Source organism: Stenotrophomonas maltophilia complex sp. Om-AH-Sm3 (assembly GCF_059337855.1).
This window is the reverse complement of sequence record NZ_JBYBLQ010000018.1, coordinates 1-54,607: the sequence shown is the minus strand read 5'-3', so window position 1 is coordinate 54,607 and position 54,607 is coordinate 1. Positions and strand designations below refer to the sequence as shown.

Sequence of the window (54,607 nt, the reverse complement as noted above, 5' to 3'; positions counted from 1 at the left end):
TAGGCCACCAGGATCAGCGACCAGACGAAGATGAACAGCACCGTCGCCAGCGTCGTCACCAGGGTGAAGGCGGTTACCAGGTTGGGAATCAGGTAGATCAGCAGCGTGCCGCCCAGCAGGCACAGGCACGAGAACAGCAGGCCACGGGCCGGCACCGCAGCGCGCGACAACTTCGACAGCCCGCGCGGAGCGTGGCCCTCTTCGGCCAGGCCGTACAGCATGCGGCTGGTGGAGAAGATGCCACTGTTGGCCGAGGACGTGGCCGAGGTCAGCACCACGAAATTGATCAGGCTGGCCGCGGCGGGAATGCCGGCCAGCACGAACAGCTGCACGAACGGGCTCTTGTCCGGCACCACCTGCCGCCACGGGGTGACGGCCATGATCGCGATCAGCGCCAGCACGTAGAAGATGATGATGCGCACCGGAATCGAGTTGATCGCCTTGGGCAGGTTGCGCTCGGGGTCGGCGGTTTCGGCGGCGGTGGTGCCGACCAGCTCGATGCCGACGAAGGCGAACACCGCAATCTGGAATCCAGCGAAGAAACCGACCAGGCCCATCGGGAACATGCCGCCGTCATTCCACAGGTTCGACAACGACGCGGTGTGGCCGCTCGGCGAGGTGAAGCCCCACGCCACCAGACCGGCGCCGGTGATGATCAGCGCACAGATCGCCACGATCTTGATCAGCGCGAACCAGAATTCCATTTCACCGAACAGCTTCACCGTCACCAGGTTCAACGCCAGCAGCAGCATCACGCAGGCCAGCGCCGGTTTCCAGGCTTCAAGCCCCGGGAACCAGAACTGCGCATAGGCGGCGATCGCGATCACGTCGGCAATGGCGGTGACGATCCAGCAGAACCAGTAGGTCCATCCACAGAAGAACCCGGCCCACGGGCCGAGCAGGTCGGTGGAGAAATCGATGAAGGACTTGTACTGCAGGTTGGACAGCAGCAGCTCGCCCATCGCGCGCATCACGAAGAACAGCATCGCGCCGATGATCAGGTAGACGAAGACGATGGACGGGCCGGCCAGGCTGATGGTCTTGCCCGAGCCCATGAACAGGCCGGTGCCGATGGCACCGCCGATGGCGATCAGTTGCAGGTGGCGGTTGGACAGGCTGCGGCGCAGGTGCTCGGGGGGCGTGGCGGGCTCGGTCATGGGCGCGGGAAGGGGCGGGCGAAGCGTTCGACGGTAGTCCTCCGCGGCGCCGAGCGCCAGCGCCAGACGGCCCCATTGCGTCAAAGCAGGCCGCTTTCACCACAATGTGACCGAATACCGTATTGATCCCATTCCGCCCGGCCCGGCGCCATGCTCAGATAGCCGCACCTGCCCAAGGACCGGCCCGACCATGCGCCCTGCCCCGCCCGCCCTGCTGGAGCCCCGGCCATGAGCCGCCTGCGCGTCATCATCGGCGGTACCGCACTGGCCCTGCTGGCCGCTGCGGTGCCGATCGCGGTCATGGCCTACGCCACCTGGGACCGCGCGGTCAGCGTCGAACAGCAGCGCCTGCGCGACATCGCCGATCGCACCCTGCGCCGCTCCGACCTGTCCTACCAGGAGGCGCTGGCGGCGCTGAAATCCGCCGAAGCCGGTGCCTACGTGTCCTGCAGCCCCGAGCACATCCGGCGCATGCAGACCCTGGTGATGACCACCCCATCGATTGACCAGATGGGCTACTTCGAAGGAGGCAAGCTGCGCTGCACCTCCTGGGGGCCGTTCCTGTCGGATGTGGATCAGCCCAGGCCGGACCACGTCACCAGCGACGGCGCCGGCATCGCGGTGGACGTGCGCCCGGAAATCAGCGGGCGACGCCAGGTGCTGGCGATCCTGTATGGGTCCTACGACGCACTGGTGGACCCACGCCGCTTCGTCGATGTCATCGCCGACCCGAATGTGCGGCTGGCACTGGCCAGCCCCGATGGACGCCTGCTGGCCAAACAGCCCGGCCTGGATCCGGACCTGCTGCAGGCGCTGCTGCGCGACCCGGGCGAAGGCCTGGACCAGACCACGCTGTTCGCTACCGCGCGCAACGAGGAATGGCTGGCCGTCGCCACTACACCGCGCACCGCGCTCGCTGCGGCCTTCCGCCAACAGGCCTGGCTGTACGTGCCGGTGGGCCTGCTGCTGGCCGCCGCCGGCGCCGGGCTGGTGATCTGGCTGTCGCGGCGCCGCCTTTCCCTGCGCGGCGAACTGGCCACCGCCATCCGCCGCCGCGAGCTGTACCTGCATTACCAGCCGATCATCGAGCTGGACACCGGCATCTGCGTCGGCGCCGAGGCGCTGGTACGCTGGCAACGCCCGGATGGCACCCAGGTGCGCCCTGACCTGTTCATTCCGCTGGCCGAAGAGGCTGGCATGATCGCCGACGTCACCGACCTGGTGATCGAGAACGTGGTGCGCGACATGCGCGAGCTGCTGGTCGCCGACCGCAGCGCGCACATCGCGATCAACCTCGCCGCCGAAGACATCAGCAGCGGTCGCGCCCTGAAGATGATCTCCCGGCACATGGCCGGCAGCGGCATCCTGCCGCAGCAGATCTGGATGGAGGCCACCGAACGTGGCTTCCTCGATCTGGACCGCGCGCGCACCATGCTCGCCGCCGCCCGCCGCGCCGGCCACAGCGTGGCCATCGATGATTTCGGGGTCGGCTTCTCCAGCCTGCAATACCTGCAGCAGCTGCCACTGGATGCGCTGAAGATCGACAAATCATTCATCGATGCGATCGGTACCGAAAGCGCCACCAGCCCGGTCACGCCGCACATCATCGACATGGCCAAGGAGCTGGGCCTGTGGGTGGTGGCCGAGGGCGTGGAAACCGAAGCGCAGCTGGCCTACCTGCACAGCCGGCATGTGGAATTCGGACAGGGCTGGCTGTTCTCGCGGCCGTTGCCGCGCGATGAGTTCGTCGCCTTCCATCAGAAGCGGCAACAGCAGTACGGCGCCGCACGCGAACACATGCAGAACCCGCGCAGCGTGCCGATCGAGCAGGTACCGCTGGATTAGCAAGGCAAAAGCAAGGCCCACGGTAGTGCCGGCCGCTCGCCGGCACCGCGTCATCACTGATCAATGGCTACGCCCACGCCTTCGGCCGTGCCAGCAACCACGCGGCGGTCACCGCCAGCAACAGCAACGGCAGCCATCCCAGCTGGCGTGGGCCGCTGGCCTGCAGCAGCACGCCGCCTGCCACGCCGCCGGCCGCAATGGCCAGGTTCCAGCCGGTCACCAGCATCGATTGCGCCAGGTCCGCAGCGGCCCCGGCGCGCCGTGCCAAGGCGGTCTGGAACAGGGTCGGCACGGCGCCGAACGCCACGCCCCACAGGATCGTCGCCAGCAGCAGTGCGCTCGCCACGCCAGGCCACACCAGCAAAGCCAGCACCGGCACGATGAAACCGATCACCGCCGCCCACACCAGCGCATGCAGGTAGCGATCCACGCCCCAGCCGGCAATCGCGATGCCGGCAATGGCCGCCATGCCGAATGCAAGCAGCAGCCGGTCCAGCCAAGCACCGGCACCCGCGTCGACCGCCAGCGGCTCGATATAGGTGTACAGCACGTTGTGCGCCAGCACGTACAGCGCCATCACCAGCAGCGCACTGCGTACACCGGGCAGGCGCCACACGGTCGCCAGCGAAGTGCGTTGCCCGGCCCCAGCGGCCGGCAGCGCAGGCAACGCCCAGCGCGCGTAGGCCAGCAGCAGCAGACCCAGCACGCTCATCAGCGCGAACGCCCAGCGCCAGCCGATCTGCTGCCCCAGCAGCGTCCCTGCCGGCACCCCCAGCGACAGCGCCAGAGGCGAACCGACCATTGCCACTGCGATGGCCCGTCCCTGCAGCGACGGCACCACCATGCGCGCGGCATAACCGGCCACCAGCGACCACAGCAGTCCACCGCTCACACCGGCCAGGAAGCGCGCAGCCAGGATCAGCGCGTAGCTGCTGCTCAACGCCGTCAGCGTATTGACCACCACGAAGCCGGCGATGGCCGCCAGCAGCAGCGGACGCCGTGGCAGGCGCTGGGTCAGCGCGGTCATCGGCAGTGCGGCCATCACCGAACCCAGCGCATACACGCTCACCAGCTGGCCGACCGCCGCATCACTCACGCCCAGGCTTTCGCCCATCGGCCGCAGCACACCCGCCGGCAGGGTCTCGGTCAACAGGGTGATGAAGCCGCCACCGGCCAAGGCAAGCAGGCCCGCCCACGGCAGGCGCGTGGCCTCGCCGGCCGGACTGGCGGCATCGATGGCATGGCCGCTCATCGCGTTGCCCCCAGGTCGGCATAAATCGCATCGCGCAGTTCATCGACAAAGGCGCCATCCATGCCTTCGTACAGGGTGTTGGTCAGCGCCACCACGCTCAGCCCGCGCGCCGGATCGACGAACCAGCTGTGCCCGTACGCGCCGCCCCAGCGCCAGCTGCCCACGCCCTGCGGGGTACCGCTGGCGGCGGCATCACGCAGCACCGCAAAGCCCAGCCCGAAGCCCCAGCCGGCCGGTTCCGGCGGCCCCTGTTCGCCCACCTGCCCGGTGGCCATCTCCTCCGCCAGCGCGGGTGGCAACAGACCAGAGCGCTGTACGTCGCGCAAGGCCTCGAGCACCGCCATCACCTCGTCGGCGGTGCCGACCAGGCCCGCACCGGCCGAGGCGAAGCGGCTGGCATCGGTGGCGCGCGCAAGGCTGTACTCGATGCCGACCGTGCCCTCGAACGGCGCGACCATCTCGCCTTCCTGCAGGCGATGCGGCTGCGGCGTGTCGCTCACATAGGGCGTTGCCAGGCGCTCGGCAGCGCGGGTGGCGAACGCCGTATCGCGCAGGCCCAACGGGGCAGCCAGCAGACGCTCGAACAGCGCCTGCAGTGGTTCACCGGTCGCGGCTTCGGCCACCGCACCGGCCACGTCCACGCCCAGCGAGTACAGCCACTGGCTGCCCGGCTCGAACAGCAGTGGCGCCTGCGCGATCCGGCGTACGTTCTCGGCCAGGGACACCGGGCTGGCGTCCATGCCATCGCTGACGCCGGCCCGGGCGTACGGTCCGTGCGCATCGGCTTCCAGGAAGCGGTAGCCCAGCCCGCTGCTGTGGCTGAGCAGCCGGCGCAGGCTGATCGGCGGCCTGCGGCCATCGGCCAGTGCCGGCCGGAAGTCCGGCAGCCAGCGCTGCACCGGCGCATCGAGGTCGAGCACGCCCTCGGCCACCAGGCGCAGGATCACCGTGGCCAGCAACGGCTTGCTGACCGATGCCAGCCGGAACAGCTGATCGCGCTGCATCGGCCTGGCCGACTCGCGATCGGCCAGCCCGGTCGCGCTGGCATGGCGCAGCACGCCGTGCTCGCGCACCAGCACCACCGCACCGACCAGGCGCAGCGGGTGGACCTGCTGCAGCAGCCGCTGCACCGAAGGCAGCGTCGGTGCAGGTTCAAGGGAAAGAGCGGCATTCATCGCGGTGATCCGTGGGGAGAGGCCCGCCACGTTAGGCAGCACGGCGCGGCGCAAAAAGCCGGTTGCCGCTCCGGGCATCATGGACCGTGCAGTCCGCAATCGGCATCATGCCCGGAGCTGTAACGCCGCAAGGGCTGCGCGAGGCCCCGCACCACAGTGTTGCGATGGCCGCGCCGCGTGCCGCGATCACCCGCCCCTACCCTGCCGTTTTCATTGCCGGTACGCCCATGTCAGTCCTGGACAACCTCGCCAACCTGCAGACCTTCGTGCACGCCGCCGACACCCGCAGCTTCGTCGAGACCGGTCGCCTGCAGGGCATCTCGGCATCGGCCGCCGGCAAATGCGTTGCGCGGCTGGAGCACGCACTGGGCGTGCGCCTGTTCCACCGCAGCACGCGCAGCATCACGCTCACCGCCGAGGGCCAGCTGTTCCTGGCACGCTGCCGGCGCATCCTCGACGAGCGCGATGCCGCGCGCACCGAACTGGCGCAACCGCACGCTGCACCGAGCGGCACGCTGCGCATCGGCCTACCGTTGGTGGGCGACCTCACCCTGCCGTTGATGGCCGAGTTCATGGCCGCGTATCCGGACATCCGCCTCGACCTGGATTTCAGCGACCGGCTGGTCGATGTCATCGAGGAAGGCTTCGATGCGGTGCTGCGCGTTGGCGAACCCAGCGACTCGCGGATGAACGCACGCCGGCTGGGCGTGTTCCCGCGGCGTGTCGTCGCCTCGCCGGGCTACCTGCAGCGTCGCGGCGTTCCGCGCACGCCGGCGGGACTGATGCAGCACACGCTGCTGCACTATCGCTTCCCCACCACCGGCAAGCTGGAGCCGTGGCCGATCCACTGGCCCGATGACGAAGCACCGCAGGAACTTCCGGTGCACATGGTGGCCAACACCATCGAGGCGCGGGTGGCGCTGGCACTGCGTGATGTCGGCCTGGCCTTCGTGCCGGTGCACTCGGTACGCGAAGCGCTGGCCGACGGCCGCCTGGTCACCGTGCTGGAGGATCATGTGCACTCCTGCGGCACCTTCCACCTGCTGTGGCCGTCGGGCCGACACGTACTGCCGAAGCTGCGGGTGTTCATCGACTTCGTCGGCGCCCGCCTGGACACCGTGCCGTAGATCCACGCCACGCATGGATGCTTCTTGTGGAGTCGAGCCATGCTCGACTCACCGGCACCCCAAGCGAAGATCAGCCGAGCGTGGCTCCGCGCTACAGCTGCACGCAGCCATTCAGCCAACCCCGCTATACTGCCCGCTCATTCCTCCCAGAGGCTCGCGACCAATGCGCCATTGATGCCGCCGTCTTCCCAGCAGACGGCCTGACTCTTCCCGCCCCTGCGCGCAGGGGAGAACCCGGCATCCATGGAGGTCGCATGACCACACATTCCCTCACGCTCGATCGCGTGTCGTATCGGCTGGCCGACGGCCGCCCGCTGTTTTCCGATCTGTCGTTTTCCTTCGATCCGGTCGCCACCGGCCTGGTGGGTGCCAATGGCACCGGCAAGAGCGTGCTCGCACGCCTGCTGGCCGGCCGGGTGCGGCCAGAGAACGGGCAGGTGCGCAGCAGCGGCCGCGTATTCCTGTTGCCGACGCCTGGCTATCCACCCGCCGGCACGGTCGCTGAACTGGCCGGCGTCGGCGCGGAACTGGCCGCGCTGCAACGCATCGAAGCCGGCAGCGTGGATGAGGCCGACTTCGCCTGCGTCGGCGACCATTGGGATCTGCGCGAGCGCCTGCAGCAGCAATGGCAGGCGCTCCGCCTGCCCGACGATCTCGATCCCGCCCAACCCGCCGCGCGTCTCAGTGGCGGCCAGGCCATGCAGGTGGCGCTGTCCGGCGCCTGGGCCAGCGGCGCCGATTGGCTGATCCTGGACGAACCCAGCAACCACCTCGATGCCCGCCATCGCCAGCGGCTATACGAACGGTTGCGGCAGTGGCGCGGCGGCCTGCTGGTGATCAGCCATGATCGCGAGCTGCTGGCGCAGATGCAGCAGATCGTCGAGCTCGATGCGCGCGGACTGCGTCGCTATGGCGGGCCGTGGCAGCACTACGCCGACGCGCGGGCCGCCGAACGCGCAGCGGCCGCCGCACAGCTCGACCACGCACGGGCCCAGCACCGGCAGCAACAGCGCAGCGCGCGCGAGCAGCACGAACGCCAGCAGCAGCGCCAGGCACGTGGCAATCGCGATGCGAAGCAGGCCAACCAGGCACCGATCCTGCTTGGCCGGCAGAAACAGCGTGCAGAGGCCAGCCACGGGCGCGCGCAACAGGTCCAGGCCGATCGTCTGCAGGCCAGCAGCGACCAACTGCGCGCAGCGGCTTCGGCAGTTCACGCCGCGCCAGAGCTGGCGCTGTTCGCCGGTGACGGTGAACGCGGCAGCGCACGTCTGCTGCAGGCGGAGTCGCTGGTGCTGCCGCATGGTTGCAGTGCACCGTTGCAACTGGAGGTCCGCCGCGGCCAGCGCATCGCCGTGGTCGGTGACAACGGCAGTGGCAAGTCCACGCTCCTGCGCGTGCTGGCCGGCCAGCTGCCTGCACGCAGTGGCATCGTGCAGCGTCATGCACCACTGGCGCTGCTCGACCAGCAGCTGCTGGGGCTCTCCGGCGAACGCAGCATTCTCGACACCGTGCAGGCTGCCAACCCGGCGGCCGATACCGGTGAACTGCGCACACGGCTGGCCCTGCTCGGGCTGGACGCGCAGCGCATCCAGCGTGCAGCCCATCGCCTCAGCGATGGCGAACGGGTAAAAGGCGCGCTGGCCAGCGTGCTGTATGCCGATCCCGCACCGCAGCTGTTGCTGCTGGACGAGCCTGGCAATGCACTGGATCTTGATGCCCTGCAGGCGCTGGAAGAACTGCTGGCGGCATGGCCGGGCGCGCTGCTGATGGTCAGCCACGACCGGCACCTGCTGCAGGCGTTGCGGCCGACCCACGTGCTGCAGGTGGGCACCGGGGGTTGGCAGTGGCGTGACGCCTTGTAGATCCACGCCATGCGTGGGTCCACTGCAGCAGCCGAGCATGGGCTCGGCTCTACAGGATTGGCCGCGACGGATCACATTGTAGAGTCGAGCCATGCTCGACTCCGCCATGCATCCATCCACGCATGGCGTATCGACCAGGGGTAGTGCCGCCCGCTGGCCGGCAACCCATGGATCCTCAGTGCACCGTCACCGCTTCCACACCGGGAACGCCTGCGGCAGCTGTTGCCACAGCAGCGGCCCCGCACGCAGTTCCTGATCGTTGAGCAGGCACGCGTCCAGCTCCGCACGCACCGCACGCTCATCCATGTGCACGCCGATCACCACCAGCTCCTGGCGGCGGTCGCCCCACAACGGGTGCCACACGCGCTGCATCGCCGAATGCGCGGCTGCATCCGGGAAGTCTTCCGGTCCCGGCAACGGTGCGCTCCAGCAGTCGGCCTGCTGCCGCGCCCAGCCCAGATCGCTGTACGGCAGCGGCGTGGGCGGCAGCAACGGCGGCGTGTCCTCCAGCCCGGCACGCACGCGATCGCGTGCGGCGTACCAGAACCCCGCCGCCTGCGTCCGCGTCGCGGCGCCCACGGTGTTCAGCTCGCCCACCCAGTCCATGCGGTTGGCCAGCCAGAACCAGCCCTTGCTGCGGATCACGCCGGGCATGCCCGACTGCAGCGCACGGGCGAAGCGCGCGGGATGGAACGGTCGCCGCGAGCGGTAGACGAAACTGGCGATGCCATATTCTTCGGTCTCCGGCGTATGCTCGCCACGCAGTTCCTTTACCCAGCCCGGCGCACGTTGCGCACGCTCGTAGTCGAAGCGGCCGGTGTCCAGCAGCTCGGCCAGTGGCACGTCACCGAAGCGTGACAGCAGCAGCTTCGCGTCGCGGTTCAGGCCACGCAGCACGGCCAGCGTGTCCTGCAGCACTTCGTCATCTGTCTGGTCGACCTTGCTGACCACGATCACGTCGGCGAACTCGACCTGCTCGCACAGCAGGTCGACTACGCCGCGATCGTCATCCGGCCCGGCCTGCTGGCCGCGCTCGGCAAGGCGCAACGTCGAGCCGAAGTCGGCGAGGAAAGCGCTGCCATCCACCACCGTCACCATCGTGTCCAGGCGCGCGATGTCACTCAGGCTGAAGCCCTGCTCGTCGCGTACCGCGAAGGTGGCCGCCACCGGCATCGGCTCACCGATGCCCGTCGACTCGATCAGCAGATAGTCATAGCGCCCCGCATCGGCCAGGCGCCGCACTTCCTGCAGCAGGTCATCGCGCAGCGTGCAGCAGATGCAGCCATTGCTGAACTCCACCAGCGTCTCTTCGGTGCGGTGCAGTTCGGCGCCGCCCTCGCGTAGCAGCTGCGCATCGATGTTGACCTCGCTCATGTCGTTGACGATGACCGCCACGCGCAGGCCCTCGCGATTGCGCAGGATCTGGTTGAGCAGGGTGGTCTTGCCGGCTCCGAGGAAGCCGGACAGCACGGTGACCGGAAGGCGACGGTCGGCGCGGGAAACAGTGTTCATGTCGGAGCGGGTTGGCTGCGGAACGGAAATGTTACTGTATAACAATTGCTGCGCAAGGAACCTCCCCCGATGAAGTCGCCTTCTGCCGCCCTGCTTGATGCCGGCGCGGTCGCCCTGTCCAGCCTGTGCCTGCTGCACTGCCTGGCGCTGCCCCTGCTGGCCGCCGCGCTGCCGCTGTTCGGCACGTGGGCCGAAGCGGAATGGGTGCATCTGCTGTTCGTGGCCATCGCCCTGCCGCTGACCGGGTATGCACTATGGCGGGCCGAGCGCCGCCATCCGTTGCCGGTGCTGGCCTGGGCCACCGCCGGCGCCGGGCTCGGCCTGCTGCTGGCCGGCGCGCTGGCGTTGCCCTCGCACGACTGGGAAACACCGATGACCGTCACCGGCAGCCTGTTGCTGGCCGCCACGCACATCTGGAACGCGCGGCACCGGCACGGGTAATGCCGGTCGCTGGCCGGCAACTTCACGAACGGGGAAGGCAACCTGCGGTTGCCGGCCAGCGGCCGGCACTACCCGGTCATTTGCCGTAGCGGCGCAGCAGTTCGACCAGCACTTCGGCCTCGGCCGCCCGCTGCTGCGGGTCTTCGGCGCCGACCACATGTTCCTGCAGATGCTCGTGCAGCAGCTCCATCAGCAGGCTGTGGGCGGCGCCGCGCACCGCAGCAACCTGCACCAGCACGTCCGCACAGTCGCCGGCCTCACCCTCCGGCCTGTCCAGCGCCTGCTCCAACGCCGCCACCTGGCCGCCGATCCGGCGCACCCGGGTCAGCAGCTGCTTTCGATTCCTGTGTACATGGGCCATGGGCGCATCGTATACCCTATGAGGGTATCCTTCCACCCTCTGGTCTTCCCATGCACCTGGACGCCCTCGCCGCCGCCCGTCGCCACGAACACCGCTTCGACGACGGCAACCCGCTGGCCGAACGCAATACCCGCCGCGCCCTGTGGCTCACCGTCAGCATGATGCTGGTGGAAATTGTCGGCGGCTGGTGGTTCAACTCCATGGCCGTGCTCGCCGACGGCTGGCACATGAGTTCGCACGCACTCGCGTTGGGCCTGGCAGTGTTCGCCTACCGCTGCGCGCGCCGCTACGCGCACGACCCGCGCTTCGCTTTCGGCACCTGGAAGATCGAGATCCTGGCCGGCTATACCAGCGCCATCGCCCTGCTTGGCGTCGCCGCGCTGATGGCGGTGCAATCGCTGGAGCGGCTGTGGGTACCAGCGCCGATCCACTACAACGAAGCCATCGCCATCGCCGCGGTCGGGCTGGGCGTGAACCTGCTGTGTGCCTGGTGGCTGCACGACAGCCCGGGCCACGCGCATCATCACCATGGCCATGACCACGGGCATGGCCACGACCACCACGACCACGGGCATGCGCACGGTCACGACCTCAACCTGCGCTCGGCCTACGTCCACGTGCTGGCCGACGCCGCCACCTCGGTGCTGGCCATCGTCGCCCTGCTCGGCGGCAAGCTGCTTGGCCTGACCTGGCTGGACCCGGTGATGGGCCTGGTCGGCGCCGTGCTGGTCACGGTGTGGGCGATCGGCCTGCTGCGCGACAGCGGCCGCATCCTGCTCGACGCGCAGATGGACGCGCCAGTGGTGGCCGAAGTACGCGAGGTGATCGAACAGGGCCCGTGGCCGGCACGCCTGGCCGACCTGCACGTCTGGCAGGTGGGTCGCGGCAAGTACGCGGTCAGCGCCAGCGTGGTCACCAGCGACGCCACGCTGGATGCCGATACCGTGCGCAGCGCGCTGGCGATCCATGAAGAGCTGGTGCACGTAACGGTGGAGATCCACCGCAGCGCGTGAGACATCCGGTAGTGCCGGCCGCTGGCCGGCAACCCCATGAACACCGCACGCGATCTGCAGTTGCCGGCCAGCGGCCGGCACTACCGCTAGAGCTTCAGCATCATCCGCAACAGGTACATCAGCAGCGGCAGCGCACTCAGCACTGCACCGCCGATGCCGATCCACGGCCAGCGCTCACCGCGCACGCGCGAGGCCACGGCCAGGCCGCCCCCCACCAGCGCCGCACCCAGCACGCCCACGCCCAGCCCTGCGGCCATGCCATTGCCACCCGCGGCGACCGCCGCCTGTGCCGCCACGGTGCCTGCCCCCCACCCCACTGCAATACCCAGCCAACTGGCCACGCCACACCACGGTGCCTTGCCCTGCGCCATCCGAAAACCCCTGTGTCCTTGCCGAATTTCTGTACGGGCCACGCCCGCGTGCTGCCTACACTAGCCGCACCTGCCCTGTAGGGACATCCCATGCGCGCGCTCCGCCTGCTGCTGCCCGGTGCCCTCCTGCTGCTCACTGCCTGCGGCGACGATGCACGGCTTCCCTTCTCCGCCGACCCATTACAGGGCTGCTTCGCCACAGGCGCGCGCAAGCCCGCCGACTTCCGCATCGACAAGGAAGGCGGCCAGTACTTCGTTTCCTTCAGCCGTGGCGCGCAGTGGCAGCGCGAACCCAATGCCCTGCACAAGGCCACCCGCAGCGAGATCGGCCGTTACTTCCGCGACGGCGCCGAGCAGATCGACAGTGCCCTGATCCGCATGTCCGGCGGCTTCGGCATCTTCCACTTCAACAAGGGCGCGACGCTGAAGGGCAAGGCCGGCGACAGCGACTACATGGCGCTGATGCTGATCGGGGCTGGGCCGGTGTATGCGGTGAAGTGCGATTAGGCAATGGATCAACATTCAAACTAGTGAGAAAAGTTTGAAATGTGGTCAAGCACAGCGCAGGTCACAATCTGAAACATGAATATGTTTGAGCCTGATGTCTCCGCAACCGTAGAACGGAGACTCGCAGATGAGCAATCGCACGCTGATCCTGTGTCTGGCAATCGCCACGGCCTCGCCTGCATTCGCAGAAACACCATTGAGTGTCGACAAAACGGAGCTCGGCACCAAGGGGGAGATCATCATTGTTCGCCGTACAACTTGGCCGGACTTCGACGGCGGGCAGATTCCAGTTGATCAGCATCTCAAGCCGGATGGATTTGGACGCCTGATCTATCGATACAGCGACCAGCCGGAGGCGACCAAGCTCTATCATCAAGCCTTCTGCGCTTCCATGGATATGGAACCATCTCAAGGCGAAGGGACGATTGAAGGGCCTGCAGCAGGCTGGGCATGCACTCGTGAAAACACACCTGGTAATCCAACCTCAAAATTGAATTCGAAGAGTATTGACTGGGTTACGGCAACTGCGCCGAATGGACGTGTGCCTGTGGGTGTTTCCTATTACTCAACAGGCCAGATGAACGCAGAGAGCTCCGTCGCCGGAGCCCGAACAGCTAAGATTGGTGTTGACAACGGCAGATGCTACCTTAGCGATACACGTCATTACTCATCCCCCTTCTATCTCAGCGAGGGAATTGGCGTCGTCTGCACCGTAATGGAGTCACGGTTCGTGAGCACCTCCCTGGACGTGTGCATACCAAAGCAATGCGCATCCAATCGCGGAACTCAGTTCGCCCAGTAGGCAACTGATCTTAGGCGGCCTTCAGCCTTTCACTGAAGGCCGTGCCGCGGCATCCCGTCATACTGATTGATTGCACACGCCTCACAGACCGTTGTTCTCAACGACCATGGTCAGAAACCACTCTTTCAACCCATCATGGGGGCTGCGGTAACATGCCCTCCCCCGAACCGCCCCGGTACCCGCCGTGCCCCATTACACCGGCCCCCTGCTGACCCGCGACAGCGCCGACACCCTGCGCCGTGCCCATGACAAGGGCGCCGCCGACTGGCAGGGCTCGCTCGACCTCGGGCGCAGCCAGGACAGCGTGGCGCTGGACGCGGACGGCTTCCACTTCCGGGGCCAGCCCTACCCCTGGCCGGGCAAGCTGAAGGACCGCACGCTGTACTACTGGGATGGCGAGGACTTCGCGCCGATCTCGCGCTACAGCGGCTCGCTGATCAAGCTGGTGCCCACCGAATGGGGCGCACCGACCTTCGAGATCGACGGCATCAAGATGCTGCCCACCTCGAAGCTGTCGCCGTTCGAGGATGCGCGCCGCAAGGTCGAGCTGGTCGCGCCGGCCGGCAAGGTCATCCTCGATACCTGCGGTGGCCTCGGCTACTTCGCCGCCTGTGCGCTGGAAGCCGGTGTCAGCCAGATCCGTTCGTTCGAGAAGAACGCCGATGTGATGTGGCTGCGCACGCTCAACCCGTGGTCGCCGGATCCAGACTCGGCTGCCGCCGGCGGCCGCCTGCAGTTCAGCCACGGCGACGTCTCGCAGCAGATCGAACAGGTGGCCAGCAACAGCGTCGACGCGATCCTGCACGACCCGCCGCGCTTCGGCATCGCCGGCGAGCTGTACTCGCAGGTGTTCTACGACCACCTCGCCCGCGTGATCCGCAAGGGCGGCCGCCTGTTCCACTACACCGGCGCGCCGAACAAGCTGACCAGCGGCCGCGACGTGCCGCGTGAAGTGGCCAAGCGCCTGGAAAAGGCCGGTTTCAAGGCCGAACTGGCGCTGGACGGCGTGCTGGCCGTCAAGCGCTGAGCCTTACTCCGAATCGACCTTGGCCAGCTTCATCACCCACGCCGGCACCTCGGGTTCGCCGGCGTAGAAGTCCTTCGGCTTGTTCTCCGCCATCGCCCAGCGGTGCAGCCAGCTCGGGCCATAGCGGCCGTTGTAGCCCTCGGCACCCCGCGCGTAGGCCGGGTCACGCATCGCCTCGTCCAGCGAAATGAAGCGATAGCCGCGGCGCTTCGTGGCCGCGACCAGTTCGGCGAAGGTGGCCGCGTTGAGCTCATTGGCGTGCATCAGCCACACCTGCGGCAGCGCGTACCCCAGCAGCGCCTGCGACTGCTTCTCGTAGTAATCCAGCTTGTTCAGCATGTACGGCACGTAGCCCTTGCGCAGCTGCGCCAACGTCGCCGCGCGCGCGGGCGAGTCCGCCTGCTCGTTCATCACGTTGGCATAGGCGAACGCCCACACCCACTCGCCGTTGTCCACCGTCACCGGCGCCACGCGGTAGCCATGCTGCTTGAAGAACGCATCCATCTGCGCGCGCTCATCCGCGGTGCGCCCGGCGCGCAGGTAGGGGTGGCGCATCCACTGCGGCGCCTGCCCCTGCTCAGCCAGCAGCGGCCGCAGCACCGTCTCGCCGCGCAGGAAATCCTGCTGGAACGCCGCCACGCCCTTCGCATTCAGATCCATGTGCGAGTAGGTGTGGTTGCCCAGCACATAGCCCGCATCGCGCCAGTCGCGCAGCATCTGCACCCGCGCCGGCTGCACCTGTCCATCCACCTCAAGCTTGTTCTCGTTGACGAAGCCGACCACCGGCACGCCTGCCTGGTGCAGCTGGGCCATCAACGCCTCATGCCGCGCCTGCAGGTCCGGCGGCGCAATCTGGTCAAGTCGTGCCCATGGCAGGTCATCGATGGTCACCGCGATACGGCGGTCCACCTCGGCGGCATGTACCGCCAGCGAACACAGCAACAACGGCAACGCACGCAGCAACAAGCGCATCGGGTCTTCCCTGGAGTGGCGAGGCATCGACTGTAGCGCGATTGCCGCGCGCCGCCGAGCGTGCTCAGCCCGCCCGGGCCCGCGCGATCGCACGCCACAGGGCAACGCCGCCGGCCATTGCGGCCAACAACAGCACCGTCAACACCAGCGCCAGATCATCCGGATTGCGCAGCAGTGGCGCGTTCACCCGCGTCAGGATGTGGAACACCACGCGCTGCGCCTGCTCCAGCGGTACATCACCCTCCGACACCAGCTCCACCAGGCACGCCGTGGGTGACAGCAGCGCCACATTGCTCCACGCATTCTCGTACAGGTGCAGCACCCATCCGGCCAAAGCCAGTGCGCCACCGTGCAGCACCATAAGCGCCACGTTCGCAGTGCGCAGCCGATCGCGCAGCCACAGGGCACGGCTTGCGCATACCGCCATGGCCCCCAGCAACGCCAGCACCACGCCTACCCATGGAATCCAGCCCAGGGGCTGCCAGTCATCCAGTGCGCCCGCACGCGCCATCACTTGTTCGGCAACCTGCAATCGCGCTTGGGCGTCCGGGCCCCCACAGGCCGCCGTCACCGGCTCCAGCAACAGCTCCACGCGGTAATGGAAGAAGCCGGCAGCCAGTACCACAGACAGCAGCGCGACCCACTGGAGCATCAACAGGATCGGCCCCTGCCCACAGATGCGGCGGATTCGGGAAGTGGCGGCGCTCATCGGTTCATCCATGACAGCAAAGAGCCATCCTAACCAAGCGCTTCGCACGTGTCGGCTGGCGGATGCGACACGCACCACGCAGCGCCGTTACGATGACGAGGTTGATTGAATCCGTGTGTGCCAAGCAGGATGTTCCCGATGGTGATGCTGTACCTGATCGTACGAACGCTGCTGCCACTGCTGGCGTTCGTGCTCGCATGGTGGCTGCTGGCGCGCCTGATCAATGCGCGCGTCGCCCGGATGCCACGCGTCCCGTTGAACCTGCCGGAGCACAGCAGCAGCCCCCGCAAGAACGATCGACGCATCTACGCGCGCAAGCTGCGGCGGAAGCCGGGCCTGCGTATGGCAACCCGCGCCGCCACCGCACCCCGCAGCTGGCACGTCGCCGCGGCCATCCTCTTGCTGATGGCGCTGATCGCCACCGTGCTGGCCATCCCCGATGGCGCACGCTTCCAGGTGATGGTGGGCAATCTCATCGGTTATCCGGGAATCGTCATCGAGGCGCAGGTTCCCGTGGCCGCACAGCCCGTCGTGCTGCAGGCATGGCAACCCGCGCTCGCACAGCTGGGGCGGCCCACGGCGATGCGCTACCCGATCGGTCGCACCGGTGGTGAGCATGAAGCCCATGCGGTCGTACCCGTGCAGGTACGGCTGCAGGGTGATCGCCTGCAGGTGGCCGTCGCGCGACCGGTAGACGCTGAAATGCTGCGTGTAGAACTGGCACGGCTGGCCGGGTTGCCAATCGAGGCCATTGACGTACAGCAACGCGACGTTGCGCCGTGGAGGGAGTCGGGCTGGCAGCCACTGCCCGGCCCTTAGAGCAGAGCCCATGCTCCGCTGCCCTTTACCCCTTCCCCGGACGGCACGCGCTGCGCGCGCCAGCCGAGCATCGGCTCGGCTCTACATCAAGCCCACACCCAGCCTTTGAATCACGACCCTCGCGGCAGCTTCGCCGCCCACATGTTGTCGACCAGGTTGGGATAGCGCCGCCCGTTCTCCTCGGCACGTTGCCGTGCCGCCGCCTTCTGCGCATCCGACAGCGGTTGCGACGTCTGGCCCTTGGGGTTGGGCTTCTTCCACGGGGGGGTTCTGGTCTGGCGCATGGCCGCAGCTTAGCGCTTCAGGAAGTTCAGCAGGGCCAGATTGAAGCGGTCGGCGTGGCTGGTGTTGCAGCCATGTGGCGCGCCTTCCAGGATCACCACTTCGCTGCCCTTGATGGCCTTGTGGGTACGCTGGCCGGAGCCCTCGAACGGCACGATGGCGTCACTGTCGCCGTGCAGGATCAAGGTCGGCACCGTGATCTTTTTCAAGTCATCCCGGAAATCGGTCGTGGCGAACGCCTTCATGCAGCCCAGTGCCGCCGTCTGGTCGGATTGATGGCACAGCGCGATGGCCGCCTGGCGCGTTTCTTCGGTCACCATCAGCTGGCCGTTGGCGCTGAAGAAGTCGCGGGTGAAGCCGTCGAAGAACGCCTCGCGGTCCTTCTCCAATCCGCTGCGCATTTCATCGGCCTTGGCCTGGGGCAGCGGCCCCTCCGGGTTGTCGTCACTGCGCAGCAGGAACGGCGGCACCGCCGCAGCGAACACCACACTGTGCAGGCGATCCTGGCCGTGGTTGGCCACGTAGCGCGCTACCTCGCCACCGCCCATCGAGAAACCGACCAGGGTGACATCGCGCAGGTCACGTTCCTCGATCAACCCCGCCAGGTCCGCCGCCAGGGTGTCGTAGTCATAGCCGTCGGCCGGTTTGTCGGAGCGGCCGAAACCGCGCCGGTCGTAGCTGATCACGCGGTGCTGTGCATCGCGCAGGATCGCCACCTGGGTCTTCCAGGCGTCGGCAGACAGCGGCCAGCCGTGGATCAGGATGACCGGGCGGCCGTCGCCACCAGTGTCTTCAACGTGCAGGCGGATGCGGGAAGCAGGCATGGGCGCTCCTGTGGAAGGGGAGGATTTCAGGCTAGTGGCCGTCACCTGTGGCGGCTGTGAGGGAATCCCGGCCGCTCATGACATCCCCTGCACAGGCAACGGCCTCAAGGCTGGAACAGGGCCGCCAATATGGGCATTCATTCCGTGGCGAGGCCGTTTCGTCGGAAGCCGGCTGCAGCGGCCCAAACGCCATGCCAGCCTGCGTGAACCCTCCCTGGAGCCTCACCATGCTGCTGCTCACCCTGCCCTTGCTGGCCGCCGGCCTCGTTGCCGCGCCAGCGCCCGCCGACACCCTGCGCGCGCAGGTCCGCCAGGCCGACACCCAGCTGTTCGCCGCCGCCTTCGAGGCCTGCGATGCCGACAAGGCCGCCGCGATGACCACCGAAGACATGGAATTCTTCCATGACAAGGATGGCAAATCGGCCAGCAACCGCGAGGACTTCCGCCGCAGCGTGGCCAGCCTGTGCAGCAGCGCGCGCAAGGGTGGCTGGCAGCTGCGCCGCGAGCTCGTGGAATCTTCGCTGCAGGTGTTTCCGCTGCACGATGAGCGGGCGCTCGAAATCGGCGACCACCGCTTTTACGAGCGCGGCAAGGACGGCGTGGAACGCTGGACCGGCCAGGCCCGCTTCATCCAGGTCTGGCGCCGCGTGGGCGGGCACTGGCTGGCCGAACGGGTGATCAGCTATGACCATCGGCCGGCGGACTGACGTTTCCGGCGCCCTTCACCGGCCGGATCTATACTGGCAGAGTTAACCCCGACCCACCGCTACCGTTCGATCGCCATGGCAGAGATCACCCCCAACCACCCCGACTACGGCCTCAACCAGCAGATCCGTCAGGGCGTGGCCGCACTGGACGCCCAGCATGGCCGTGCGTTCGACCAGACCAGCGAACGCCTGACCGCCAGCCTGACCGTGCTCGCCCGCGAGCAGGGCCTGCAACAGGTCGACCACGTGCTGGTCAGCAACGCCACGGCCCAGCACCCGGCCGGACACAACATCTTCGTGGTGCAGGGCGACCCGGCCAATCCAGCGCACCTGCGCGCGATGATGCCGACCGCGGTGGCGGCGCAGACGCCGGTGGAGCAGTCGATGCAGAAGTTGGGGTTGGGTGTGCAGCAGCAGGTTGAGGCGCAGGCGCAGGAAATGCAGAATCCCGCGCCTCGGATGGGGTGATGCTTCTCTGAAGCTATCTTCACGATTTACGGCATTTTCCAGTAATGGACCTCAATAGAGATAGCGCCGCCCGGCTGACGTCTCGCCACAGAGTAAACACCGTTGGCGTGCATCAGCGTGCGATCGTCGGCGGGCAAGCCCGGATACTTGTCGGCTGCTTGATAATCGCCATAGTACGCAATCCAAAGCCCTACCCACTCAAGCTCTGGTTGAAAATCCCTCAACTGTTGACTTGAGACAAGAAGCCCGCCGAACAACCCAACTACGCCCAGAAGCCGTGCCAATGCGATGTTCTTCTTCCCTTCCAATCTATTCTTTACACGCCGGCCGACAGAAGGGATCAGCATCGCCAGAAGTGGCACTCCGAGCGCCACCAATCCCAACGTGATTTGCCAGACAACGGTCGCCAAGCCTACAAGCAACATTGCCAGCGTCAGCCAAACAAATATGTAAAGCGGAAGCGCTAGTGCTCCGGTAGCCATGACGAAATCCTGCCCCGGAAGACCGGTTGCGCTGGTCATGATGTTTCGCGCGATCATGGCCGCCCCAAGAATAACCCCCAAGTGCAGCATCAGCATTAGCCTGCGCACATAGCCATACCTCCATGCCCCCTGAAAAATTGGGATAAGCCAGGTCATCAACCCCAGCGCCATCAATGTATAGCCAAGGACAAGAGCAGCCTGGCAGCTGTACTGATTCCCGGTTCTTACCACCTCAAAAATCCACACCGCCAGCAGTGATACTCCGAGCAGGTAGAATTTTTTCTCCAAATCCAGCGCTCTGAGGCGATCAACAGTGCGCGCAAGAATTTCCATGTTTTCCGAACTCAGTAGGAGCGGCCAGCATTCTGCAGGTTCATCAATTTGTTGACCACTGTGGATCAAGTCCACAGTGGTCACTCGTTCGACTCCTTACAACTGGATGCGCGCCACGCTCTCGTCAGCGCCCTTGTCATCCTTCTCGCCGTTCTTGATGCTCACGAACAACACGTTGTTCTTCGCATCCAGCGCCAGGCTGTTCGGGTGGGTCGGCACCGTGTAGGTGGCCACCTTCTGGTAGCTGTCACTGTTGTATGCGGTCACCGTACCGGCTTCGCGGTTGGTCACGTACAGGCGCTTGCGCGGTGCATCCAGCAGGATGCCCAGCGGGCCGGCATCGGTCGGGATGCTGGCCAGTTCCTTGCCGGTGCTGCGGTCGAGCACCAGTACGCGCTGGCCCGGATGCTTGCTGACCAGGCCGCTGCTCTTGGCCTGGTAGCCACGCAGGAATTCCGAGCCCTGGTCGGTCACGAACAGGCGCTTGCCCGCCGGGTCCAGCGCGATGTTCATCGGCTGCTCGGCGGCGATCCTGTGCTGCGCCACCACCTTGTTCGAATCGGTACCCACCACCACCAGGTCGGCCAGCAGGTTGCTGGTGTAGACGCGCTTGTTGGCCGCATCCAGTGCCAGGCCCGGCGCCTTGGCATTGCCCAGGCCGTCGATGGTGTTGATCACCTTCAGCGTGTTCGTATCGATCACGAACAGCACGCTGCTCACGTCCGGCTGGCTGCTGTGGCCGGTCACGTACAGGCGGTTGGCCGCGCTGTCGACCACCAGCTCGCGCAGGTCATGGGTGTAGGCGGCCTTGCCGTCCTTGCCGGTCTTCTTCTCCATCAGCTGGATGGTGCCGACGGCCTTGTTCTGCGCGGTGTCGACCACGGTCACCGACAGGTCCACGGTGTTGCCCACGTACAGGCGGTTGTGGGCGTCATCCAGCACCACGCCGAAGGCTTTGCGCTCCAGCGGGATGCGGGTTTCCACCGCCAGCGTGGCCGGGTTCAGGCGCAGCACCTGGGCCGGGCCGGCGTCATCGCCGAAACCGCCAGAGGAGGCCACGAACACGGCGTTCTGCTTCGGGCTGTAGGCCAGCTCGTACAGGCCCTTGGCCACGGCCTGGCGCTGTACAGCGGCGGTGGCACTGGCGGCGGGCGCGTTGTCGGCGAACGCGGAGGGCACGCCGAGGCTGAGCGAAACGGCAACGGCCAGCGCGGCCGAGCGGAAGAGAGGAGTACGGAACATGCGAGCGTCCTTGAATGGGCACGGGAAGGTGTCCTGGCTCGCTGGGCCGTACTTCGACGGCCCGCCCCGCATCTGTCTGCGCGGGGTGGGCTGGCTGGGGTTGCGGGGGGAATGGTAGCAGGTGGGGGGCGTGGCGTGCGCCGGCGCGGGCATGGCCGACGCTCGACCTCGATGCTGCGCCCGCCGCTATGCCATCCGTGGACCGTGGCTCTGCTGAAGCTGCTGCTCCTCCTGCAGGCGCTGCGCGTCTCGCTGCGGCTCATTCTGCTGCAACTGCGCGACCCGATCGAACGAGGCCTCCACCGGTGCCTGCGCAGCCACCTCCGCCGGCATGCTGGCGCGCTGGTGTGCCGGGTCACTGCGGTCCCCCTGCACGATGAACAGCTTCGGTGCGGTATCACCGCGCTGCTCGCCCAGCACCACTTCGTCCACGCGCGAGAACTGCTGCTCCTTCGACAGCGCGAGCAGGCTGGCACTGACATTGCCGTTGCGCGCCCCGAAAGCGCCGAGGTCGGCCACCTGCTGGTGGATCTGGTTGAGGCGGGCATGATCGTCGTGCGCCGGGTCTGCGGGCGTGCCGCTTGCCGCGAGGGTGCTGTTGCCGCGCCACTGCTCGCCGTTCTCGGTGAACATCCACTCGCGGAAGGTCTGCTTCGGCATCGGGTTCCACTGCACCTTGTCCAGCTCGCTGCCCTTCACCTGCTGCGGAATGGCGTTGACCGCGCGGATGTTGTCCAGGACCCTGGTAGCGCCCTCGTAGTTGCTGATCTCCCCGGCCAGCCCGACCGGGCGCAGCCCAGCGTGGTTCAGGGCACCCCATGCGAAATCGGTGCACGCGTTGGAGAAGAAGTCGTACTCCATGTCGAAGCCGTGCTTCTTCGGGTTCGCCGAGAACTCGAGGATGCGGTCGTACTGCTCCTTGCTGATCTCGATCGTGCGCTCGAAGCGGGGCTTGTCGTAGACCAACACATCCATGTCATCGACTTTGCCCCGGTTCGGCTCGTCCTTGGTGCCTGCGTGGGTGAAACCCACGCTCTCCGGCAAGGGTTCACCCGAACGGCGCAGCGACAGGAACATGTGCCCCGCGAACGATGGCTCCAGCAGAAACCTGTTTCCCTCAGCATCACGGCCGTAGCGCGGCGTGCCGGGGGCCGCCAGATGAATGGTTACGCTGTAGCGTTCGGCATCGTCCTTGTGCATGTCTACTTTCCTAGTGATTGGTAGCCAACGATCAGTTCTGCTTTCAGGCCTTCCAGCCGGGGCCGATCCTCCACAAGGTCGACCCGCAGAACGTAGCGCCCGGGTGCAATGCCTCCGACCTGCGCCAACTGCAACGTGCGATAGAGCACATCTTCAGAGTACAACCCGGCCTCGGCCAAGCTGTTGATGTCCACGCTCCCCGTCGTCAGGTCTGTTACCACGCCATCGTCCCCGATTTTCTGAGAATCGCGTCCATCGCGAGTACGCTGCCAGAGCTGCACAGGACCAGGTGCACTACCATCAATACGCTCCAGGCGCAGCCGTGTTGGCAGCCGTCCGTGAGTGATCTTCTCCGAAGCATCCAGCAGCCGTCGCGCATCGGTATCCTGCAGCCGCAACCCGATGTTCAGGATCGGAATGGCCGGCTTCTGGGGCGCCGGCAAATCAAACGTGACCTCGGCAATCCGTCCGGCCTTCTGCAACTGCACGGCCCGCGTGAGCGGCACAACCGTGCGGGCCTCGGCCTGTGCGCGCGTCAGCAGGGACGGCGCAACCTCAGGCGCTGGTGACGCACGGCATGCCGCCAGCGCGCCCAGCACCGCCAGTACCACCAGCCCCCGCCGCAGTGACCGCGTCATTGCTCCTTCAACCGCAGCGAATCGGCCACATCGGTCTTGGCCGCCACCTCGGTGGCGATGCTGGCGCGGCGGTGCCCCGGGTCGTTGCGGTCCCCCTGCACGATGAAGATGCTCTCCGCCGCATGGCTGCTTTGGGTCGGCCTGCTGAGCAGCACGTGGTCCACGCGCGAGAGATTGTTCTGCTTGGCCAGCACCAGCAAGCTGGCGCTGATGCGCTGGCTGGCGGCATCGAACGGGCGCCCGTGCGCGGCATCGAGTTCGGCCACTTTCTGGATCAGCTGCGAGAACAGGCGATGGTCCGGATGTGAGGGGTCCAGCAGCGTGCCGGCCACTTCAATCGGCGTCGGTGGCGGTTCATCGATCGCGCGGTCGCCCTGGCGATGATGTTCGGCCTCGCGCTCGGGCATCGCGTGGTGGGTTTCGGCATTCAGATCGCTGCCCGGGAACGGCGCGGCAATGCACTGGATTTCCGGCAGGTTGAACAGCACCGCGAACTCGCCCAGGTTGCTGCTTCCGTCCAGCGGGGCCGGTAGCGGATGCAGGCCGGCGTAGTGCAGCGCCGCCCAGACGAAATCGCTGCAGCGGTTGATGGTGGCCGGGCGATCCACATCGAACTCGAACTCGGCCGGTTCCTCGGCGAAGTCGCGCAGGCAGCCGTAATGCTCTTCGGTGATTTCCAGGGTGCGGCTGTAGTACGGGTCCAGATGCTCGTCGGCATCATCGTGGCGCACCTGTGCGTACTGCACGCCGGTGCGGGTTTCACCCGGCGCGTGGCGCGGTGGCGCGAAGCCGTAGCTGTGGGCCTCGTCGCCCGCAGCGACCTGCAGGTACATGTGGCCGCGCGGCGAGATGCCCCCACTTTTCAGCGGGGTGCCGGGCGCGGCCAAGTACAGCGTTGCGGTGTAGCGTGTTGCCTGCTCCATGCCTGTTCAGCCTTGATGGGTACTGCGGTCCTGGGCGGATGATGGCATAGGTGGGATGGGGGGTAGGTGGAGGGATAGAAGGCGTTGATCACGACTTGCTGAATATGTGAGCCAGCGTGCAGTACTGGACCCGGGCGTGAGCAAGGTCCCGGCAACGACTGGAGCTTGCCATTCCACCGATCTATAGTCGTTCCGGTCATGCAAGGGAATCGCCCATGAGCAGAGCACCGGCTTGCCGGCTTGCCTCCTTCGCCCTGGTGGCCGTGCTCAGTACCACCGCCTGCGCGAAGGCCCCATCCAAGGAAAAGGACCCGAACGGAACCCCCATGCGCGAAAGCGCAACCAGCCCACGCACGGTGGGCGGACAGACCTACACGACGCAGCCGGTAGAGGCTCGGCTTGGCCCGCACCGCTTCGTGTTCCCGGCCAACCTCTACTACAACCAGACGGGTCCCCTGGGCGATGGCGGCGTCATGCTCACGGTGTTCTGGCCGGATTTCGATGCAGCGCCCCCCGGTGATCGCCCGGTGCGCAGCACGCAGGACAGCCGGCGGCAGGTGCTGGTCGAGCTTAGGTACATCGATCGCATTCCCATCCAGGACTATCTGGCGCGTCGGTCCAGTAGCGAAGCCACCAGCGCGCCGGGATCACTGGAGCGAAGGGACCCGGTAGAGAACCTCGCGCTGCGCGTTGCACAACCCGAGCGCTGGGGTCTGACGCCGTATGCGATTGACCCATCGTTGATGGAAGCCTATGCAAAGGAGTCAGAGGCTGCGCTGGACAGGCCTTACGTGCACAACCCAGGAATGGAACCAGACTGGTATGTGACCCGCTCGACGGAGGGCCAACTGACAACGTTCATCAGCTGCGACCCGGCAGACCGCATTCCTGACGGACTTGTCGTTCAGGGAAAGACACTTGAACGCGCCGGCGAAGGCCAGATCGCAATGTGCCGCCATTCCATCGTGGATGTGGGCGATAGCATCGCCATCGAGATGAACTATGCACGCGTCATGCTGAGCGACTGGCAGCGCATGGAAACCAGCGTGCGTGATCTTCTGAGCCGCTATCGCTTTCAATCGCAATGAATGGAGATCCCGGCGCTCTTCATCCGGGTCGTACAGTGGCTTCAACCCAGACAGGGACCCACCGAGGGTCATCACAGCCAAAGACGCTTCGGCCCTGCTCTCCTCCATCATGAGCCCGCGTCTACGCGGCCCAGTTCGGAGGAGGAGACAGATGAATACGATCCCCCTCTATCGGCAGATAGTCGCGCTGACTTACCTGTAACACTCAGCGTACTTGTGGTGGCGAGGCTGCCTTATTTAGGCCTGCGCAAGTAAGCAACCAGCAGTTCCGGCTGGTACGGCTCAAGCTGTGGCAGAGGGGAGTGCAGTTGCACTTCAACCCGGTATCGGCCCGGCGATGGATTGCGTGCCCATGCGAAGGCCAGCTGTGCATAGTTATCATCGGGTCGTTCCAGCCCAGCATTCTGCAGCGCCAGCACGTCAACATCGTCCAGCCACGCATTTGTCACTCGACCATCGGCGGGGATGGGAATTGTTCTGGCAGGTTCCCCAATGACCCATTCCAGCCGGTGCAAGGGCACGTCCTTCCATCCACTCGATTCCAGGCGCTGCATGGAAACCTTCGCCTGGAACCCGGACGCCCGAACATCGGCCAGTGCCCCAAACGCCGCGGTGTTATCCGTGCGGTCAACGCGAATGCCGATCATGAGCGTTGGAGAGGAATTTTTGCTGGGAGCAGCCACATCGAACTCGACCGTCAATGGTGCATCCATTGACGAGGTGGGCATGGCTCGCACAAGCGGCACCAGATCCGGACGATGGGCCTCTGCTATCGAGCCTTCGTCGCGAGCCGCATCGGGCCGGCACGCGGTAGCCAGAAGAACGAGTAGTGCTGCGAGCATGCATATCCGGCGCATTCCATGTGGCGTCATCTTCAGTCCTCCGTCCAGGTCGCCAGTGCAGTGCATGCCCTACTCATCCCCCGCTCGCCGCACGAATCTGTATGTCGTGCTGCACCCGCTGGTCTTCCAGCTGCTGGTCCATTTGATTGGCAAGCGCACGCTGGTGCGCTTCACGGCTGACTGCATCGAACTGCTGCAGTGATTCCTCCACCGATGTCTGCGCCGCCAGCTCGGTCGGCATCGCAGCACGCTGATGCGCCGGATTGCTTGGCTCGCCCTGCACTACGAACAGCGTGTGCCCTGCAGGGTGTTCGTGCGTGGCGTTGCTCACCAGCACATGGTCCACCCGTTCCAAGTCGTTGTCCTTGGCCAGCACCAGAAGGCTGACGGTCATGCGTTCGCTGACTTCATCGAAGCTGCGACCGTGCTTGGCGTCCAGCGCTTCCACGCCCTCGCGGATCTGCTGATACAGCGCGTGATCGGGATGGCCAGGCTGCGTGGGGTCCTGCAGCGTCCGGTTCGGGCCCGATGCCTCATCCGGTGCGGGCGCGGTCGGTTCAGGGCTTGGCGCTATCGTGGGCGCGGCAGGAACAGTGACAGTCGCAGTGACGGGCTGGTGGTCACCCAACGGAGCCGGTTCGGGCTCTGGCACGTGTTGTGCCGCTTCCTGCTCCAAAGGCCATGGATCGCGCGCAGGCTCAGCAGGCAGCGGCTCCTTGAAGGGCACCGGTTCACTCTCCTGCACTGCCATGTCCTGCTTTGGAGTGGGAGCAACCGCAGGCACCGGGGCCATCCGCTCCGGCTCCGATGCCTGCTCTGTGCGCTGCGTGGGCATCGCCTGCGTTGCCGCATCCAGAGGCGCGGCGGCATGTGGCGTCGCGCGCTCAGGTGCGGCCGGGTGCGGCTGCATCGGCCCAGCGGGCTCCGGCGTCTGTGAGGCGGTACGGTTTTCGGTGGGCGCCTCGCTGTTTGGATGGGGCTGAGATTGGGGCTCCGCCGCACGCCGCGGCGGATCGCGCTGCTCGGAGTGCCATTGAGGCGCGGGCTTGTCCTGTGGCGCGGGCGTAGGTGGTGGTGCGACCGCTACCGCTGGCGTGACCGCTACCGCCGCAGGCGCAATGGGCTGCGCAGTCGCAGGCTCTTCAGGCCGCACTTCCACATTCCCGCCCTGCTCAGATGGCTTGTCGCCATGTGCCACCTGCGCGGCCGCTCGTGCAGCCTGACCTGCATCTACCTGCGCAGCACCCAGCCGATTCGCTTCCTGCAGTGCCTGCCGGTACGCCTCCTGCTCACTCGCCGACAGCGCTGCAATGCGTAGCTCGGGCGAGTCGGGCAACGGTGCCTGCTCATTGGCACGCGCGCGCATCTCATTCCATGCGGCCTGCAGCTCCTGCGTGCTGGTAGTCGCGACGGCGCGCGCCACGCCATCCTGGCCTACCTGGTAATGGGTGATGGGCCGGGACGCGCCCGCGTTGCCTTCGGCTACAGGCCCCAGTTCCTGCAGCGTGGGACCCGCAATGCCGTGCTGCTCGCGCGTGCGTGCCGTGGCCAGGGCAATGGCCTGCTCCCACTCCGGGGTCAGCGCGATGCCCGCAGCGTAGTAGCTGTGGCGCAGCTCGTTCTGGTTCACTTCCGCCGCAGATGGCAACGGTCGCGCGTCCAATGCGGCAACGGTCTGGTTGAACTGATCGAGCGACGGCTGCTGGATGGTGCGGGTCAGCTCCAACTCCAGCGCCATGTTGCCCTGCGCGATCTGGCCAGCGTGGTGCCATTGTCCTGCGTCATCGCGCTGGTAAAGCTGGTTGTCCGAGCCCTGGATGGCGTCGGGCCTGGCACGGGCCTGCTCCACCGCTTCCGGCACCAGCGGCACGAAGTCGCTGGCGCGGGTAGCGACGTAAGTCTCCAGGTAGCTGGCGGCAATCGCGGCCTTGCCGTTGGCGATGTTGCTCTCGATGCGTTGCACCGCCTCACGATTCAACTCGTTGGCGCGTTCGGGGCTGGCGGTCTGCGTCTCATACACCCCCCGGTCGTTGGCACCGGACACGCTGATCTTGACCTGCCGCGTCCACTGTTCGGTCTGCGCATCGCGGTGCCAGTTGGGATTGTCCAGACGCGCCTCGCCGTCCCGCGCCGGGATGCTGAAAGGATCCTGCGGCGGCGGCGCCTTGCCCAACGCCAGCTCTACCGCTTTTACGTGAGCGTATGCACCCAGCTCGCGGGCCTTCTCGTAACTGGCACCCACGTTGCGCTCAACCGGGTTACCCAGGCCGTCGCCCGCGCTGTCCATGACCGCGTGGCGCTGCCAGTTCAGGCCATTGAACTGCCATGTGACATCGGCCTTGTCGGTCTGCCGGTAGACGGCGCGGTTGTCGAGCAGATCGGCACCCTTGTCGAACGCCTTGCTCATCAGCAGCGCATCGCCCGCGACGATGGCCGCAGGGACGAAGCTGGACGTGCCGATCACCGACGCAGTGGCCATGCCACCGATCCAGCCACCGCCGTTGCGTGCCAGAGCGTGGGTGAGCTCGGACTGGGCGGCGGTGCCGTTGCCTTCCTCCAGCAGCTGCGAAGTACGGCGGGCGGTAATGACAGCGTCGGCGCCGGAGGCGAGCAGGCCGCCGGAGCGGATCAGTTGGCTGGTGGAGGCTTCGCCGAGGAGGAGGTCCATAGTGATGCCGCCTTGCTGCAAGCGAGGCGCACGAATGCGATAGGCAGCCTCCTCACCTAGCACTCGCTCCACTTTCAGGATGCCCGGCTCCGACATGACAATCCGACCAGATTGTTGCGCATCGGAGATTGCCGCCGACAAGCTGTTCCTCTGAAGCTCAAGATCACTTCCTTTAGTCAGCTTGGTGCCGAACTGATCATGGACATCCAGCAAGGCCACAATGCGCGATTCAGTTCTGGTCACTAGAAGATGCATTCGCTCGTCTGGACGCATGCCAGTCAACGCGCCGTACTGCGAAGAGTGGACCTGCGCGTAGCGATCGACATTTCCGAAGAATGCCTGCGTCCGCGGCCTGATGGCATCTGAATCCATGCCAAGAGGAGCGTTCGTGTAAAGATCACCGTTGACTAGACCAATCGTCATCGTGTCGCGAAGGCCGTTGACCTGAGCTGCCACGCGCTGCATCGCAGCCACGTCACCGCGAAGCGCAGCTTGGCCGTCTGGTGATGCCTCGATCATCTCCAGAGAAAAGGTGATTCCGTTTTGATAGTCCTTGATCGGCCCCCCGCCATGAGGGGAAACACCCATGGCAGCAGCGAGCCTCTTGTCTGCCGGCATGTAGAGCAGGTTCTCGAACACATCCTTCTCAACGAGCTCTGCATCCACCAATGCCTGCAGAAAATCGTTGTTATTGAAGGTTTGTTGCTCAAGCACATGGTGCTTCTGAAGAATCGGACTGCTACGCGGCATAGAGCGACCTCTTCCTTGAGTTCAACCAGCGGACTCAGATATCAGCTGCGTCCGTAAACGATAGTCCTCGCGACTCGCCCCTATCACCGATGCCGGCGGCCAGAACCGCATCGCGCAAAGCGCTGTCACAGAAAACCAGGTTCCCTGAGTACGGCGTTCGGAATATGTGCGCCTGGTTGATGACATCCTTTCGGAACGCCAGGGAACTTCCACCCCTGAGATCGTAAAACTTGCCTCCGGGATAGCCCTCGTCGCGAACAACGCGGAGCTTTGACGCAGCTTCATCGACCGCATCGATCACTCGGGTCACATCGCAGAGGAAGTAGCGCGGCCCTTCAGATCCATTGGCGAGGCGGTATTCGCTCTCCGCAAACTCGAATCCGTTGGGATCGACAGAGACGAACGCGTTGCGCAAGCGCTCCGAGACGAGCCAGTAACCGCTCATCCCTCCTTCAAGATCTTCAGGAAGCCCCCCCTTCTTGGGTGAGTGAACCAACAGTGGCTTCTCTGCCAAAGGTGGAAATCCCCCCCCTTCAGGACGTAGGATCAGCCGTGGAGGCGTGCGAAGTTTCTTCACATTCTCGAACACTACCCCGTGACCCTTTCCCCCGCGAGTGGTGTCCGGCATTAAGAGGAAGAATTCTCCGCGTCTGGGCTGAGTTGACTCCATTTGCTCCATGATATTCATCCCTTACAAAATCCTAATTGCTAGCCTAGAGCCAACCTGAAGGAGAGGAAAGTGACCTCCTTTCATTTACGTGAAAGCTGGCGCTACGCCTGCCGCACGTTGCCCCTGCGTGACATAGCTGTCGTACGTTCCCAACGCACCGAAGCTCCAAGAGCTGGCACTCCCCAGCTTCAGCTCCGCTAGGCCAACACCAGATCCCCATTGATCAGCGCCACCTTCACCGTGTCCTGCAGCATCCTCACGGCCTCCACTGCCCGAACGGTAGAACCTAGGTCGCCTTCAAGCGCCCCCTGCCCGTCTGGCGATGCCTCGATGGCAGCCAACTGCTGCAACATGCCCTGTGTGTAGGCATCAATCGGCTCCTGCACATAGCGCGCGCATCCCAGCTCATCTGCGAACGCCTGCTCAATGGGCAGGTACAGCCAATTGGGTGCAGAGTTGATGTCGAACTCGCCCGCCGCCTGCAGATGGCGAAGTAGGTTGCTTCCCGCAACGATCGTGGGACCGATGATCAACTGAGAATCGAACAGCGCGTCATTGTCTTCGATAGCAGCCATGGGTCTCCTTTCCTATGGATGTTGCGATGGGTAACTACGGTACTCTTTTACTCTGGCATGCATTGGTACGCAATCGGACCACAATGAAATTTTGCCGACGGCCGACGGCGCGTCGCGCCGTGTGAAACGCATCGCAGCCACGCTCCTCTTCTCACTGGAGGATGCCCATGATCAGAATCGACCCCACCTGGCTGGAAGCCTTCGACAAGGAGCTCCTCCACCTGTTCGCCATCGACCACCGCGATGCCGGCATGGATGAGTACCTGCTGGGCTGCTACGCAGACCTTCCGCCTCGCGAAGCAGCACTGGCGTTCGGCAGCGACTACGACCTGGAGCGCGACGATGCGCTGTGGCCTCGGCCGGGCTTGGCGCTGCAAAGTTAAGTTGTGTCGCAATCGGCACGCTGCGCGAATGGGCCCTGTGGGCTACGTGTCGCTTTTGGGATCCCGAACAGCTGCAAACCGTGCTTTTCAATGCGCATTCGGGCGGTAACTTAACACCGGCCGAAACCACTGCACCGCAAGGGTTCTGCCACGCGCGCCCCATGCAACAATGCTGTAAGCGTCAGCATTTGCGGCCTCTGCGGCCTACGGTTTCTTGGCATCTCGCAGTCATGCGAGTACACCTTGGCGTGCCACCTCGCACTAGGTGGCGCGGGACTCGAAAACCCGTCTGAATACCCAGTGCTTTGCGCTTGCCAGTCGGCGTCATCCTCGGATGGCGCCGGCTGGCAATCCGTTCGCGATCCATGGCGGGCGGTGCGTGGGGGTCCTCGGACCCGCCGGATTGGGTATTCACCGGTTTTCGAGACACGCACCGTCCGCCGCCTTTGTCGGTGGCGTTGCTATCTGTCCTGTACGGAGCATTGCCATGAACACATCGGACTTCCGTTCCCTGCACGCGCAGTACGATCCGGACAACGCCGAACCCGAGCGCGAACGGTCCGTCGATCCCAACGCCTTCGTCGCCACGCTGCACCGCATCGGAACCGGTGCGGCTGCGGATGGCCAGCCTTGGCCGGAGCGGCATCAACTGCCTGGACGCTGCCTTCAGCTGGCGGATGCGGATTGCGCGCTGGCGGGTCTGCGTGTGGTGGCGGAGCTGATGCTGGCTGCGGAGCGGACTCGGCAGAATGGCGCGCCCGAGGAATACCTCGGGGATCGAGTTATGGAAGGGTTGAAGATGGCGTGTGTGGCGTTGACTGCGCAGGCTATTGAGCGGCTGCAGGTTCGGGAGTAGAGCACGCCTCGCTGCCCACATCGAATGCAATGCATGGATCGTATGCACGGTCCGAAGCATTCGCCGCTATCTGAGCCTTTAGCCTCCAACACTGGCCTCACTATGCCGAGCCGAACTTTGCTTGCCCTGTCGACGGCAGCGCTATCGGGATTGATAATTGGAGGGACGTACGCGCCTGCCACCGCAATGAGTCTTGAGAACTACCCAAGACTTACCGACTCGGAGTTTGCCCTGTTTCAGGCCGACGCCGAGAACTTTGCCGAAGCGTTGGCTTGCCAAGGCGTCACCATCGAAACGCGTGATTCCAGTAGACGCTTCTTTGATATCAGCGTACGCGGCGATGCCGTTCTGCTCGTGGACAACTCTGGGCCGAGTCTTCTGATAGTCACTATGCCCACGGTCGCAAGCGATGCAATGAAGCTACAGCACTGGAAAGATGGATGGGGCTCACCAGAGAGACGCAGGAGGAACTTGAGCCCACCTGAGAACAGCTGCCCTCCACTCTCGTCCAAGTAGCCCCCATCTGCACCCTGCCCCGACAGCCGAATGCGTCACCCAATGACACAAGCAACCTGGTTCTGGCTAGAATCCTGGGCAGTTAGCTTTCGGGACAGGGATCTAGGATGGAACTCCCATTCGAGGTGGGCGCGCTCTACAACCGTCAAAAGCAGATCCATGGTGTATTTGGCGGGCAACAGCAAGGCGGCATTTCGACACCCAAGGAGCATCCGCTAGTCATCGCGTTCACTGGCGAGGTCGGCGTATCTCATGGCTACCATGATTTCTGGGACGACGACGAAGTCTTTCATTACTTCGGCGAGGGCCAAGTTGGAGACATGAAGTATGTGGCGGGCAACCGAGCGATTGGCGAGCACGCCAAGGATGGCAAGACACTCGTGGTGTTTCAGATGATGGGCAAGGGGCGGCCCTACCGGTACCTTGGTAGGTTTATGTGCCAGTCCTCCTACGTTCGGCCTGGCACGCCAGATGGAAAAGGGCAGCCTAGATCTGCGATCGTTTTCCGCTTGAAATCACTGGAAGCCTCGCTGGGCATCACGGCGGGTGAGTCGGATCAAGCAGAAATCGATGCTGCGTTCGATGACGTTGACGCGACGAGCGCAAGACGCGAGACCGAAGTGCGGACGAAGCAACGCCTATTCCGCGAACGCCTGATCGGCGTTGAAAAAGGTTGCCGTCTGACCGGGATTGAGGATCTGAGATTTCTTCGCGCGAGCCATATCAAGCCATGGGCAGATAGCACTCATAGCGAGCGCGTCGATGGCGAGAACGGGCTTCTGCTGGCTCCACACGCGGATCTGCTGTTTGATCGGGGGTGGATTAGCTTTTCGGCGAGCGGTCGCCTGCTAATTTCGAGCGGCCTACCATCTGACGTACAAGTTCGTCTTGGTCTGAAACTGGATGCTTCGCATCGTTGTGGAGTCTTCTCCGCAAAGCAACTTAGCTTCTTGGAATTTCACCGAGACGTTGTTTTTGATAGCTACCGTCTCCCATCAGGTTGCCCAGAGCACTAACTCGAAAATTTTCTGTAATGATCCACCGATTTTTGCTCTCGGAAGGTCGCCGATGCGGTGCTCGCCATACCGATTTGCGACAAGTGCCATCCCAGCAAATGTCGCGTGCCGCAGTCGATCACTAACACCATGCTGAGCCGGTCGTCCTTGCCACCCCAGAGCCGGCACAGATCCGTAGCCCATCACTGATCCTGCCCCTGGGCGCGAGAAGTCTTCGCTTCGATTCGCGGACGCTGACCAAGCGGGTGCTTCTTGCACCAACCCTTGAGCTGGAAGATCCGCTGCACGATTCACGCCCAGCAATGCAACCACAGTGCGGTAGCCGAACGATGGCTCCGCCTCGATCATATCTATGATTGGCTCGGCCAGCTTGGAATTGGCCTTGGCCAAACCCTTAGTCGGCTTGGAGTATGTCGACCGACGCGCGGCACCCGTGTCTTTCAGCCCCTGCTGGACCGAGAACATCAGCTCACATCCTTTCCCCTCAGGGCGGCCCGCTTCTTTCGGGCGCTGATCACCAGCATTGCCTCGCCGGAGGCCTCCTGAAGACCCTTCAGCCGCCGCTCGTACTACCTACGCATATCCTCAGGGTTGGCACGCCGGGCATTCTCTACGCCGCGCTTGCCGTCCTCGACCCGAATTTCGATCTCAGCCGGGGTCAGATCGAACCGCCGGCTGGCTGCGGCCGCAGCCGTCTCGCTCTGGGTGAACTCAAGGACCAGCGCCGACTGATGCCGGGCCTGCCATCGCCTGATTGTTTTCTACCAGCATTTCTCTCATCGACGTCTCCTTCGGGGAAAGTAACACCTGAGCAGAAAATCCGTGGTTCATTACAGTACGTCGCCAAAGTACGGCGAGTGAAGCATAGGTACGGTGCAATGCGCGAACTAGAAGATAAGCGTCCCCTGCCTATCCAGACGGGTCAAACCATGGATTCGAGACATGCCCTCGCGGAAATCGGAGGTTCCGCCGTAGCTTGGGTGTCGCACCTGGTCAACCTCAACGCCCAGCTTGGATGCATAGATAGCCGCGTCCTGCCCAATGGCGACAATTCGCTCAATCCTCAAAATCCTAATCAATTGAATATTGAGCTCGCTCGCAACCGCAAACTCATGAGCGGTGAATTTTCTGTTTGTAAGCTCATCGCCATCCACATACGGATGAAATGGGAATACATTCCAAAGCATGGGCGGAGCGCTTATTTGACGCAAAACTGACCAGATCTCTGTAGCAGTCCGCTCCGTCACAACTGGTCCCACCGTTGATCGCTGCGGCTGTGCAAATCCATAAAGCGTACCCAGTTCGGACAAGTGCGCTTCATCAGTCAGGGCGACGCCGGTCCGTCGCCCTCCACGGTAGCCGAGGTCCCGCCCCATCCACATGACCCTAGAATCAATTTCCCTGACCGCATTTAGATAGTTGAGGAGGAGTGCCCTTCGAATCAGCGGACTCTCAACAGACTTATCATGTGTTACGCACACGTCTGCGTATGGGTTGAACACCCTTGGCAGGCTTACGCCCGCCAGTCGCTCTACGAACTTCTTTGTGCTCAGTAAGCTCATCTACTTCTTGAAGCCCTTTGTACGTGATTCTGCGCGCGTTGAGATCGGCGAAGACATAACCGCCTCTCTTTTCCTTCAGAGTTCTGAAGACCTCGAACCCCATAAGGATAGCATTTGCCCACTCCCAGGGCTGGCACGCCTCGACCTCATACCCCTTAACAAGCGACTGAACCTGCTTCAGAACCGGGTAAGGAAATTTCTCTAAGCGCACTCCTGCAAAAAGATGCTCGCGCCCGATGTTAAACATCCATGTGGAAATAGCCTCCTCGATTATTATCGCTCGCGCGCCGTCCTCATTCTCATCAAGTGCTGGCGATGACTTTCTTTTTCGCTTAAGTAGGGCGCGAAGAACTGGCGACCAACCCAGGCAGGCAGCGTATGCCAGGTGAAACACGTCATGAAACCGGTAGTCGTCTGCTTCGTGGCTATTGTCGGTCAATCGATCTCCAACGTTAATGCCATTGACCGAGATGAACGCGTACGGAACTGTGCGGACCTTTCGCTCTTCAAACCGTACCCAAAGTGTACGCGGGAGCTGCTCGTTCTGATCTGAAGCTGAGTCGAAGAGCTCCGATGGCGAAGGACTTGCACCCGGCCACCGCGCACGAACCTTATCAACATTATCTCTGGCGACCTGCTCCAGGTCGAGGTTCAAGGAATGCGTCAGGAGCGCAAGATCCGCTAGCATTCCTGCCAGCGCAGGAAGTACTGCACCGGGTGACGAGACCAGAGCACCGGCTCGCCCAACAACACGCTGAAGGGCTTCGTTCTCTCCCATCTGAACCGAGCTCTTGCTAGCGTTAACAAAGCCCGTTAGACGCCGAAAACTTACATCGGCGCCCCTCCCCCCGAGCGGCTGCACGCGAAGAATGCCCGCAACTTCATTAATGGCCGCTTTTAGCAAAGCCGACATCCTAAACTTCTGATGCTTAGCTATTGCAAACAGATACCAGAGAATGTCACCAATTTCCTCAGACGCGACACTTGCCTCTGCGTCCGTCAGCGCATCCCTCTTTGCTTTTTTGATCCCCGAGCAAAGCTCACCAACCTCACCTATTAGGCCGAGCTTATGCTTGAAAAGCTCATCATCTGTCCCCTGAAATTGATTTGAGCTCATGGCAGAGCTCAGATATTGGTCAAAACCGAAGACGCTCTTAAGGCGAGTCATGTTCAGAAGGCTCCCTTCCATTGCGCCGGCTGACCGTGGACTCCGGCAGCATGGCTAGACGTTAGCCAGGCAAGGAAGGAATCTTTGAGTGATTCCGGAATATTAACGATGTGGCCCCGGCCTGGGCGACATAAGTCATGCCTCCCCTGCTTCCTCGCAGACATCGGAACAGCCACTCTACGATCGCCGAAATAATAGAACTCATCCGCAACTAAAACCCTATCTGCGCTAACGTCACGCTTCATGTTTTCGAGATTGGCTCTGCCGCCCGGGAAACTATGGTGGGAGTCCGACTGAATCCAAGCGCCCGCTTCCTTATGGTAGATATTGTCACCATAGGCGCGCTTTAAACTTCCATTGAGCACCGGCCGCTTTACTTCAAAACGTGGATCATTCCAATACTCATCGAAACTCAGCGCCTCGCCAACCTTCATAGCATAGATCAGGTCGCCTTGCCTTCCTGTTGAAACGGCACCAACTCCAATTATCCAGTCCCCTAGCGACGCATTCCCGCGTATCTTCGGCTTACAGGTAGCCAGAGTACATGATCCAGAGAATGGATTTGGCGCAAAACCGAAGTCCCTAACCACCACATAGCTATACAAGCGACTCATTGGCATTTGATCCTCTTGATCTCCCTATCCCCCATCTCAGATCCATCTGAGCACTCCCAACTATCTTTCCCCTCGATGGCTGAAATGATCCGCTCCGAATTCCACCCAACAACTGAATCGGCATACTTCACGAGGGATTCCGGGAGATCGCAACCGCCCTCCCCATGGACCCATATCCCTACAATCCGCTTCCCCAACGCGCTTGCACGCTCCACCTCCCAGTTCACCCAATCGCTGGTCCGGGTATCAGGAGTAATAAGCACGACAACCACCCCAGCCCACTCAATTTGAGGCGATATCACCTGGTACTTTATGTAATCCTCGCTCTGGGCATTATTTGGAGTCTGCGAGGTAATTGACGAGTCTTTGCACTGAAACCCCGATCGACTAAGCAGATCATAGAGCTTCTGAATCTGTGCCTCGTCCTCTTGTATATGGCTAACGAAAACATTCCTTGATTTCATACCCACCCCTGCTTGGTTAGATATCCTTTCTTGCCTCCCACTGAGTATGCTCCCTAGAGAAAGCATTCTCAGCATCTCCGACGAAGAGGGAGAATTCCCGCTCACCCTTCACCTGCGCCAGCTGCTCCTCCACGACTCCAATCTCATGAGCGGTTAACGCATAGGAGGCGGCTAGTTCAGAGTATCGCTTTGACTGCAGGTAGGCCAGTGCCCCGGACGCGATTGCGACCAGGACCTCTGTCGGCCAGTACTGAAAATCTGAAAACTTTATCTTCAGGAGCGCAGAAGCGACGGCGGCGGTATTCGCGGCCACAACTACGGCGAAACATGTCCTACTGCGCGAAGAACTCTCCTTCGCCTTCGACGCGTACCATGCCCTTTGATTCGAGATTCGGTGGAGCCGATAAGTCGCAACGCGCATAGCTAGGTCATTGCTCCTGAGAAAGCGCATCTGCTCAGTGATCTGACGCGCCTCCAAGTCACTCTGGAAACGACCTGCTAGCTCTCTGTTCTGATGAAGCGTCGCTGCTAGGCGAGATTGAAGTAACTTTTCCGCGTCCTCGTCAGCTTCGTCAAATGGCTCGGCGCGCGAAAGGAATCGCCATGTGAGCGTTTTCGTTGATTCTGCCAATGCGCGGGCGGCGTACCAAATACGCTCAGCTCTAATGGTATATAGCGCCACTGAGAACGCCAACGCAGCAAGAAGCGCCAATGCCTGTAGGAGCGCGATCAGCCAATGATCGACTGAGCCGAAAGAGAGTGCCGCTCCGAGAATCAAGAAGACCAGGTTGCATCGAAGCAATAGAAAGAACCGACGCTGCTCACGTGCTGCGAGATCGTCTGCAGATCGGTACAAAGCCGGGAAGTCTTCTATACGCATCCGTGCTCCCTCACCCCAAAAAAAAGGGACGGCGATTGCCGTCCCTTTATTCAATCAAACCCCAACAGGATTAGCCTTCTCCGGATCAATCTTGTACTGCTTGATCGCCCGGGCCACATCCTTCGCGGTCATCTTCCCTTCCTTCGCCAGCGCCGCAATCGCGGCATGCGCGATGTAGTAGCGGTCAACCTCAAAGAACCGACGCAGGTTCGCACGCGTATCCGAACGGCCGAAGCCATCCGTACCCAGCACCGTGTAGCTCATCGGCACGAACGCACGAATCTGGTCCGCATACGCACGCACGTAGTCGGTGGCGGCAATCGCCGGGCCCTGGCGGCCTTCCAGCAGCTCGGTCACGTAGGCCTTGCGCTGCTCACCTTCCGGATGCAGGCGGTTGGCACGTTCCACGTCGAAACCATCGCGACGCAGTTCGTTGAAGCTCGGGCAGCTCCAGATATCAGCGGTCACGCCGAAGTCCTTGTCCAGCAGTTCGGCGGCAGCAATGGCTTCGCGCAGGATGGTGCCCGAACCCAGCAGCTGCACGCGCAGCTCGCCCTTCTTCGGCTTGCCGGCGTCGGTCAGCAGGTACATGCCCTTGACGATGCCTTCGGCCGCGCCTTCCGGCATTTCCGGGTGGGTGTAGTTCTCGTTCATCAGGGTGACGTAGTAATACTCGTCCACCTGGTCTTCCATCATGCGCTTGGTGCCGTGCTGCAGGATCACCGTCACTTCGAAGCCGAAGGTCGGGTCGTAGCTGCGCACGTTCGGGATGCCACCGGCCACCAGATGGCTGAAGCCATCTTCGTGCTGCAGGCCTTCACCGTTCAGCGTGGTGCGGCCGGCGGTGCCACCCAGCAGGAAGCCGCGGGTACGCATGTCGGCGGCCTGCCAGGCGATGTCGCCCACGCGCTGGAAGCCGAACATGCTGTAGTAGATGTAGAACGGCAGCATCGGCACGTTGCTGACCGAGTAGCTGGTACCGGCGGCCATCCACGAGCTGATCGCACCCGGCTCGCTGATGCCCTGCTGCAGCACCTGGCCGCTCTGGTCTTCGCGGTAGAACATCAGCTGGTCGGCGTCGACCGGCTTGTACTTCTGGCCGAACGGCGCGTAGATGCCGATCTGGCGGAACAGGCCTTCCATACCGAAGGTACGGGCTTCGTCGGCCACGATCGGCACGATGTGCGGGCCCAGTTCCTTGTCACGCAGGGTGATGTTCAGGCTCTGCACGAACGCCATGGTGGTGGAGTAGCTGCGCTCGCCACTGCTCTTCAGCAAGCGCTCGTAGGCTTCAAGCTTCGGCGCCACGAAGGTCTTGTCGGCCTTGCGGCGGCGCTGCGGCAGGTAACCACCCAGCGCGGCACGGCGTTCCTGCAGGTACTGCACTTCCGGCGAATCCGGGCCCGGGTGGTAGAACGGCACCTGGCCATCGGCCAGCTGCGCGTCGGTCACCGGAATGTTGAAGCGGTCGCGGAAGTGGCGCACCGCTTCGTCGTCCAGCTTCTTGGTCTGGTGGGTCGGGTTCAGTGCTTCACCGGCGCTGCCCATGCCGTAACCCTTCACGGTCTTGGCCAGGATGACGGTCGGCATGCCCTTGGTGTTCACGGCCTGGTGGTAGGCGGCGTACACCTTGTGCGGGTCGTGGCCACCACGGTTCAGGCGCCAGATGTCGTCGTCGGAAAGGCCGGCCACCATCGCAGCAGTTTCCGGGTACTTACCGAAGAAATGCTCGCGGGTATACGCGCCGCCGAAGGCCTTGCAGTTCTGGTATTCGCCGTCGACGGTTTCCATCATCAACTTCTTCAGGACGCCATTGGTGTCCTTGGCCAGCAGGGCATCCCAGTAACCGCCCCACAGCAGCTTGATCACATTCCAGCCGCCACCACGGAACACGCCTTCCAGTTCCTGGATGATCTTGCCGTTGCCGCGCACCGGGCCGTCCAGGCGCTGCAGGTTGCAGTTCACCACGAAGATCAGGTTGTCCAGGCCTTCACGGCCGGCCAGGGCGATGGCACCCAGGGTTTCCGGCTCGTCGCTCTCGCCGTCGCCGATGAAGCACCACACCTTGCGGTCGGACTTCTCGATCAGGCCACGGTTTTCCAGGTAGCGCATGAACTGCGCCTGGTAGATGGCGGCCAGCGGGCCCAGGCCCATCGACACGGTCGGGGTCTGCCAGTAGTCCGGCATCAGCCACGGGTGCGGGTACGAGGACAGGCCACCGCCGTCCACTTCCATGCGGAACTTGTCCAGCTGCTCTTCGCTGATGCGGCCTTCCAGGAAGGAACGCGCGTAGATGCCCGGGGCGCTGTGGCCCTGGATGAACAGCAGGTCGCCCGGGTGATTCTCGCTCGGGGCGCGCCAGAAGTGGTTGAAGCCCACGTCGTACAGGGTAGCGCCGGAGGCGAACGAGGCGATGTGGCCGCCCAGGTCACCCGGCTTGCGGTTGGCGCGCACCACCGTGGCCATCGCGTTCCAGCGGATGATCGAACGGATGCGCCATTCCAGCTCGGCGTTGCCCGGGCTCTTGGCCTCGAACTGCGGTTCGATGGTATTGACGTATTCGGTGGTGGGAGAGAACGGCAGGTAGGCGCCCGAACGACGGGTCAGTTCCACCATGCCTTCCAGCAGCTGATGCGCGCGCTCGGAGCCCTCGACATCAATAACGGCCTTCAACGACTCGATCCACTCCTGGGTTTCCACAGGATTCGGGTCGTTGTTCAGCACCTCGTTCAACCAGTTCATTAGCGCTCCCATAACCGCACGCACGCGCGCGACTGTTGTATAGATTTCTAGACCGCAAAGTGTAGCGCACCAAGGGCTTTCGTCACTTGGCTACGCTGGCGTATGGATGCAACCGGCCAGTGTCCGCAAGGGGCTTGCCGGGCCCGCTGATGGCCCTGCGGCGGGCCTTGGCGGCGGCGCGGGCTGTCGCTTGCGGCCGCTGCGCCCATGTGCAGGACGCAGTGTTACCGCTGCCGATGACGGTTGTAGGGCAACTCCGGCACCGCCGTAGGTGGGTGCCGGGCAGCGGTTCTGAACCGGCGACAACATGTCGCACCTGCCTCTGGATCGCTGCCAGTCGCGGGCCCAGGGTGGGTCGCGAGTGATGGGCCCGATGGCCCTGCTCCCTTCCACAGCATCGCCGGGGCGCCTCGCAGGGGGCGCCCCTTTTGCTGTGCGCACGAAGGTCCGTGGCCCAAATTGCACCTGCTTGTGGCCGGATCGGATGTTGTCGCTTTCGACATATCGATATATCGTTTGCATACTCGTTTACCGATATATCGAAATGAGCCGTACCGCTTCTGCCAGAGCCCGTTCCACCGATCCGGATGTGCCGCGCCGCAACGGCCAGCCGCGCGTCCTCAGCCGCGGCGACCTGCGCCTGCTGGTGCTGGCCCTGATCGGCGAGCAGCCGCGCCATGGCTACGAGCTGATGCAGCTGATCAGCAACCAGTTCATGCAGGCCTACACGCCCAGCGCCGGCACCATGTACCCGCTGCTGGCCAGCTTCGAGCAGGCCGGCTGGATCGAGGCCGAGGAAGTGGATGGCAAGCGGATCTTCCGCATCACCGCCGCCGGCGAGTTCGAGCTGAAGGTGCAGCGCACCCAGGTGCGCCTGGCGCAGCGGCGTGCCTTCGACCGTGCCCGCGAGATCACCAAGGCCTCGCTGCCGCCGCCGCTGGCCGCGGCCCTGCGCGAGTTCAAGCGGGCGCTGGTGCACCACCACGGCCGCTGGGCCGAGGGTGAGGCGGATGAAGTGGCGGCACTGCTGACGCGGGCCTCGGCCCTGCTCAACGGTACGGCCGGTAGCGAGCAACCACCGATTTCAACGACCCAGCCAGACTGACGCCAGCCAGGTCCTCCCCTACGCCGCGCGCCCCCGCGCGACACCTTTACAGGTAACCCCTATGACCGAACACAACAACACGCGTCTGCGCCTGGATGTGCGCTTCCGTGAACTGACCGTGCTGCGCACCGAAGAGGTCACCCCGCACATGCGCCGCGTCGTGCTGGGTGGCGACGACCTGGCCGGCTTCGATTCGCCCGGCGCCGACGACCATATCAAGCTGTTCTTCCCCAACGCTGCGAGCGAGATGGTGCTGCCGGTGCTGACCGCCGAAGGCCGCAGCTACCCGGAAGGCAAGGAGCCCTCGCCGGCCCGTGACTACACCCCGCGCTGGTGGGACCACGAGCGCGGCGAGCTGGCCATCGACTTCGTGCTGCACGACCAGGGCGTGGCCGGGCCGTGGGCCGAACGCGCACAGCCGGGCGACATGCTGGTGATCGGCGGCCCGCGCGGCTCGTTCGTGGTGGCCGACACCTACGACGCCTACGTGCTGATCGGCGATGAAACCGCACTGCCGGCCATCGCCCGTTGGCTGGACGTGCTGCCGGACAGTGCCGAGGTGCAGGCCTTCATCGAAGTGCGCGACGAGGCCGAGCGCCAGGACCTGCCGCAGTACGAGAACGTGCGCATCCACTGGCTGGAGCGCAACGGCTTCCCGGCGGCCAGCAGTACGCTGCTGGAAGACATGCTGACCGACTTCGAGGCCCCGGACGGCGATGTCTTCTACTGGATCGCCACCGAATCGCGCCGCGCGCGGATGATGCGCAAGTTCATCGAAGGCCACCTGGGCGTGCCGCGCGACTGGATCCGCTCGACCGGCTACTGGAAGGCGCACCCGGACGAAACCGACGGCGATTGATCAAAAGGCAGTGGGTGCGGACCGTTGGTCCGCACGCCCTCCGACAGGTAGTGCCGGCCGCTGGCCGGCAACCTCATGAACCCTCGGCAGGAATCTGCAATTGCCGGCCAGCGGCCGGCACTACCGCGCTGGACGCCACCTGCAGCGCGATGATCAGCAGCGGCAGCAGCCCGAAACCCACACGCATCGCGCTGCGCGCGATGAGTCGAGCATGGCTCGACTCTACAGGGGCCATCGGCGGTCATGCACTTTTGCCTGGGGGTAGTGCCGGCCGCTGGCCGGCAACCTCATGAACCCTCGGCAGGAACCTGCAATTGCCGGCCAGCGGCCGGCACTACCACCTGCTGCATCCACCCGAACCGCTGCGCGGCCCAGATCTCCAGCGCTACCAGCAGGGCGATGATCAGCAACGGCAACAGCAGCCCGAAGTACACGCCCGGCATCATGCCGTTGATCTGCGCCTTCACCAGCCGCAACACGCCACGGGTGTGCAGCAGCTCATCGACGTGCATGGTCAGCGCCTCGCGCACCACCTTGGGTTCCAGGCCGAGGGTACCGGCCCTGTCCACCAGCGTGTCTTCCACCATGCCGCGCAGCAGGCCTTCGCGCACTTCCGTGGGTGATACAGCGGGCCATTGTGGAGCCGAGCCCATGCTCGGCTGCTCGTCGTTCCGCGATCGGCGAACCCTCGCGCTGCGCGCGATGAGCCGAGCGTGGGCTCGGCTCTACAGGTATTCCATCGCCCGGTTCAACGCATCCGCCGGCAAGCAATGCGACAATCGCGCTCCTTTCCTGCAGCAACGAGGCCCACATGGCCAAACTGACCCTGGCCAGCGTGGACGCGCTGCGTACCCGCTTCGCTGATGACGCTGCCTGCGACGCGGCCCTGGCCGCCTTCGCCGACGCCGCTGCACTGCGCGCGCCGCTGCGCGAGCTGGTGGAAGCACAGCACCGCTACCTGCAGGCCGAATTCGAAGTGGCGCAGGTGGCCGACGTGCTGCGCCGCGACCAGAAGTACGCGCCGGTGGGTCGGCCTTCGGTCAACATCGTGCAGCTGCGCAAGCAGCAGGCTGCCACCAAGCAGGCGGCGCTGATCGCCCGCCAGAGGGTGGCGCAGGCGGCGCAGACGTTCGTGCGGGTGAGCGGGATGACGGTGAAGGCCAAGCAGAGCCCGAGCGAAGCGTGCGTGGCATGGTTGGGCACGTTGCGCTGAGCGATCGTGCGGACCAACGGTCCGCACCCACCAGATGCCGGTTGGCACCTACCGGGTAGTGCCGGTCGCTGGCCGGCAACCCCATCGGCATCGGGCACCTCGCATGCAGAGCCCAAAAAGAAGGCCCGCTTTTCAGCGGGCCTTCTGCCTTCTCACGACGAGTGAGTCGGGTGCATCAAGCCGCCGGCTTTTCGCCGGTGGCTTCGGTGGTGATGCGGATCTTCACTTCATCGCTGACGTTCGGGGCGTAGGCGCCGACGCCGAAATCGCTGCGCTTCAGGGTGGTGGTGGCATCGAAGCCAGCCGCCGGAACCTTGGCCATCGGGTGCTCGCCGCCGCCGTTGACGGTGACGTCCAGGGTGACCGGCTTGGTGATGCCCTTGATGGTCAGGTCGCCGGTGACGGTCAGCTTGTTGGTGCCGGCCGCTTCCACCTTGGTGCTCTTGAAGGTGGCATCGGCGAACTTGGCGGCGTCGAAGAAGTCGGCGCTCTTCAGGTGCTCGTCGAACTTGGCGGTGAAGCTGTTCAGGCCGCTCAGCGGCAGCTTCACTTCCACGGTGGACTTGGTCACGTCTTCGGCGTTGTACACCAGGGTGCCTTCGACGTTGCCGAAGTGCGCGCTCGGGTTGGAGAAGCCGAAGTGGCTCCACTGCGCCAGCACGTCGGTGTGGCTCGGGTCCAGCTTGTAGGTGCCCGAGGCGATCTTGATCGCTTCGGCAGCCGGCGCAGCAGCGGCGGCATCAGCCGCCGGGGTGGCAGCCTGCTCGGTGGTGGCCGGGGCGGCGGCATCGGCAGCCGGGGCAGCGGTGTCGGCCGGCTTGGAGCAGGCGGCGATGGCCAGGGTCAGGGCCAGCGGCAGCAGCAGTTTACGGGTGGCGCTCATCTGAGGAACTCTCCGGATCGTAGGGTGGGTACACGGTGCAGCAAGAGCCCGCCGCGGAACAGCGGGCCCGAAACCGATACAGCGACTTACGCGATGCGCGCCGCTTCGTCGAACGACAGGCGCGGCAGGCGCGGGAACAGGTCCGCCGGATCACCGTAACCCAGGTTGACCAGGAAATTCGACTTGATGGAGGTGCCGGCGAAGAAGGCTTCGTCGACCTTGGCCGGGTCGAAGCCGGACATCGGGCCGGCATCCAGGCCCAGCGCGCGCGCAGCCAGGATCAGGTAGGCACCCTGCAGGCTGCCGTTGCGGATGGCGGCTTCGTGGCGGCCTTCCTGCGGGCCATCGAACCAGGCCTTGGCATCGGTGTGCGGGAACAGGTACGGCAGCTTCTCGTGGAAGTCCAGGTCGAAACCGATGATGACGGTGACCGGCGCAGCCATGGTCTTGGCCAGGTTGCCTTCGGACAGCGCCGGGGCCAGCTTGTCCTTGGCCTCCTTCGAGGTGACGAAGACGAAGCGCGCCGGCGTGGTGTTGGCCGCGGTGGGGCCCCACTTCACCAGGTCGTACAGTTCCTTCAGCAGGCTCTCGGGGACCGGCTTGTCGAGGAAGGCGTTCTGGGTGCGGGCCGTACGGAACAGCTGATCAAGGGCGGCGGCGTCGAGCGCGTGGGACATCGGTGGATCTCCAGGGCGGCGAAAGGAAGTCAGTGCCCGCGGGCGGCGCGGGGCGAAACGACGAGCCGCAGTGTAGAGTGTCGCGACTGTTGCAACACCCAGCAGGGCTGAAACGAATTAATGCCAATGGTGAAACGATCGAGCGCGCCATGGACGGTCACTGACGGCCGTGCGGGCAATGTCCGCCAGGCGGTCGCGCTGGCCTCGGCACTGCGCCAGGGCACCCACCGACCGCTGCTCCTGCAACCGCGCGCACCCTGGCGCTGGCTGTCGCCCCGGCGGCTGCCCGGCGATGTGAATGGCTACGGCGAGGCCTTGGCGACGCTGGCGGCTGAGGCGCCGGCACTGGCGGTCGGCTGTGGTCGCCAGGCCGCCGGTGCCCTGCGCGTGCTGCGTGCACGCGGCAGCCAGGTGGTGCAGATCCTCGACCCGCGCATCGGCGCCCGCCATTGGGACGTGGTGGTGGTGCCCGAACACGACGCCCTGCGCGGCAGCAATGTGCTGACCCTGCTCGGCAGCCTCAACCCGGTGGACGACGACTGGCTGGCCTGGGGCCGCGCCGCGTTTGCTGGCTTCAGCACCCTGCCCGGTCCGCGCACCGCACTGCTGGTGGGCGGGCCGACACCGCTGGCGCCGTGGGATGAGACGGCGATGGTCGGTGTGTTCCAGGCGCTGGCCGAGCAGATCCGCAGCGAAGGCGGCAGCCTGCTGGCCACCACCTCGCGACGCACGCCGCCAGCCCTGGCCGAGATCCTGCGCGCGAAGTTCGCCGACCTGCCGCACGTGATCTGGGGCGATGGTGGCGACGGTACCAATCCCTATGGTGGCCTGCTCGGCTGGGCCAACCGCGTGGTGGTCTCGCCCGATTCGGTGAACCTGCTCTCTGAAGCCTGCGCCACGCGCATGCCGGTGATGGTGGCGCTGGCCGATATCGCGCAGGGCCGGCTGGCCCGGTTCCAGCAGCAGCTGCGCGAACGCGGGCGCTTGCAGCCGCACTGGTTGGACTGGCAGTACGACCGCATCGAGCCATTGCGCGAAACCGCGCGCGTGGCGGCGGAAGTAAAGCAGCGCCTGGCCCTGGGGTAGTGCCGGCCGCTGGCCGGCAATGCTGCACGCATTACCGAACACCCTGCCGATGCCGGCCAGCGGCCGGCACTACCGGGGTGCGCAGCGATTTCTGAACATTTCAATCCACCCATATCGTTAGAGTCCGGTGTCTCCCATCGGACCGAATGCCTTCATGCGTACCCTGCTCCTGCTGCCCTTGGCCCTGCTCGCCGCGTGTTCGACCGCGCCGACCGAGCTGGACCCGATCTCCTATCAATGCCAGCAGCAGCTGGACGCGTACCGCGAACAGCCGGCGCTGCGCGATCCGAAGACGGGCGAGCGCCCGCCGCTGCCGATCGCCCCGATCAGCGATGCCTGCGACAGGGAACTCCAGCGCAAGGGCGTGGATCGCCCGCTGCGCTGAGCAGCGTATGATCGGCGCGCGGGCTTGCCCGCCGTTGAAGGTACCGACATGGATCGTTTTTCCCGCCTGCGCCGCGCCGCGCTGCTGATCGCCAGCCTGCTGGCGACCGCACCGGCCTGGGCCGACAGCACCGCCTGCCGCGAGCGCTACCCGAGCGTGGCGTCGCAGGCGGCGATGCTGGATGTCGCCTGGACCACCGCCGAACGCCTGGACGCGCTGCCCGAGGTGGACGTGGTGGTGGCCGCGCGCGGTGGCCAGGACCTGAGCCGCTACGGCCTGCGCCACAGCCACCTGGCGTTCCTGCTGCGCGAGGACGACGGCCGCTGGCGCGCGATGCACCTGCTCAACCGCTGCAAGACCGACCGCTCGCAGCTGTACCACGAGGGCCTCGGCAACTTCGTCGGCGAGAGCGGCGGCCATACCGACCTGCGCATCGGCGTGCCGTCGGCCCCCTTGCGTGCGGCGCTGCGCGCGATGCTGGTGCCGCCCTCGATCCAGCCCAAGGCGCTGCACGAAACAAGGTACAACGTGGTCGCCTACCCGTTCGCCACCGACTACCAGAACTCCAACCAGTGGGTGCTGGAAGTGCTGGCGGCGGCGATGGCGCAGACCGAAGGCGCGCCGGCCATCGTCAAGCGCGAACAGGCACAGCAGTGGCTGCGCCAGCAGAAGTACCAGCCCAGCGTGCTGCATATCGGCCTCGGCAAGCGCGTGGGTGCGCGCCTGTTCGTAGCCAACGCCACCACCACCGACCATCCAGCCGGCGAACGCATCTCCGGCAACTATTCGGTGGTGACGGTGGAATCGGTGTTCGACTTCCTGCACCAGCGCAGCCAGCTGCAGCAGGAACTGGTGATCCCCCATGTGCCGGTGGCCGGTGCCACCGCCGCCACGCCCTGAATCCCGCAAGGAGAACGACATGCGTCCGCTGCTTACCTCTGTGTTGTCGATGGTGATCGTCACCGGCCTGGCGTGGTCGACGGCCGCCCACGCCGAACGCCGCATCGTGATCATCCATGACCCGGGCCCGCAGGGACCGAGCCTGGAAATGTCCACGCAGATGGTGGCCTCGGCCCGCGCCGCAGCAGCGAAGGAAGCCCAGGATGCGGCCGATGCCGGCCAGCCGCTGGCCCGCCCGCAGCAGATCAAGCTGCCGCAGATGGAGGTAAGCGCAATCGCCACCACCGTCGATGGCCGCCGCGAAGTGCTGCTGCGTGATGCCAACGATCCGCAGAACACCGCATCGATGCAGTATCCGCGCGGCGTCGGCGACCCGGCCGTGCAGTTCACCGTGGGCCAGACCGTGAACTTCGAGCCGACCGGCGCCGACCAGGGCTGGCAGCTGAAGGACAACCAGGGCCGCCCGCTGGAATACCTGCCCGAGGCCACCGGCCCGCGCGATATCTTCGATACCCGGCGCTGAGCCGCCGTCCCCACGCTGACCAGGAGGTCTCCATGTTCCGTTGCCTGCGCGTTCCCGCTTCTGCCCTGCTGCTCTCCGCGCTGCTGGTGCCCACCGTCCATGCCGGCGCCGCGCCGCAGTTGAACAGCAGCGAAGCCAGCGTGCTGATCACCTCGCTGATCGTGGTCTCGGTGCCGCTCGCTGCGTCGGCGGGCCTGTCCGAACTGTCCAAGGCGCCGTTCAAGGCCAGCGAACGCAATGGCAGGGCTGCCCGCACCAAGGCGGTGCCGCTGCCACCGATGGACGTGAAGAAGGTGGAGACCACGGCGGCGGGCGAGCGCCAGGTGCAGCTGCAGGTACCCGGCAAGGCCGATCAGACCGCCACCCTGCGCTGGCCGGCGCGCGTGCATGAAGGCCAGACGGCGGCCTTCGTGGTCGGCCAGCAGGTGCATTTCGACCCCACCGAGGCCGGTGCCGGCTGGACCGTGAAGAGCGCACAGGGCCAAGCGCTGGCTTACGTCCCCACCGCCTACGCCGCGGGCGATGTGATGAGCGAAGCGCTGTAAAGCTGAACAAGCGGTTTTGGCTTTGCCGCGGGCCGGGCGGATAATGGGCGATCCCCTTGGTCCCCCTGGCTCGCGATGTCCGTGCGTCCTGCCCCTGTGTTTGCCCCGCTGACCGCCCGCGCCCTGGTGCTGGCGGTATTGGCGATGGGCGCGGTGGTGCTGCTGTCCAACGTGCTGGTGCAGTATCCGATCAACGACTGGCTGACCTGGGGTGCCTTCAGTTATCCGGTCGCGTTCCTGGTCAGCAACCTGATCAACCGCCGCTTCGGCCCGGGCCCGGCGCGCCGCGTAGCGTGGATCGGCTTCGCGGTGGCGGTGTTGTTGTCGATCTGGGTGGCCACGCCGCGCATCGCCGTTGCCTCGTGCTCGGCCTTCATCGTGGCACAGTTGCTGGACATCACCGTGTTCGATCGCCTGCGCCGTGGCAGCTGGTGGCGCGCACCGATGGTGGCCACGACCTGCAGCGCGACGGTGGATACCACCATTTTCTGGTCGATCGCATTTGCCGGTTCCACCCTGCCGTGGGTGAGCTGGGCCGCCGGCGACCTGGCAGTGAAGCTGGCGATCGGCGTCTGCCTGCTGGCCCCGTTCCGCGCGCTGCTGTGGAAGATGGCGCCGCTGCGCGCGACCAGCTGACCGCACATGCTCTGGTAGGTGCCGACCTTGGATGGCACATGAGCACGGTAGGTGCCGACCGTTGGTCGGCACGCTCCATCAGAGTTCATCACCGCTGACAGATTGTGCCGACCAACGGTCGGCACCTACCAACAGCGGATCATCCCCGGGCAATTGCTCTAATGGGTGCACCCACTCACCCGAACGGCAGCTCCGCCGCTCTGCACGCCGCCGTAATCGCCGCACACGCGTCTTCAATCGCGGGCGTGGTCGGTGCCAGTCGCGGGCGACGGTCCAGCGTGCAGGCCAGGCCCACGTCGAGCAGCGTGGCATGCGCGCCATGCAGTGCTTGCGCAGTGTCTTCCGGCAGGAAACCGGCAACCGCCAGCGCATCGATCAGCGACGGCGTGTCGCGTGGCTGCAGCAACGCCGCATGCTGCGCACTACGCGCCAGCACGCCGGTCTGCAGCAGGAACTCCAGGTCCACCACGCCACCAGCACCCTGTTTCAGGTCCAGCCGCGCGGCATCGCTGCGGTCCAGTTCAGTGCGCATGCGGCCGCGCATCTTCAGCACATCGGCATACAGCGTGGCCGGATCGCGCTCACGACCCAGTGTCTGTGCACGCACCTGTTCGAAATCGGCCAGCAGACTGGCATCACCGGCCACACCGCGTGCGCGCACCAGGGCCTGGTGTTCCCAGGTCCACGCGCGTTCGCGCTGGTATTCGGTGTAGCTGGCCAACGAAGACACCAGTGAACCCTTGCCACCGTCCGGGCGCAGGCGCACGTCGATGTCGTACAGGCGCCCGGCGGCGGTGACCGCACCAAGCAGCGCCATCACCTTCTGTGCCAGTCGTGCATACCAGCGCCCCGGTTCCAGCGGACGTGCGCCATCGCTGGCCTCCACGCCGGCCGGATTGTCGTGCAGGAACACCAGGTCCAGGTCGGAACCGAAGCCCAGCTCAAGCCCGCCGAGGCTGCCGTAGCCGATGATCGCGAAACGTCCACCGGGAATCCCGCCGTGCGCGGCGCGCATGTCCGCCTCGGCCATCGCCAGCACGGTGGTGACCACCGCCTGCGCCAGCTCGGCCAGTTGCCGCGTGCTGTCCACCGCACCCTGGCGGCCATCCAGCGTGGCCATCGCCATGCGGAAGCTGAGCGCCAGCCGCGTCTCGTTGAGCCAGCGCAGTGCGGATTCGGGATCTTCCACCGCCAGCACCTGCTGGCACTCGGCCAGCATACCGGCCGCATCGGGCATCGGCCCGGACACGCGCACGTCCAGCAGTTCGTCCAGCAGCAGCGGGTACGCGGCCAGGCGCTCGGCCAGCAGCGCGCTGCGCGCCAGCACATCGACCAGACGCGCCAACGCGCTCGGTTGTTCGTCCAGCAGCGCGAGATAGCTGGTCCGGCGCAGCACGGCCTGCAACAGGCCAAGCACGCGCCGGAGCGCGGCGTCGGGTTGCGGCGAACGCGTGGCCGCATGCAGCAACGCGGGCAGTACGCGATCCAGCCGCGCACGCGCCGCATCAGATAATGACTTCACGCCGGTGCCCTGCGCGAAGTCACGCAATGACTGGTCGGCGCCATTGGCATCGAGGAAACCGGCTTCGGCCAGCAACGGCGCGTTGCTGCCCTCGGGCAGACTACGCCAGTAATTGGCCAGCGCGTCGGGCGCGGCCTGGCCCTTGCGCGGTGCCAGCAGCGCGGCGAATTCGGTACTGACCCGCTGCTGCTGTTCGGCCAGCGCCGCGCGCAGCACCTCCCAGTCCGGGTAGCCGAGGCCGACGGCGATGCGCTCGCGGTCCAGTGCATCGCTGGGCAGCACGTGGGTCTGCGCATCGCGCAGCATCTGCAGGCGGTTCTCCAGGCGGCGCAGGAACAGGTAGGCCTCGCGCAGCGCACTGCCGTCCCCGGGCGCGATCTGCCCCGCAGCCACCAGCGCGTCCAGCGCCACCAGCAGGCGGCGCTCGCGCAGCGCAGGTTCGCGGCCACCGCGGATCAGCTGCAGCGCCTGGCACAGGAACTCGATCTCGCGGATGCCACCGGCGCCGCGCTTGATGTCTTCGTGCAACTCGCGGCGCGCGACTTCGGCGGTGATCGCCGCCTTCATCTCGCGCAGGCCGTCGAGCGCGGTGAAATCGAGGTAGCGGCGGTACACGAACGGGCGCAGGGTCTGCAGCCACGCTTCACCGGCCTCGATATCACCGGCGACCGCGCGCGCCTTCAGCCACGCATAGCGCTCCCAGTCGCGGCCTTCGCGCTGGAAGTACTGGTCCATCGCCGCGAACGACAGCGCGACGCGGCCGGCGCTGCCGAACGGGCGCAGGCGCAGGTCGACGCGGTGGCTGAAGCCATCGACGGTGGTTTCGTCCAGCAGCTTGGCCAGGCGCTGGCCAAGGCGGGCGAAATACTCTTCGGCGGCCAGCGCGCGCGGGCCGTCGGATTCGCCGCCGTGCGGATAGGCGTAGACCAGGTCGATATCGGAACTGAAGTTGAGCTCGCCGCCGCCAAGCTTGCCGAGGCCGAACACCACCAGCTGCTGCGCGGCGCCTTCGCCATCGCGGACCACACCGTGGCGCTGGGCGAATTCCTGCTGCAGCGCGTCCAGCGCCAGCCGCAGGCAGTCCACGGCCAGGGTGGTGGCGCCGGCCAGGGTCTGTGCCACGTCGTCCAGGCCGGTCAGGTCGCGCCAGATCAGCCGCGTCGACATGGCAGTACGCCAGCGCCGGATCTGCGCCGGCCAGTCGCTGGGCTGCAGCGGATCGAGCACCGGTGGCGGGATCGGCGGGCAGCCGGGGGTAGCCAGCTGCGCCAGCAGCGCCGGTTGCCGCACCAGGGTGTCCAGCGCGAAGTCGCTGGTCACCGCCAACCGGCTCAGCAGCGGCAACAGATCGGTCGGGATGGGTTCGGGCAGGACCTGGGCCAAGCGCGCCAGCGCGCGGTCGACAAGAGGCTGCAGGGCGGCGGGCAGGTCAGCGGGGGCGAGGGTCATGGGCGGATTGTATCGACCCGGTCGGGACGCGACGGACCCGGTAGTGCCGGCCGCTGGCCGGCAGATCCCATGATCCTGCCGAAGGTTGCTGCAGTTGCCGGCCAGCGACCGGCACTACCGATAATGGAGGCCTCGCATTCATACTGGGCGACAGGCAATAAAAAAGCCCGCTTGCAGCGAACTGCCAGCGGGCTCTGCTCCCTCCCCCACGTCGGGATGCAGGGCCATCGTGCGGGCTGCGAAAGCACTTTGCACGCTGCACTGCAAAACAGAACCGGTGGGTATGGGTGAGCCCCTGGGGGAAAAGCCATTCCACGAAGGTAGAACCCCCCGTACGGATGAGGATGGCCGATAATCGGGATTCCCCCCAGAAACACTGTCGTCATGTCTGTTGATCGCATCGCCAACGCGCGTCTCCGTGACCGCGTGGTCTCCGCCGAGGCCGCAGCCGCGCTGATCCAGCCCGGTGAAACCGTGGCCATGAGCGGCTTTACCGGCTCCGGGTATCCCAAGGCCGTTCCCGTCGAACTGGCCCGCCGCATCGAAGCGGTGCATGCCCAGGGCAATCCCTTCCAGATCAAGCTGATGACCGGCGCCTCGACCGCGCCGGAACTCGATGGCGCGCTGGCCAAGGCCGATGGCATCGCCATGCGCATGCCGTTCCAGAGCGACCCGGATGCGCGCAACCGCATCAACGAGGGCAAGCTGGATTACATCGACATCCACCTCAGCCACGTCGCCCAGCACGTGTGGTTCGGCTTCTATGGCGAGATCGATACCGCTGTCATCGAAGTCTCGGCCATCCGCGAAGATGGTTCGCTGGTGCCCTCCACCTCGGTCGGCAACAACAAGACCTGGCTGGACCTGGCCAGGAAGGTGATCGTCGAGGTCAACGAATGGCAGCCGGCCGGCGTCGACGGCATGCATGACATCTACTACGGCACCGCGCTGCCGCCGCACCGCAAGCCGATTCCGCTGGTGAACGCCAACGACCGCATCGGCGATACCGCGCTGCGCTGCGACCCGGACAAGATCGTGGCCGTGGTGCGTACCAACGGCCCGGACCGCAACAGCCCCTTCAGCCCGATCGATGCGACCAGCGAACAGATCGCTTCGCACCTGATCGAGTTCCTCAAGCACGAGGTGAAGAAGGGCCGCCTGCCGCCGAACCTGCTGCCGTTGCAGTCGGGCGTGGGCAACATCCCCAACGCCGTGCTGGCTGGCCTGGCAAAGAGCGGTTTCCGCGACCTGGCCGCGTTCACCGAAGTGATCCAGGACGGCATGCTCGACCTGCTGCGCGACGGCGTGCTGAGCTACGCCTCGTGCACCGGCTTCGCGCTGAGCCCGCAGGCGAATGAGACGTTCAAGGAGAACATCGATTTCTACCGCGAGCGCATCATCATGCGCACGCAGGAAATCTCCAACCACCCGGAACTGGTGCGGCGCCTGGGCTGCATCGGCATGAACGGCATGATCGAGGTGGACATCTACGGCAACGTCAATTCGACGCACGTGATGGGCACCCGGATCATGAACGGCATCGGCGGTTCCGGTGACTTTGCCCGCAACGGTTTCCTGTCGGCGTTCCTGAGCCCGTCCACCGCCAAGAACGGCACCATCTCGGCGATCGTGCCGATGGCCAGCCATGTCGACCACACTGAGCACGATGTGTCGGTGATCGTCACCGAACAGGGCCTGGCCGATCTGCGCGGCCTGACCCCGCGCAAGCGCGCGCAGGTGCTGATCGACAACTGCGCGCACCCGGACTTCCGCCCGCAGCTGCAGGATTACTTCGACCGTGCCAGCCGCGAAAGCTACGGCAAGCACACCCCGCACCTGCTGCCGGAAGCGCTGTCGTGGCACCAGCGCTGGCTGGATACCGGCACGATGAAGGGCTGACCCCAGGGTCCGGACATCGGGTAGAGCCGGCCGCTGGCCGGCTTCCCCAACAGCCGGCCAGCGGCCGGCTGTTGGGGAAG

Annotated in this window: 54 protein-coding genes and 1 pseudogene (1 of these 55 cut by a window edge); 26 read left to right on the top strand and 29 right to left on the bottom strand. The window is 65.0% G+C overall.

The genetic code is table 11. The features are described 5' to 3' along the window. On the bottom strand, positions 1–1,157 hold the 5' portion of the coding sequence (gene cycA, locus AC10QF_RS17570; protein ID WP_111207490.1) for a D-serine/D-alanine/glycine transporter. It extends 217 nt beyond the left edge of the window; 1,157 of the gene's 1,374 nt are visible here — the first part of the coding sequence; it begins with the start codon at positions 1,155–1,157; its stop codon lies off the left edge, out of view. Between the two features lie 228 nt (positions 1,158–1,385). Here cycA and AC10QF_RS17565 point away from each other — a divergent pair, with 228 nt between their 5' ends. Next, a complete protein-coding gene (locus tag AC10QF_RS17565; RefSeq protein ID WP_494542597.1) occupies positions 1,386–3,002 on the top strand; it encodes an EAL domain-containing protein in 1,617 nt (538 codons plus the stop codon). A gap of 67 nt (positions 3,003–3,069) precedes the next feature. Here the strand turns inward: AC10QF_RS17565 and AC10QF_RS17560 are convergent, their stop codons facing one another. Together AC10QF_RS17560 and AC10QF_RS17555 are read right to left on the bottom strand one after the other, a co-directional pair. After that, positions 3,070–4,254: an MFS transporter gene (locus AC10QF_RS17560; protein WP_494542596.1), complete on the bottom strand. Its 1,185-nt coding sequence runs from the start codon at positions 4,252–4,254 to the stop codon at positions 3,070–3,072. Further along, positions 4,251–5,429: a serine hydrolase domain-containing protein gene (locus tag AC10QF_RS17555; protein WP_111097144.1), complete on the bottom strand. Its 1,179-nt coding sequence runs from the start codon at positions 5,427–5,429 to the stop codon at positions 4,251–4,253. Before AC10QF_RS17555 ends, AC10QF_RS17560 begins: the two co-directional genes overlap by 4 nt. Positions 5,430–5,656: 227 nt before the next feature. Here AC10QF_RS17555 and AC10QF_RS17550 point away from each other — a divergent pair, with 227 nt between their 5' ends. Together AC10QF_RS17550 and AC10QF_RS17545 are read left to right on the top strand one after the other, a co-directional pair. Beyond that, entirely contained in the window at positions 5,657–6,556 is a 900-nt protein-coding gene (locus tag AC10QF_RS17550; RefSeq protein ID WP_049417321.1) for a LysR family transcriptional regulator, read from the top strand. A gap of 254 nt (positions 6,557–6,810) precedes the next feature. Then, positions 6,811–8,418, top strand: coding sequence for an ATP-binding cassette domain-containing protein (locus tag AC10QF_RS17545; protein WP_111097143.1), 1,608 nt, complete (start codon positions 6,811–6,813; stop codon positions 8,416–8,418). A gap of 186 nt (positions 8,419–8,604) precedes the next feature. On the opposite strand, the gene AC10QF_RS17540 is transcribed toward AC10QF_RS17545, so the two are convergent. After that, a complete protein-coding gene (locus AC10QF_RS17540) occupies positions 8,605–9,930 on the bottom strand; it encodes a GTP-binding protein (RefSeq protein WP_111097142.1) in 1,326 nt (441 codons plus the stop codon). 69 nt (positions 9,931–9,999) lie between these two features. Here AC10QF_RS17540 and AC10QF_RS17535 point away from each other — a divergent pair, with 69 nt between their 5' ends. Then, entirely contained in the window at positions 10,000–10,371 is a 372-nt protein-coding gene (locus tag AC10QF_RS17535) for a MerC domain-containing protein (protein WP_014645760.1), read from the top strand. A 76-nt stretch (positions 10,372–10,447) separates the two neighbouring features. Here AC10QF_RS17535 and AC10QF_RS17530 read toward each other — a convergent pair whose 3' ends face one another. Further along, entirely contained in the window at positions 10,448–10,732 is a 285-nt protein-coding gene (locus AC10QF_RS17530; protein ID WP_049417302.1) for a metal-sensing transcriptional repressor, read from the bottom strand. Between the two features lie 50 nt (positions 10,733–10,782). Here AC10QF_RS17530 and dmeF point away from each other — a divergent pair, with 50 nt between their 5' ends. Continuing rightward, positions 10,783–11,745, top strand: a complete 963-nt coding sequence (gene dmeF, locus AC10QF_RS17525) for a CDF family Co(II)/Ni(II) efflux transporter DmeF (RefSeq protein ID WP_049417304.1) — start codon at positions 10,783–10,785, stop codon at positions 11,743–11,745. A gap of 86 nt (positions 11,746–11,831) precedes the next feature. Here dmeF and AC10QF_RS17520 read toward each other — a convergent pair whose 3' ends face one another. Next, entirely contained in the window at positions 11,832–12,116 is a 285-nt protein-coding gene (locus AC10QF_RS17520; protein WP_005415073.1) for a hypothetical protein, read from the bottom strand. 90 nt (positions 12,117–12,206) lie between these two features. Between AC10QF_RS17520 and AC10QF_RS17515 the strand changes: the two genes are divergently transcribed. The 3 genes from AC10QF_RS17515 to AC10QF_RS17505 all read left to right on the top strand — a co-directional run bounded on the left by AC10QF_RS17515 (position 12,207) and on the right by AC10QF_RS17505 (position 14,452). Then, entirely contained in the window at positions 12,207–12,623 is a 417-nt protein-coding gene (locus AC10QF_RS17515) for a hypothetical protein (RefSeq protein WP_099495202.1), read from the top strand. Between the two features lie 127 nt (positions 12,624–12,750). Then, the gene (locus AC10QF_RS17510; RefSeq protein ID WP_143566455.1) at positions 12,751–13,425 is read left to right on the top strand and encodes a hypothetical protein; all 675 of its coding nucleotides are present in this window, start codon (positions 12,751–12,753) and stop codon (positions 13,423–13,425) included. A gap of 184 nt (positions 13,426–13,609) precedes the next feature. Next, on the top strand, positions 13,610–14,452 hold the full coding sequence (locus tag AC10QF_RS17505) for a class I SAM-dependent methyltransferase (protein ID WP_099591125.1): 843 nt from the start codon (positions 13,610–13,612) through the stop codon (positions 14,450–14,452). A 3-nt stretch (positions 14,453–14,455) separates the two neighbouring features. Here the strand turns inward: AC10QF_RS17505 and AC10QF_RS17500 are convergent, their stop codons facing one another. Both AC10QF_RS17500 and AC10QF_RS17495 read right to left on the bottom strand, forming a co-directional pair. After that, on the bottom strand, positions 14,456–15,424 hold the full coding sequence (locus AC10QF_RS17500; protein ID WP_099495376.1) for a polysaccharide deacetylase family protein: 969 nt from the start codon (positions 15,422–15,424) through the stop codon (positions 14,456–14,458). A gap of 64 nt (positions 15,425–15,488) precedes the next feature. Continuing rightward, complete coding sequence (locus AC10QF_RS17495; RefSeq protein ID WP_099495375.1) at positions 15,489–16,133, bottom strand: hypothetical protein; 645 nt, start codon at positions 16,131–16,133, stop codon at positions 15,489–15,491. Positions 16,134–16,271: 138 nt separating this feature from the next. Here AC10QF_RS17495 and AC10QF_RS17490 point away from each other — a divergent pair, with 138 nt between their 5' ends. Next, positions 16,272–16,952 (top strand): hypothetical protein, encoded by a 681-nt coding sequence (locus tag AC10QF_RS17490; protein ID WP_099495380.1) that lies wholly within the window; start codon positions 16,272–16,274, stop codon positions 16,950–16,952. Between the two features lie 110 nt (positions 16,953–17,062). On the opposite strand, the gene AC10QF_RS17485 is transcribed toward AC10QF_RS17490, so the two are convergent. Together AC10QF_RS17485 and AC10QF_RS17480 are read right to left on the bottom strand one after the other, a co-directional pair. Next, complete coding sequence (locus AC10QF_RS17485; RefSeq protein ID WP_005415066.1) at positions 17,063–17,236, bottom strand: hypothetical protein; 174 nt, start codon at positions 17,234–17,236, stop codon at positions 17,063–17,065. Between the two features lie 9 nt (positions 17,237–17,245). Further along, a complete protein-coding gene (locus AC10QF_RS17480) occupies positions 17,246–18,058 on the bottom strand; it encodes an alpha/beta fold hydrolase (RefSeq protein ID WP_099495374.1) in 813 nt (270 codons plus the stop codon). A gap of 227 nt (positions 18,059–18,285) precedes the next feature. Here AC10QF_RS17480 and AC10QF_RS17475 point away from each other — a divergent pair, with 227 nt between their 5' ends. Further along, the gene (locus AC10QF_RS17475) at positions 18,286–18,765 is read left to right on the top strand and encodes a nuclear transport factor 2 family protein (protein WP_111097141.1); all 480 of its coding nucleotides are present in this window, start codon (positions 18,286–18,288) and stop codon (positions 18,763–18,765) included. A 75-nt stretch (positions 18,766–18,840) separates the two neighbouring features. Further along, positions 18,841–19,233 carry an XVIPCD domain-containing protein gene (locus tag AC10QF_RS17470; protein ID WP_111097140.1) on the top strand — a complete coding sequence of 131 codons (393 nt, stop codon included), beginning with the start codon at positions 18,841–18,843 and terminating at the stop codon, positions 19,231–19,233. A gap of 26 nt (positions 19,234–19,259) precedes the next feature. On the opposite strand, the gene AC10QF_RS17465 is transcribed toward AC10QF_RS17470, so the two are convergent. The 5 genes from AC10QF_RS17465 to AC10QF_RS17445 all read right to left on the bottom strand — a co-directional run bounded on the left by AC10QF_RS17465 (position 19,260) and on the right by AC10QF_RS17445 (position 24,051). Continuing rightward, positions 19,260–20,132 carry a hypothetical protein gene (locus AC10QF_RS17465; protein WP_146256750.1) on the bottom strand — a complete coding sequence of 291 codons (873 nt, stop codon included), beginning with the start codon at positions 20,130–20,132 and terminating at the stop codon, positions 19,260–19,262. 12 nt (positions 20,133–20,144) lie between these two features. Next, complete coding sequence (locus AC10QF_RS17460) at positions 20,145–21,290, bottom strand: YncE family protein (RefSeq protein WP_111097139.1); 1,146 nt, start codon at positions 21,288–21,290, stop codon at positions 20,145–20,147. Positions 21,291–21,476: 186 nt separating this feature from the next. Then, the gene (locus AC10QF_RS17455) at positions 21,477–22,490 is read right to left on the bottom strand and encodes an XVIPCD domain-containing protein (RefSeq protein WP_494542595.1); all 1,014 of its coding nucleotides are present in this window, start codon (positions 22,488–22,490) and stop codon (positions 21,477–21,479) included. Between the two features lie 2 nt (positions 22,491–22,492). Further along, positions 22,493–23,128, bottom strand: coding sequence for a hypothetical protein (locus AC10QF_RS17450; RefSeq protein WP_069139872.1), 636 nt, complete (start codon positions 23,126–23,128; stop codon positions 22,493–22,495). Continuing rightward, the gene (locus AC10QF_RS17445; protein WP_346473737.1) at positions 23,125–24,051 is read right to left on the bottom strand and encodes an XVIPCD domain-containing protein; all 927 of its coding nucleotides are present in this window, start codon (positions 24,049–24,051) and stop codon (positions 23,125–23,127) included. Before AC10QF_RS17445 ends, AC10QF_RS17450 begins: the two co-directional genes overlap by 4 nt. A 215-nt stretch (positions 24,052–24,266) precedes the next feature. Between AC10QF_RS17445 and AC10QF_RS17440 the strand changes: the two genes are divergently transcribed. Continuing rightward, the gene (locus AC10QF_RS17440; RefSeq protein WP_494542594.1) at positions 24,267–25,139 is read left to right on the top strand and encodes a hypothetical protein; all 873 of its coding nucleotides are present in this window, start codon (positions 24,267–24,269) and stop codon (positions 25,137–25,139) included. Positions 25,140–25,372: 233 nt separating this feature from the next. Here the strand turns inward: AC10QF_RS17440 and AC10QF_RS17435 are convergent, their stop codons facing one another. From AC10QF_RS17435 to AC10QF_RS17420, 4 genes are all read right to left on the bottom strand, one after another. Continuing rightward, complete coding sequence (locus AC10QF_RS17435) at positions 25,373–25,981, bottom strand: hypothetical protein (RefSeq protein ID WP_375366240.1); 609 nt, start codon at positions 25,979–25,981, stop codon at positions 25,373–25,375. 73 nt (positions 25,982–26,054) lie between these two features. Then, positions 26,055–29,399 carry an XVIPCD domain-containing protein gene (locus AC10QF_RS17430; RefSeq protein WP_494542593.1) on the bottom strand — a complete coding sequence of 1,115 codons (3,345 nt, stop codon included), beginning with the start codon at positions 29,397–29,399 and terminating at the stop codon, positions 26,055–26,057. A 34-nt stretch (positions 29,400–29,433) separates the two neighbouring features. Then, entirely contained in the window at positions 29,434–30,078 is a 645-nt protein-coding gene (locus AC10QF_RS17425; RefSeq protein WP_111177685.1) for a DUF1629 domain-containing protein, read from the bottom strand. 188 nt (positions 30,079–30,266) lie between these two features. Next, on the bottom strand, positions 30,267–30,644 hold the full coding sequence (locus AC10QF_RS17420; protein WP_111177640.1) for a hypothetical protein: 378 nt from the start codon (positions 30,642–30,644) through the stop codon (positions 30,267–30,269). Positions 30,645–30,811: 167 nt separating this feature from the next. On the opposite strand from AC10QF_RS17420, the gene AC10QF_RS17415 reads away from it, so the two are divergent. The 4 genes from AC10QF_RS17415 to AC10QF_RS17400 all read left to right on the top strand — a co-directional run bounded on the left by AC10QF_RS17415 (position 30,812) and on the right by AC10QF_RS17400 (position 34,632). Next, entirely contained in the window at positions 30,812–31,027 is a 216-nt protein-coding gene (locus AC10QF_RS17415) for a hypothetical protein (RefSeq protein ID WP_494542592.1), read from the top strand. 487 nt (positions 31,028–31,514) lie between these two features. Beyond that, positions 31,515–31,883: a hypothetical protein gene (locus AC10QF_RS17410; RefSeq protein ID WP_494542591.1), complete on the top strand. Its 369-nt coding sequence runs from the start codon at positions 31,515–31,517 to the stop codon at positions 31,881–31,883. A 623-nt stretch (positions 31,884–32,506) separates the two neighbouring features. After that, on the top strand, positions 32,507–33,415 hold the full coding sequence (locus AC10QF_RS17405) for an HNH endonuclease (RefSeq protein WP_494542590.1): 909 nt from the start codon (positions 32,507–32,509) through the stop codon (positions 33,413–33,415). 410 nt (positions 33,416–33,825) lie between these two features. Beyond that, the gene (locus AC10QF_RS17400) at positions 33,826–34,632 is read left to right on the top strand and encodes a hypothetical protein (RefSeq protein ID WP_494542589.1); all 807 of its coding nucleotides are present in this window, start codon (positions 33,826–33,828) and stop codon (positions 34,630–34,632) included. Between the two features lie 247 nt (positions 34,633–34,879). Here AC10QF_RS17400 and AC10QF_RS17395 read toward each other — a convergent pair whose 3' ends face one another. From AC10QF_RS17395 to aceE, 5 genes are read right to left on the bottom strand one after another with little or no spacing between them, the layout of a single operon-like run. Then, entirely contained in the window at positions 34,880–36,145 is a 1,266-nt protein-coding gene (locus AC10QF_RS17395; protein WP_494542588.1) for a MazG nucleotide pyrophosphohydrolase domain-containing protein, read from the bottom strand. Between the two features lie 2 nt (positions 36,146–36,147). Further along, complete coding sequence (locus AC10QF_RS17390; RefSeq protein WP_494542587.1) at positions 36,148–36,759, bottom strand: Nmad2 family putative nucleotide modification protein; 612 nt, start codon at positions 36,757–36,759, stop codon at positions 36,148–36,150. Continuing rightward, positions 36,756–37,223 (bottom strand): TIR domain-containing protein, encoded by a 468-nt coding sequence (locus tag AC10QF_RS17385; RefSeq protein WP_494542586.1) that lies wholly within the window; start codon positions 37,221–37,223, stop codon positions 36,756–36,758. The genes AC10QF_RS17390 and AC10QF_RS17385 overlap by 4 nt, the downstream gene beginning before the upstream one ends. Before the next feature lie 16 nt (positions 37,224–37,239). Continuing rightward, the gene (locus AC10QF_RS17380) at positions 37,240–38,103 is read right to left on the bottom strand and encodes a DUF4231 domain-containing protein (protein WP_494542585.1); all 864 of its coding nucleotides are present in this window, start codon (positions 38,101–38,103) and stop codon (positions 37,240–37,242) included. Between the two features lie 54 nt (positions 38,104–38,157). After that, positions 38,158–40,845: a pyruvate dehydrogenase (acetyl-transferring), homodimeric type gene (aceE, locus tag AC10QF_RS17375; RefSeq protein WP_012478970.1), complete on the bottom strand. Its 2,688-nt coding sequence runs from the start codon at positions 40,843–40,845 to the stop codon at positions 38,158–38,160. A 544-nt stretch (positions 40,846–41,389) separates the two neighbouring features. Between aceE and AC10QF_RS17370 the strand changes: the two genes are divergently transcribed. After that, a complete protein-coding gene (locus tag AC10QF_RS17370) occupies positions 41,390–41,950 on the top strand; it encodes a PadR family transcriptional regulator (protein WP_095379197.1) in 561 nt (186 codons plus the stop codon). Positions 41,951–42,011: 61 nt separating this feature from the next. Next, positions 42,012–42,809, top strand: coding sequence for a siderophore-interacting protein (locus AC10QF_RS17365; protein ID WP_494542584.1), 798 nt, complete (start codon positions 42,012–42,014; stop codon positions 42,807–42,809). A 73-nt stretch (positions 42,810–42,882) separates the two neighbouring features. Here the strand turns inward: AC10QF_RS17365 and AC10QF_RS17360 are convergent, their stop codons facing one another. Further along, positions 42,883–43,044, bottom strand: coding sequence for a hypothetical protein (locus AC10QF_RS17360; protein ID WP_181452205.1), 162 nt, complete (start codon positions 43,042–43,044; stop codon positions 42,883–42,885). Positions 43,045–43,096: 52 nt separating this feature from the next. Further along, positions 43,097–43,423, bottom strand: a pseudogene (locus tag AC10QF_RS17355) (hypothetical protein); the annotation flags it as partial. A gap of 197 nt (positions 43,424–43,620) precedes the next feature. Here AC10QF_RS17355 and AC10QF_RS17350 point away from each other — a divergent pair. Continuing rightward, complete coding sequence (locus tag AC10QF_RS17350) at positions 43,621–44,022, top strand: hypothetical protein (RefSeq protein WP_494542583.1); 402 nt, start codon at positions 43,621–43,623, stop codon at positions 44,020–44,022. A 175-nt stretch (positions 44,023–44,197) separates the two neighbouring features. On the opposite strand, the gene AC10QF_RS17345 is transcribed toward AC10QF_RS17350, so the two are convergent. Then, positions 44,198–44,905 carry a YceI family protein gene (locus AC10QF_RS17345; RefSeq protein ID WP_005415047.1) on the bottom strand — a complete coding sequence of 236 codons (708 nt, stop codon included), beginning with the start codon at positions 44,903–44,905 and terminating at the stop codon, positions 44,198–44,200. 86 nt (positions 44,906–44,991) lie between these two features. Continuing rightward, positions 44,992–45,582, bottom strand: a complete 591-nt coding sequence (locus AC10QF_RS17340) for a malonic semialdehyde reductase (RefSeq protein ID WP_494542582.1) — start codon at positions 45,580–45,582, stop codon at positions 44,992–44,994. A gap of 126 nt (positions 45,583–45,708) precedes the next feature. Here AC10QF_RS17340 and AC10QF_RS17335 point away from each other — a divergent pair, with 126 nt between their 5' ends. The 6 genes from AC10QF_RS17335 to AC10QF_RS17310 all read left to right on the top strand — a co-directional run bounded on the left by AC10QF_RS17335 (position 45,709) and on the right by AC10QF_RS17310 (position 49,657). Next, positions 45,709–46,668 carry a mitochondrial fission ELM1 family protein gene (locus AC10QF_RS17335; protein ID WP_494542581.1) on the top strand — a complete coding sequence of 320 codons (960 nt, stop codon included), beginning with the start codon at positions 45,709–45,711 and terminating at the stop codon, positions 46,666–46,668. A gap of 154 nt (positions 46,669–46,822) precedes the next feature. Next, positions 46,823–47,053 carry a hypothetical protein gene (locus AC10QF_RS17330; protein ID WP_005415044.1) on the top strand — a complete coding sequence of 77 codons (231 nt, stop codon included), beginning with the start codon at positions 46,823–46,825 and terminating at the stop codon, positions 47,051–47,053. 48 nt (positions 47,054–47,101) lie between these two features. Then, a complete protein-coding gene (locus AC10QF_RS17325; protein ID WP_494542580.1) occupies positions 47,102–47,953 on the top strand; it encodes a DUF2145 domain-containing protein in 852 nt (283 codons plus the stop codon). Between the two features lie 19 nt (positions 47,954–47,972). Next, entirely contained in the window at positions 47,973–48,476 is a 504-nt protein-coding gene (locus AC10QF_RS17320) for a hypothetical protein (RefSeq protein ID WP_032953871.1), read from the top strand. A gap of 32 nt (positions 48,477–48,508) precedes the next feature. Further along, positions 48,509–49,021, top strand: coding sequence for a hypothetical protein (locus tag AC10QF_RS17315; protein WP_494542579.1), 513 nt, complete (start codon positions 48,509–48,511; stop codon positions 49,019–49,021). A 75-nt stretch (positions 49,022–49,096) separates the two neighbouring features. Further along, positions 49,097–49,657, top strand: coding sequence for a queuosine precursor transporter (locus tag AC10QF_RS17310; protein WP_005415040.1), 561 nt, complete (start codon positions 49,097–49,099; stop codon positions 49,655–49,657). Positions 49,658–49,832: 175 nt separating this feature from the next. On the opposite strand, the gene glnE is transcribed toward AC10QF_RS17310, so the two are convergent. Beyond that, on the bottom strand, positions 49,833–52,628 hold the full coding sequence (gene glnE, locus AC10QF_RS17305; protein ID WP_494542578.1) for a bifunctional [glutamate--ammonia ligase]-adenylyl-L-tyrosine phosphorylase/[glutamate--ammonia-ligase] adenylyltransferase: 2,796 nt from the start codon (positions 52,626–52,628) through the stop codon (positions 49,833–49,835). A 384-nt stretch (positions 52,629–53,012) separates the two neighbouring features. On the opposite strand from glnE, the gene scpC reads away from it, so the two are divergent. After that, positions 53,013–54,527: a succinyl-CoA:acetate CoA-transferase ScpC gene (scpC, locus tag AC10QF_RS17300; RefSeq protein WP_021202957.1), complete on the top strand. Its 1,515-nt coding sequence runs from the start codon at positions 53,013–53,015 to the stop codon at positions 54,525–54,527. Positions 54,528–54,607: the final 80 nt, after the last annotated feature.

Excerpts from the sequence above, each read along its gene's own strand:
- AC10QF_RS17325 (WP_494542580.1), top strand. The coding sequence starts at position 47,102 with ATGGATCGTTTTTCCCGCCTGCGCCGCGCCGCGCTGCTGATCGCCAGC.
- AC10QF_RS17390 (WP_494542587.1), bottom strand. The coding sequence starts at position 36,759 with ATGAGTCGCTTGTATAGCTATGTGGTGGTTAGGGACTTCGGTTTTGCG.
- glnE (WP_494542578.1), bottom strand. The coding sequence starts at position 52,628 with ATGACCCTCGCCCCCGCTGACCTGCCCGCCGCCCTGCAGCCTCTTGTC.
- AC10QF_RS17365 (WP_494542584.1), top strand. The coding sequence starts at position 42,012 with ATGACCGAACACAACAACACGCGTCTGCGCCTGGATGTGCGCTTCCGT.
- AC10QF_RS17310 (WP_005415040.1), top strand. The coding sequence starts at position 49,097 with ATGTCCGTGCGTCCTGCCCCTGTGTTTGCCCCGCTGACCGCCCGCGCC.
- AC10QF_RS17440 (WP_494542594.1), top strand. The coding sequence starts at position 24,267 with ATGAGCAGAGCACCGGCTTGCCGGCTTGCCTCCTTCGCCCTGGTGGCC.
- AC10QF_RS17430 (WP_494542593.1), bottom strand. The coding sequence starts at position 29,399 with ATGCCGCGTAGCAGTCCGATTCTTCAGAAGCACCATGTGCTTGAGCAA.
- AC10QF_RS17340 (WP_494542582.1), bottom strand. The coding sequence starts at position 45,582 with ATGTCCCACGCGCTCGACGCCGCCGCCCTTGATCAGCTGTTCCGTACG.
- AC10QF_RS17415 (WP_494542592.1), top strand. The coding sequence starts at position 30,812 with ATGATCAGAATCGACCCCACCTGGCTGGAAGCCTTCGACAAGGAGCTC.
- AC10QF_RS17455 (WP_494542595.1), bottom strand. The coding sequence starts at position 22,490 with ATGCACAAGGACGATGCCGAACGCTACAGCGTAACCATTCATCTGGCG.
- AC10QF_RS17535 (WP_014645760.1), top strand. The coding sequence starts at position 10,000 with ATGAAGTCGCCTTCTGCCGCCCTGCTTGATGCCGGCGCGGTCGCCCTG.
- AC10QF_RS17350 (WP_494542583.1), top strand. The coding sequence starts at position 43,621 with ATGGCCAAACTGACCCTGGCCAGCGTGGACGCGCTGCGTACCCGCTTC.
- AC10QF_RS17335 (WP_494542581.1), top strand. The coding sequence starts at position 45,709 with ATGGTGAAACGATCGAGCGCGCCATGGACGGTCACTGACGGCCGTGCG.
- AC10QF_RS17420 (WP_111177640.1), bottom strand. The coding sequence starts at position 30,644 with ATGGCTGCTATCGAAGACAATGACGCGCTGTTCGATTCTCAGTTGATC.
- aceE (WP_012478970.1), bottom strand. The coding sequence starts at position 40,845 with ATGAACTGGTTGAACGAGGTGCTGAACAACGACCCGAATCCTGTGGAA.
- AC10QF_RS17320 (WP_032953871.1), top strand. The coding sequence starts at position 47,973 with ATGCGTCCGCTGCTTACCTCTGTGTTGTCGATGGTGATCGTCACCGGC.
- AC10QF_RS17555 (WP_111097144.1), bottom strand. The coding sequence starts at position 5,429 with ATGAATGCCGCTCTTTCCCTTGAACCTGCACCGACGCTGCCTTCGGTG.
- AC10QF_RS17530 (WP_049417302.1), bottom strand. The coding sequence starts at position 10,732 with ATGGCCCATGTACACAGGAATCGAAAGCAGCTGCTGACCCGGGTGCGC.
- AC10QF_RS17445 (WP_346473737.1), bottom strand. The coding sequence starts at position 24,051 with ATGGAGCAGGCAACACGCTACACCGCAACGCTGTACTTGGCCGCGCCC.
- scpC (WP_021202957.1), top strand. The coding sequence starts at position 53,013 with ATGTCTGTTGATCGCATCGCCAACGCGCGTCTCCGTGACCGCGTGGTC.
- AC10QF_RS17380 (WP_494542585.1), bottom strand. The coding sequence starts at position 38,103 with ATGCGTATAGAAGACTTCCCGGCTTTGTACCGATCTGCAGACGATCTC.
- AC10QF_RS17450 (WP_069139872.1), bottom strand. The coding sequence starts at position 23,128 with ATGACGCGGTCACTGCGGCGGGGGCTGGTGGTACTGGCGGTGCTGGGC.
- AC10QF_RS17405 (WP_494542590.1), top strand. The coding sequence starts at position 32,507 with ATGGAACTCCCATTCGAGGTGGGCGCGCTCTACAACCGTCAAAAGCAG.
- AC10QF_RS17560 (WP_494542596.1), bottom strand. The coding sequence starts at position 4,254 with ATGAGCGGCCATGCCATCGATGCCGCCAGTCCGGCCGGCGAGGCCACG.
- dmeF (WP_049417304.1), top strand. The coding sequence starts at position 10,783 with ATGCACCTGGACGCCCTCGCCGCCGCCCGTCGCCACGAACACCGCTTC.
- AC10QF_RS17520 (WP_005415073.1), bottom strand. The coding sequence starts at position 12,116 with ATGGCGCAGGGCAAGGCACCGTGGTGTGGCGTGGCCAGTTGGCTGGGT.
- AC10QF_RS17470 (WP_111097140.1), top strand. The coding sequence starts at position 18,841 with ATGGCAGAGATCACCCCCAACCACCCCGACTACGGCCTCAACCAGCAG.
- AC10QF_RS17315 (WP_494542579.1), top strand. The coding sequence starts at position 48,509 with ATGTTCCGTTGCCTGCGCGTTCCCGCTTCTGCCCTGCTGCTCTCCGCG.
- AC10QF_RS17510 (WP_143566455.1), top strand. The coding sequence starts at position 12,751 with ATGAGCAATCGCACGCTGATCCTGTGTCTGGCAATCGCCACGGCCTCG.
- AC10QF_RS17360 (WP_181452205.1), bottom strand. The coding sequence starts at position 43,044 with ATGGCCCCTGTAGAGTCGAGCCATGCTCGACTCATCGCGCGCAGCGCG.
- AC10QF_RS17515 (WP_099495202.1), top strand. The coding sequence starts at position 12,207 with ATGCGCGCGCTCCGCCTGCTGCTGCCCGGTGCCCTCCTGCTGCTCACT.
- AC10QF_RS17545 (WP_111097143.1), top strand. The coding sequence starts at position 6,811 with ATGACCACACATTCCCTCACGCTCGATCGCGTGTCGTATCGGCTGGCC.
- AC10QF_RS17400 (WP_494542589.1), top strand. The coding sequence starts at position 33,826 with ATGTCGACCGACGCGCGGCACCCGTGTCTTTCAGCCCCTGCTGGACCG.
- AC10QF_RS17480 (WP_099495374.1), bottom strand. The coding sequence starts at position 18,058 with ATGCCTGCTTCCCGCATCCGCCTGCACGTTGAAGACACTGGTGGCGAC.
- AC10QF_RS17490 (WP_099495380.1), top strand. The coding sequence starts at position 16,272 with ATGGTGATGCTGTACCTGATCGTACGAACGCTGCTGCCACTGCTGGCG.
- AC10QF_RS17500 (WP_099495376.1), bottom strand. The coding sequence starts at position 15,424 with ATGCGCTTGTTGCTGCGTGCGTTGCCGTTGTTGCTGTGTTCGCTGGCG.
- AC10QF_RS17370 (WP_095379197.1), top strand. The coding sequence starts at position 41,390 with ATGAGCCGTACCGCTTCTGCCAGAGCCCGTTCCACCGATCCGGATGTG.
- AC10QF_RS17410 (WP_494542591.1), top strand. The coding sequence starts at position 31,515 with ATGAACACATCGGACTTCCGTTCCCTGCACGCGCAGTACGATCCGGAC.
- AC10QF_RS17565 (WP_494542597.1), top strand. The coding sequence starts at position 1,386 with ATGAGCCGCCTGCGCGTCATCATCGGCGGTACCGCACTGGCCCTGCTG.
- AC10QF_RS17425 (WP_111177685.1), bottom strand. The coding sequence starts at position 30,078 with ATGGAGCAAATGGAGTCAACTCAGCCCAGACGCGGAGAATTCTTCCTC.
- AC10QF_RS17435 (WP_375366240.1), bottom strand. The coding sequence starts at position 25,981 with ATGCTCGCAGCACTACTCGTTCTTCTGGCTACCGCGTGCCGGCCCGAT.
- AC10QF_RS17540 (WP_111097142.1), bottom strand. The coding sequence starts at position 9,930 with ATGAACACTGTTTCCCGCGCCGACCGTCGCCTTCCGGTCACCGTGCTG.
- AC10QF_RS17550 (WP_049417321.1), top strand. The coding sequence starts at position 5,657 with ATGTCAGTCCTGGACAACCTCGCCAACCTGCAGACCTTCGTGCACGCC.
- AC10QF_RS17485 (WP_005415066.1), bottom strand. The coding sequence starts at position 17,236 with ATGCGCCAGACCAGAACCCCCCCGTGGAAGAAGCCCAACCCCAAGGGC.
- AC10QF_RS17395 (WP_494542588.1), bottom strand. The coding sequence starts at position 36,145 with ATGACTCGCCTTAAGAGCGTCTTCGGTTTTGACCAATATCTGAGCTCT.
- AC10QF_RS17345 (WP_005415047.1), bottom strand. The coding sequence starts at position 44,905 with ATGAGCGCCACCCGTAAACTGCTGCTGCCGCTGGCCCTGACCCTGGCC.
- AC10QF_RS17385 (WP_494542586.1), bottom strand. The coding sequence starts at position 37,223 with ATGAAATCAAGGAATGTTTTCGTTAGCCATATACAAGAGGACGAGGCA.
- AC10QF_RS17495 (WP_099495375.1), bottom strand. The coding sequence starts at position 16,133 with ATGAGCGCCGCCACTTCCCGAATCCGCCGCATCTGTGGGCAGGGGCCG.
- AC10QF_RS17330 (WP_005415044.1), top strand. The coding sequence starts at position 46,823 with ATGCGTACCCTGCTCCTGCTGCCCTTGGCCCTGCTCGCCGCGTGTTCG.
- AC10QF_RS17475 (WP_111097141.1), top strand. The coding sequence starts at position 18,286 with ATGCTGCTGCTCACCCTGCCCTTGCTGGCCGCCGGCCTCGTTGCCGCG.
- AC10QF_RS17460 (WP_111097139.1), bottom strand. The coding sequence starts at position 21,290 with ATGTTCCGTACTCCTCTCTTCCGCTCGGCCGCGCTGGCCGTTGCCGTT.